This is a genomic window from Streptomyces sp. NPDC005808 (genome assembly GCF_042871385.1).
In the GTDB taxonomy this organism is placed as follows: Bacteria; Actinomycetota; Actinomycetes; order Streptomycetales; family Streptomycetaceae; genus Streptomyces.
The window spans coordinates 456,777-513,608 of sequence record NZ_JBIAIK010000002.1; the positions used below are offsets into that span (position 1 = coordinate 456,777).

Annotated in this window: 46 protein-coding genes and 4 pseudogenes (2 of these 50 running past the window's edge); 23 read left to right on the forward strand and 27 right to left on the reverse strand. The window is 70.2% G+C overall.

All coding sequences use genetic code 11. From position 1 onward, the window contains the following. Positions 1–374, reverse strand: the start of a protein-coding gene (locus tag ACFYPC_RS05565) for a glycine betaine ABC transporter substrate-binding protein (RefSeq protein WP_388671189.1). Its footprint begins 583 nt before the window's first position; the window shows 374 of its 957 coding nt (coding positions 1–374); the start codon lies at positions 372–374; its stop codon lies off the left edge, out of view. 386 nt (positions 375–760) lie between these two features. On the opposite strand from ACFYPC_RS05565, the gene ACFYPC_RS05570 reads away from it, so the two are divergent. The 4 genes from ACFYPC_RS05570 to ACFYPC_RS05585 are packed head-to-tail and all read left to right on the forward strand — an operon-like array spanning position 761 to position 4,827. After that, the gene (locus ACFYPC_RS05570; protein WP_388671192.1) at positions 761–3,298 is read left to right on the forward strand and encodes an ATP-binding protein; all 2,538 of its coding nucleotides are present in this window, start codon (positions 761–763) and stop codon (positions 3,296–3,298) included. A gap of 2 nt (positions 3,299–3,300) precedes the next feature. Further along, the gene (locus ACFYPC_RS05575) at positions 3,301–3,774 is read left to right on the forward strand and encodes a roadblock/LC7 domain-containing protein (protein ID WP_384386605.1); all 474 of its coding nucleotides are present in this window, start codon (positions 3,301–3,303) and stop codon (positions 3,772–3,774) included. A gap of 56 nt (positions 3,775–3,830) precedes the next feature. After that, positions 3,831–4,265, forward strand: coding sequence for a DUF742 domain-containing protein (locus tag ACFYPC_RS05580; RefSeq protein ID WP_388671195.1), 435 nt, complete (start codon positions 3,831–3,833; stop codon positions 4,263–4,265). Beyond that, positions 4,216–4,827: an ATP/GTP-binding protein gene (locus ACFYPC_RS05585; RefSeq protein WP_388671198.1), complete on the forward strand. Its 612-nt coding sequence runs from the start codon at positions 4,216–4,218 to the stop codon at positions 4,825–4,827. The genes ACFYPC_RS05580 and ACFYPC_RS05585 overlap by 50 nt, the downstream gene beginning before the upstream one ends. A 74-nt stretch (positions 4,828–4,901) precedes the next feature. Here the strand turns inward: ACFYPC_RS05585 and ACFYPC_RS05590 are convergent, their stop codons facing one another. The 4 genes from ACFYPC_RS05590 to ACFYPC_RS05605 all read right to left on the reverse strand — a co-directional run bounded on the left by ACFYPC_RS05590 (position 4,902) and on the right by ACFYPC_RS05605 (position 8,114). Beyond that, entirely contained in the window at positions 4,902–5,576 is a 675-nt protein-coding gene (locus ACFYPC_RS05590) for an ABC transporter permease (protein ID WP_388671201.1), read from the reverse strand. Next, on the reverse strand, positions 5,573–6,280 hold the full coding sequence (locus ACFYPC_RS05595) for an ABC transporter permease (RefSeq protein ID WP_388671204.1): 708 nt from the start codon (positions 6,278–6,280) through the stop codon (positions 5,573–5,575). Before ACFYPC_RS05595 ends, ACFYPC_RS05590 begins: the two co-directional genes overlap by 4 nt. Beyond that, a complete protein-coding gene (locus ACFYPC_RS05600) occupies positions 6,277–7,416 on the reverse strand; it encodes an ABC transporter ATP-binding protein (protein WP_388671207.1) in 1,140 nt (379 codons plus the stop codon). Before ACFYPC_RS05600 ends, ACFYPC_RS05595 begins: the two co-directional genes overlap by 4 nt. 119 nt (positions 7,417–7,535) lie before the next feature. Continuing rightward, positions 7,536–8,114: a TetR/AcrR family transcriptional regulator gene (locus ACFYPC_RS05605; RefSeq protein ID WP_388671210.1), complete on the reverse strand. Its 579-nt coding sequence runs from the start codon at positions 8,112–8,114 to the stop codon at positions 7,536–7,538. 305 nt (positions 8,115–8,419) lie between these two features. Here ACFYPC_RS05605 and ACFYPC_RS05610 point away from each other — a divergent pair, with 305 nt between their 5' ends. Beyond that, positions 8,420–9,871 (forward strand): MFS transporter, encoded by a 1,452-nt coding sequence (locus ACFYPC_RS05610; protein WP_388671213.1) that lies wholly within the window; start codon positions 8,420–8,422, stop codon positions 9,869–9,871. Positions 9,872–10,024: 153 nt separating this feature from the next. On the opposite strand, the gene ACFYPC_RS05615 is transcribed toward ACFYPC_RS05610, so the two are convergent. Further along, positions 10,025–10,759 carry a CDP-alcohol phosphatidyltransferase family protein gene (locus ACFYPC_RS05615; protein ID WP_388671216.1) on the reverse strand — a complete coding sequence of 245 codons (735 nt, stop codon included), beginning with the start codon at positions 10,757–10,759 and terminating at the stop codon, positions 10,025–10,027. A gap of 105 nt (positions 10,760–10,864) precedes the next feature. Here ACFYPC_RS05615 and ACFYPC_RS05620 point away from each other — a divergent pair, with 105 nt between their 5' ends. From ACFYPC_RS05620 to ACFYPC_RS05640, 5 genes and pseudogenes are all read left to right on the forward strand, one after another. Further along, complete coding sequence (locus ACFYPC_RS05620) at positions 10,865–11,845, forward strand: zinc-binding alcohol dehydrogenase (protein ID WP_388671219.1); 981 nt, start codon at positions 10,865–10,867, stop codon at positions 11,843–11,845. 128 nt (positions 11,846–11,973) lie between these two features. Next, positions 11,974–12,372 (forward strand): 6-pyruvoyl tetrahydropterin synthase family protein, encoded by a 399-nt coding sequence (locus tag ACFYPC_RS05625; RefSeq protein ID WP_388671222.1) that lies wholly within the window; start codon positions 11,974–11,976, stop codon positions 12,370–12,372. Then, positions 12,369–13,571 (forward strand): glycosyltransferase family 4 protein, encoded by a 1,203-nt coding sequence (locus ACFYPC_RS05630; RefSeq protein WP_388671225.1) that lies wholly within the window; start codon positions 12,369–12,371, stop codon positions 13,569–13,571. The genes ACFYPC_RS05625 and ACFYPC_RS05630 overlap by 4 nt, the downstream gene beginning before the upstream one ends. Continuing rightward, positions 13,568–14,509, forward strand: a complete 942-nt coding sequence (locus ACFYPC_RS05635) for a class I SAM-dependent methyltransferase (protein ID WP_388671228.1) — start codon at positions 13,568–13,570, stop codon at positions 14,507–14,509. The genes ACFYPC_RS05630 and ACFYPC_RS05635 overlap by 4 nt, the downstream gene beginning before the upstream one ends. Before the next feature lie 134 nt (positions 14,510–14,643). Beyond that, positions 14,644–15,408: pseudogene (locus tag ACFYPC_RS05640) on the forward strand (lysylphosphatidylglycerol synthase transmembrane domain-containing protein); the annotation flags it as partial. A 131-nt stretch (positions 15,409–15,539) separates the two neighbouring features. Here ACFYPC_RS05640 and ACFYPC_RS05645 read toward each other — a convergent pair. Beyond that, positions 15,540–16,391, reverse strand: a complete 852-nt coding sequence (locus tag ACFYPC_RS05645) for a creatininase family protein (protein ID WP_388671231.1) — start codon at positions 16,389–16,391, stop codon at positions 15,540–15,542. 38 nt (positions 16,392–16,429) lie between these two features. Here ACFYPC_RS05645 and ribA point away from each other — a divergent pair, with 38 nt between their 5' ends. Genes ribA through ACFYPC_RS05670 form a run of 5 tightly spaced genes read left to right on the forward strand, consistent with a single transcriptional unit; the run spans position 16,430 to position 20,718 of the window. Further along, a complete protein-coding gene (gene ribA / locus ACFYPC_RS05650; RefSeq protein WP_388671234.1) occupies positions 16,430–17,191 on the forward strand; it encodes a GTP cyclohydrolase II in 762 nt (253 codons plus the stop codon). Between the two features lie 3 nt (positions 17,192–17,194). Beyond that, positions 17,195–17,344, forward strand: a complete 150-nt coding sequence (locus tag ACFYPC_RS05655; protein WP_388671237.1) for a hypothetical protein — start codon at positions 17,195–17,197, stop codon at positions 17,342–17,344. Further along, positions 17,341–18,486, forward strand: a complete 1,146-nt coding sequence (locus ACFYPC_RS05660; protein WP_388671240.1) for an NAD(P)/FAD-dependent oxidoreductase — start codon at positions 17,341–17,343, stop codon at positions 18,484–18,486. Before ACFYPC_RS05655 ends, ACFYPC_RS05660 begins: the two co-directional genes overlap by 4 nt. Beyond that, positions 18,483–19,514 (forward strand): saccharopine dehydrogenase, encoded by a 1,032-nt coding sequence (locus tag ACFYPC_RS05665; RefSeq protein ID WP_388671243.1) that lies wholly within the window; start codon positions 18,483–18,485, stop codon positions 19,512–19,514. The genes ACFYPC_RS05660 and ACFYPC_RS05665 overlap by 4 nt, the downstream gene beginning before the upstream one ends. 28 nt (positions 19,515–19,542) lie before the next feature. Next, a complete protein-coding gene (locus ACFYPC_RS05670; RefSeq protein ID WP_388671246.1) occupies positions 19,543–20,718 on the forward strand; it encodes a saccharopine dehydrogenase family protein in 1,176 nt (391 codons plus the stop codon). Between the two features lie 6 nt (positions 20,719–20,724). Here ACFYPC_RS05670 and ACFYPC_RS05675 read toward each other — a convergent pair whose 3' ends face one another. Genes ACFYPC_RS05675 through ACFYPC_RS05685 form a run of 3 tightly spaced genes read right to left on the reverse strand, consistent with a single transcriptional unit; the run spans position 20,725 to position 23,988 of the window. Beyond that, positions 20,725–21,951, reverse strand: a complete 1,227-nt coding sequence (locus ACFYPC_RS05675) for a serine hydrolase domain-containing protein (protein WP_388671249.1) — start codon at positions 21,949–21,951, stop codon at positions 20,725–20,727. 58 nt (positions 21,952–22,009) lie between these two features. Continuing rightward, positions 22,010–23,407 (reverse strand): MFS transporter, encoded by a 1,398-nt coding sequence (locus tag ACFYPC_RS05680; protein WP_388671252.1) that lies wholly within the window; start codon positions 23,405–23,407, stop codon positions 22,010–22,012. After that, positions 23,404–23,988 (reverse strand): TetR/AcrR family transcriptional regulator, encoded by a 585-nt coding sequence (locus ACFYPC_RS05685; protein WP_388671255.1) that lies wholly within the window; start codon positions 23,986–23,988, stop codon positions 23,404–23,406. The genes ACFYPC_RS05680 and ACFYPC_RS05685 overlap by 4 nt, the downstream gene beginning before the upstream one ends. 97 nt (positions 23,989–24,085) lie before the next feature. Between ACFYPC_RS05685 and ACFYPC_RS05690 the strand changes: the two genes are divergently transcribed. Continuing rightward, the gene (locus ACFYPC_RS05690; protein WP_388671258.1) at positions 24,086–24,550 is read left to right on the forward strand and encodes a PPOX class F420-dependent oxidoreductase; all 465 of its coding nucleotides are present in this window, start codon (positions 24,086–24,088) and stop codon (positions 24,548–24,550) included. Here ACFYPC_RS05690 and ACFYPC_RS05695 read toward each other — a convergent pair. After that, positions 24,503–25,393, reverse strand: a complete 891-nt coding sequence (locus ACFYPC_RS05695) for an NAD(P)-dependent oxidoreductase (protein WP_388671261.1) — start codon at positions 25,391–25,393, stop codon at positions 24,503–24,505. The genes ACFYPC_RS05690 and ACFYPC_RS05695 overlap by 48 nt on opposite strands. A 192-nt stretch (positions 25,394–25,585) precedes the next feature. Here ACFYPC_RS05695 and ACFYPC_RS05700 point away from each other — a divergent pair, with 192 nt between their 5' ends. Further along, positions 25,586–26,194, forward strand: coding sequence for a TetR/AcrR family transcriptional regulator (locus tag ACFYPC_RS05700; RefSeq protein WP_388671264.1), 609 nt, complete (start codon positions 25,586–25,588; stop codon positions 26,192–26,194). 146 nt (positions 26,195–26,340) lie between these two features. After that, positions 26,341–28,455 carry a tetratricopeptide repeat protein gene (locus tag ACFYPC_RS05705; protein ID WP_388671266.1) on the forward strand — a complete coding sequence of 705 codons (2,115 nt, stop codon included), beginning with the start codon at positions 26,341–26,343 and terminating at the stop codon, positions 28,453–28,455. On the opposite strand, the gene ACFYPC_RS05710 is transcribed toward ACFYPC_RS05705, so the two are convergent. Further along, on the reverse strand, positions 28,446–29,795 hold the full coding sequence (locus ACFYPC_RS05710; RefSeq protein WP_388671269.1) for a hypothetical protein: 1,350 nt from the start codon (positions 29,793–29,795) through the stop codon (positions 28,446–28,448). The two genes, ACFYPC_RS05705 and ACFYPC_RS05710, sit on opposite strands and share 10 nt — an antisense overlap. 654 nt (positions 29,796–30,449) lie before the next feature. Between ACFYPC_RS05710 and ACFYPC_RS05715 the strand changes: the two genes are divergently transcribed. Next, a complete protein-coding gene (locus ACFYPC_RS05715) occupies positions 30,450–30,941 on the forward strand; it encodes a nucleotidyltransferase domain-containing protein (RefSeq protein ID WP_388671272.1) in 492 nt (163 codons plus the stop codon). Positions 30,942–31,095: 154 nt separating this feature from the next. On the opposite strand, the gene ACFYPC_RS05720 is transcribed toward ACFYPC_RS05715, so the two are convergent. The 9 genes from ACFYPC_RS05720 to tkt form a co-directional block, all read right to left on the reverse strand. Further along, positions 31,096–31,923 (reverse strand): MIP/aquaporin family protein, encoded by an 828-nt coding sequence (locus ACFYPC_RS05720; RefSeq protein WP_388671275.1) that lies wholly within the window; start codon positions 31,921–31,923, stop codon positions 31,096–31,098. Between the two features lie 307 nt (positions 31,924–32,230). Continuing rightward, complete coding sequence (locus ACFYPC_RS05725; protein ID WP_388671278.1) at positions 32,231–33,712, reverse strand: catalase; 1,482 nt, start codon at positions 33,710–33,712, stop codon at positions 32,231–32,233. 281 nt (positions 33,713–33,993) lie between these two features. Further along, positions 33,994–34,602 carry a histidine phosphatase family protein gene (locus ACFYPC_RS05730; RefSeq protein ID WP_388671281.1) on the reverse strand — a complete coding sequence of 203 codons (609 nt, stop codon included), beginning with the start codon at positions 34,600–34,602 and terminating at the stop codon, positions 33,994–33,996. Positions 34,603–34,607: 5 nt separating this feature from the next. Then, positions 34,608–35,486 carry a phosphogluconate dehydrogenase (NAD(+)-dependent, decarboxylating) gene (gene gnd / locus ACFYPC_RS05735; protein WP_388671284.1) on the reverse strand — a complete coding sequence of 293 codons (879 nt, stop codon included), beginning with the start codon at positions 35,484–35,486 and terminating at the stop codon, positions 34,608–34,610. 5 nt (positions 35,487–35,491) lie between these two features. Beyond that, positions 35,492–37,141: a glucose-6-phosphate isomerase gene (gene pgi / locus ACFYPC_RS05740; RefSeq protein ID WP_388671287.1), complete on the reverse strand. Its 1,650-nt coding sequence runs from the start codon at positions 37,139–37,141 to the stop codon at positions 35,492–35,494. Next, positions 37,134–38,069, reverse strand: coding sequence for a glucose-6-phosphate dehydrogenase assembly protein OpcA (gene opcA, locus ACFYPC_RS05745; protein ID WP_388671290.1), 936 nt, complete (start codon positions 38,067–38,069; stop codon positions 37,134–37,136). The genes pgi and opcA overlap by 8 nt, the downstream gene beginning before the upstream one ends. After that, complete coding sequence (zwf, locus tag ACFYPC_RS05750; RefSeq protein ID WP_388671293.1) at positions 38,066–39,730, reverse strand: glucose-6-phosphate dehydrogenase; 1,665 nt, start codon at positions 39,728–39,730, stop codon at positions 38,066–38,068. The genes opcA and zwf overlap by 4 nt, the downstream gene beginning before the upstream one ends. Further along, positions 39,727–40,872, reverse strand: a complete 1,146-nt coding sequence (gene tal / locus ACFYPC_RS05755) for a transaldolase (RefSeq protein ID WP_388671296.1) — start codon at positions 40,870–40,872, stop codon at positions 39,727–39,729. Before tal ends, zwf begins: the two co-directional genes overlap by 4 nt. 19 nt (positions 40,873–40,891) lie before the next feature. After that, positions 40,892–42,991 (reverse strand): transketolase, encoded by a 2,100-nt coding sequence (tkt, locus tag ACFYPC_RS05760; protein WP_388671299.1) that lies wholly within the window; start codon positions 42,989–42,991, stop codon positions 40,892–40,894. Positions 42,992–43,136: 145 nt separating this feature from the next. Here tkt and ACFYPC_RS05765 point away from each other — a divergent pair, with 145 nt between their 5' ends. Beyond that, positions 43,137–44,051, forward strand: a complete 915-nt coding sequence (locus tag ACFYPC_RS05765; RefSeq protein WP_388671302.1) for an AraC family transcriptional regulator — start codon at positions 43,137–43,139, stop codon at positions 44,049–44,051. A gap of 54 nt (positions 44,052–44,105) precedes the next feature. On the opposite strand, the gene ACFYPC_RS05770 is transcribed toward ACFYPC_RS05765, so the two are convergent. The 5 genes and pseudogenes from ACFYPC_RS05770 to ACFYPC_RS05790 form a co-directional block, all read right to left on the reverse strand. Further along, positions 44,106–45,353: an Ig-like domain-containing protein gene (locus tag ACFYPC_RS05770; protein WP_388672017.1), complete on the reverse strand. Its 1,248-nt coding sequence runs from the start codon at positions 45,351–45,353 to the stop codon at positions 44,106–44,108. A 195-nt stretch (positions 45,354–45,548) separates the two neighbouring features. Continuing rightward, entirely contained in the window at positions 45,549–46,304 is a 756-nt protein-coding gene (locus ACFYPC_RS05775) for an IclR family transcriptional regulator (protein ID WP_388672020.1), read from the reverse strand. Positions 46,305–46,573: 269 nt separating this feature from the next. After that, positions 46,574–48,241, reverse strand: a complete 1,668-nt coding sequence (locus ACFYPC_RS05780; RefSeq protein WP_388671305.1) for a PHP domain-containing protein — start codon at positions 48,239–48,241, stop codon at positions 46,574–46,576. 20 nt (positions 48,242–48,261) lie between these two features. Next, positions 48,262–50,108 (reverse strand): annotated as a pseudogene (locus tag ACFYPC_RS05785) (LamG-like jellyroll fold domain-containing protein). A gap of 161 nt (positions 50,109–50,269) precedes the next feature. Continuing rightward, positions 50,270–50,508 (reverse strand): annotated as a pseudogene (locus ACFYPC_RS05790) (hypothetical protein); the annotation flags it as partial. Between the two features lie 160 nt (positions 50,509–50,668). On the opposite strand from ACFYPC_RS05790, the pseudogene ACFYPC_RS05795 reads away from it, so the two are divergent. From ACFYPC_RS05795 to ACFYPC_RS05805, 3 genes and pseudogenes are all read left to right on the forward strand, one after another. Next, positions 50,669–50,746, forward strand: a pseudogene (locus ACFYPC_RS05795) (ArsR family transcriptional regulator); the annotation flags it as partial. Between the two features lie 20 nt (positions 50,747–50,766). Then, positions 50,767–52,104 carry a 6-phospho-beta-glucosidase gene (locus tag ACFYPC_RS05800; protein ID WP_388671308.1) on the forward strand — a complete coding sequence of 446 codons (1,338 nt, stop codon included), beginning with the start codon at positions 50,767–50,769 and terminating at the stop codon, positions 52,102–52,104. 47 nt (positions 52,105–52,151) lie between these two features. Further along, positions 52,152–55,232, forward strand: coding sequence for an alpha-mannosidase (locus tag ACFYPC_RS05805; protein WP_388671311.1), 3,081 nt, complete (start codon positions 52,152–52,154; stop codon positions 55,230–55,232). A gap of 64 nt (positions 55,233–55,296) precedes the next feature. Here the strand turns inward: ACFYPC_RS05805 and ACFYPC_RS05810 are convergent, their stop codons facing one another. Then, positions 55,297–56,832: the 3' portion of a carbohydrate binding domain-containing protein gene (locus ACFYPC_RS05810; protein ID WP_388671314.1), read on the reverse strand. The gene runs 147 nt beyond the window's last position; the window shows 1,536 of its 1,683 coding nt (coding positions 148–1,683); the start codon falls outside the window, past its right edge — the gene reads right to left on this strand; its stop codon occupies positions 55,297–55,299.

Sequence of the window (56,832 nt, forward strand, 5' to 3'; positions counted from 1 at the left end):
TCGGTGGACGTCGGAACCGCGTCGGGATTCAGATACGACAGCAGAGCGCCGTTGTATTCGGGCATGACCGTGAGCGTGCCGTTCTTGATCAGCCCGTACGTGGTCTCACGGCTGCCGATGTTCAGCTTGTAACTGACCTTTATGCCCTTGGACTTGAGAGCCTCGCCGTAGATGTCGGCGAGCAGGATGCTCTCGGGGAAGTTGTTGGAACCGACCACGACCGTCCCGCCGGCCGCTGCGTCGTCCTCCAGTGGGTCGACGCTGCCGGAGTCGGAGGAGCCGCAGCCCGTCAGGGCGGCCGCGGCCACAACCAGCAGGGAAATAGCGTACGTTGCGGACGTTCGGGTGCTTCGGGCGAAGGTCACGTGGGTCATCCAGACTTGGCGTGGGGGGCGGAGCGGCGGGCCGAAAGGCGCGGCGTGGCGACGGTCCTGATGATCCAAGCGAGCGCACTTACGCACCGTCAAGACACGAATAGATCACTGACGGAGACCACGGCATCACCGATGGGTCAACTCTGCATCACCTTTGGGAACTGCTCGGCTGCACCCCGTGGGTGCATCGTGCACAAAATGTGTGCGAACCCGGCGGACCTGCGTGTCAGAGTTTGGTTGATCATGGCCGAACACTTCCGGCAGCCGCTAATGTTGGCCGGGTCGAGGGCCTTGTTCCACTTGCCGGCCTGAGCGCGCTGTCGCGACCCTGCACCCGACCAAGCCCTGACAGCGGGCTTTTCATGGAATGAAGTCAAGGAGGTTTGGTGCCCGCGCACAGGAAAGCCGTCCTGGAGGAGCCGTCAGCGGCCCACCGAATAGGCCAGACTCCGCCCCTCCTTGACCGTTGGCCTTTCCGTCGGAAGCTCAACGTCCTGGTCATCGTGCCGCTCGCGGTCGTGACGGCGATGCTCTCCTACGTCATCTACGCACAGGTCGACCGGGCCGTCACCGACGCCGGAACCGCCCAACTGGTGCGGGACAGCGCGCAGGTCACCAAGCTCATCGACACCGTGCAGGCCGAGCACCGGCAGGCGCTCCTCGTGGCCCTCCGCTACGAGGCCGAGGCGGCCGGCGACGGCCCCCCCAACACTTCCGCTTACCTCAACGCGCAGCAGAAGGTCAACACCCAGGCGGACGCCGTCCGTTCGGCCTTCGGGGACCGGCTGCCCGCGGCCGAGGCCCAGGTGCTCAGGGAACTGGAGGGCCTGGACACCCTCCGCCAGACGATCGAGCAGGGCCCCATCCCCGCCGACAACATCGACCCCGCGTACGGGTCGGTGATCGACGGCCTCATCAACGGTCTCAGGCTCGGCCAGGTCGATGTGTCCTCGGCATCCGCGGCGAGCCTCCTCGACGCGCTGCTGCGCGCCGACACCGCCCACGCGTCCTTCGAGACCAGCGTCTTCGCGGCCCGTACCGGGGACGCCAACGCGCTCATCGAGTTCACGAGCGCCGTCGGTAACTACGACCAGTACCTCTCCCAGGCAGACCGCTTCACCCGGTTCGCCAGCTCGGACCAGGCCGCCGCGATCGACGGGATGGAACACAACCCGTACCAGGGCGTCATCGCACAGCACTTCGCGCAGCTACAGGTCGACCCGAGTTCTCTGATCGCCGGTAGCCCGGCGGAGCTGCGTACGGCCCTCTCCGACGCGCTGAGCGCCGAGCCGACCTACGCGCGCCAGGCCGAGAGCCGGCAGAAGATCACCCAGGCGCTCATCAGCCAGCTCGCCGCCCAGGCCGACGAAGCGTCGACGGACGCACTGTGGGACGTGATCTGGCTGGCCTCGGGCACCCTGCTCGCCCTGGTGTCCTGGTTCCTGTTCTCCGTGCTGGTCCGCCACTCCGTGCTGCGGACCGTGCGGGCACTCACCGGGGCGGCCCAGCACGTCGCCGCCGCGGCCGGGACGGAGCTGGCCAGGGTCGCGGACGACGACGCCGAGGATGCGAGTCCGCCACGCCTGGACGCCGTACCCGTGCCGGTCCGCGACGAGATCGGTGAACTCGCCGAGGCCTTCAACCAGGTTCAGCTCACCGCGTCCGCCCTGCTGGAGCGCCAGGTCGTGAGCCGCCGCAACATCGCCGTCATGTTCGGCAACGTCGGCCGTCGCGTCAGCAACCTGACGGCACGTCAACTCGCCCTGATCGACTCGGTGGAGCGCGGCGAGACGGACCCCGAGGTACTGGAACGGCTCTACCGCATCGACCACATCGCCGTACGCCTCCAGCGCAATGCCGACAGCCTGATGCTGCTCGCCGGTATCCGTGAGGGGGGCCTCAACACCGGTCCCATGCGGCTCAGCAACATCGTGCGGGCCGCGCTCGGTCAGATCGAGGGCTACCAGCGCGTCACCCCGCACGCCGAGGGCGATGTCAACGTCGCCCCCGACATCGTCGGCGACCTGACGCTGATGCTCGCCGAACTGCTGGAGAACGCGGTGATGTTCTCCCCGGCCTCCAGCAACGTCGAGGTGGTCCTGCGACCGCGGCACGGCTCCACCGGCGGCGCCCTCGTCGAGATCATCGACCACGGCCTCGGGATGAGCCCGGAGCGGCTGGCCGAGGAGAACTCCCGGCTGATCCGTCGCGAACGGCTCGACCTCGCACCCACCGAGGTCCTCGGCCTCTTCGTGGTCGGCGGTCTGTCCCGGCGCTGGGGCATCGAGGTCGTGCTGTCCCGCACTCCGGGTGGCGGCGTCACCGCCACCGTCGCGGTCCCCTCCTCGCATCTGCTGCTCGCCGACCCGACCGGAGCCGCGACGCGGGCCCCGCACATCATGCCCGCCGCCCGTCGCTCCGGCCCGTCCGAGCCGCGTTCCGCGAGGGTCGAGCCGGCGCCCGGCGCCTCGGCCCTGCCCCGCAGGGTCCGTGCCCGCCCAGGTGAGGAATTCGCCGGTCACGCGCGCAGGCCGGAACCCGCGACGGGATCCGGCGGCGAGGACGCCCTGGCCCATCCCACGAACGGACTTGGCAGGCCCCGCGGCAACGGCGGCACCCCGGCGGACCCCGTCGAAGGCGCCGGTTCGCTGCGGCGCCGGGTGCGCGGGGCGACCCTGTCGTCCACCACGGCTTCGACCCGGCTGCCCAAGCAGCCCATGCCGACTCCACGGCCGCCCGCCTGGCAGCCCATCGACCCCGATGCCGCACGCTCCGAGCTCGACGAGTTCGAGGCCGCGGTTCTGCGGGCGCAGAGCGAGAGCGCGGCGCTGGACATGGACTTCGGCGCGCACCGCGCCGGGACACCGTCCGAACAGACCATTCAGAGCAACAGATCCTCATTCCCGGAAGGCACGAGCAAGTGACCATGTGGACAGGCAAGCCGGAATCCGGAGCCGCGGAACCGGTGACGGACGTCAAGGCCGCCGCTGCCGACTTCAATTGGCTGCTCAATCGGTTCGCCACCGAGACCGCCGGGGTCGTCGACGTCATCGGCGTCTCCTCGGACGGACTGCTGCTCGCGGTCTCCCAACTGCGTGGCCAGGCCGACTCGGAGAGGCTCGCGGCGATCGTCTCCGGTATCACCAGTCTCGCCATGGGTGCGTCCGGCAACTACGGGCTCGGTGGCCTGAACAAGGTCATCATCGACCTGGAGGAAGGCCACGTCCTGGTGTCGGCGCTGGGCGCGGGCGCGGTGCTCGGAGTGGTCGCCTCCAAGGAGGCGAAGCTCGGGAACATCGCCTACGAGATGACGCTCTTCGCCAACCGTGCGGGCGCCGTCCTGAGCCCCCAACTGGTCATGGAGCTCAAGAACACCGTGGGCATCGCCCCGAACGGCTGACGGTCGACGAGGACGTCGCCGGTCCATGACGACCCGCGAGGCGAAGGGATCAGGACGTGACGACGGCCGGCGAGCCATCAGGCGACGACGACACCGCGTGGGGAGCGGAGACTCCCGCGTCGGTCGTCCGGCCCTTCCTGCTGACCGCGGGACGGATCGCGGGCGGTGACAGCCTCGTGCCACCGATGCCGATCGAGACCCAGGTGGTCTCGACCGACACCGGTCTGGCCGCGCTCGACGCGTTCGTCTTCGACCAGCACCGCGACATCATCGCGGTCTGCCGTCAGCCGCAGTCGCTGGCGGAGATCGCGGCGAAACTGCGGATGCACTTGAATGTGATCAGGGTGCTCGCCGACGATCTGCGCGCCGACGGTCAACTGGCCTTGTACGCACCGCAGGCCGACTCAGCCCGCGACGCCACCGTATTGCGAAGGGTTATCGATGGTCTCCGAGCTATCCCCGACTCCCGGGGCGCGATCCGTGAGCGCTGACACCGAGGATCGCCGGCCCCCGCTGCCGGTGAAGATGGTCATCGCGGGCGGCTTCGGCGTGGGCAAGACCACCACGGTGGGCGCCATTTCAGAAATCGAGCCGCTCACCACCGAGGCGTCCATCACCTCGGTCGCCGCGGGCGTCGACGACCTCTCCCACACGCCGCAGAAGGTGACGACCACCGTCGCCATGGACTTCGGCTGCGTCACCCTCGACCCGACCCTGAAGCTCTACCTGTTCGGAACCCCCGGCCAGGAACGCTTCGGGTTCATGTGGGACGACCTGATCGAGGGCGCACTGGGCGGACTCGTCATCGTCGACACCAGGCGCCTCGACGACTGCTACGCGGCGGTCGACTACTTCGAGCACCGCCAGATCCCGTTCGCGGTGGCCATAAACGCTTTCGACGGCAAGGTCGAGCACGACCTGAAAGACGTACGGTGGGCCCTCGACGTCGGCGAGCACGTACCGCTCACCGTCTTCGACGCCCGCAGTCGCGGATCGGTACGCGACGCGCTTCTCGTGGTCCTCGAACACGCCCTGGCCGCCGCGGAGAAGTAGAACGGAAGAAGAGGCGACGGGCCTGGCCTGTCGCCCCTTTCGCTTTCCGTCTCTGCTCTCGCCTTCGCTTTGCGTCAGGCCGTACGGCGCCTGCGCACCCCTGGGGACACCGCCACCCGGGCCACCGCCCAGAACAGCACGAGGACGAGCAGCGCCAGGACGGCCGTGAGGGCGGCCCCGCCGGCCACCTTCTCGAAGTCGCGCTGGTACAGACCGTCCAGGATGTACCGGCCGACACCGCCCAGAGCCACGTAGGCGGCGATCGTGGCCGTGGACACGATCTGGATCGTCGCCGAGCGCAGACCGCTGAGAATCAGCGGCAGCGCCGCCGGGACCTCGACCTGGAAAAGAATCTTCCCCTCCGACATGCCCATGCCGCGGGCGGCGTCGACGGGAGAGGGATCCAGGGTGCGGACCGCCTCGTACGTGGTGATGAGGATCGGCGGGATCGCCAGCACCACCAGCGGGAACATCACGGGCACGATGCCGAGGCCCAGCCAGAGGAACATCAGCACCAGCAGGCCGAAGGTCGGTAGCGCCCGGGCCCCCGAGGACACGAACGCCAGCGCGTTGCCGCCGCGGCCGGTGTGCCCCGTGACGAGCCCGATGGGCAGGCCGACGGCCGCGGCGATCGCGAGAGCCCCGGCGGTGTACTGCAGGTGCTCCCACACGCGCTGCGGGATCCCGTCGTAGCCGTGCCAGTGGGCCTCGTTGCTGAAGAAGGACTGGATGAAGTGGAGTACGTTCACGAGACGCTCTCCGCGGTGCGGGCGGCGCCCGCGATCGTGGGCGTACCGCGTGCCGTGGTGCGGCCGGAGGGCGGCTGCCAGGGGGTGAGCACGCGCCGCAGCAGGACGAGCACGGCGTCGACCAACACCGCGAGGACGGCGGTGGTGACCACCGAGTTCACGGCGAGGAGCGGGCGGTGGTAGAGAATCGCGGTGGTCAGCAGATTGCCGAGCGCCCCTTCGTTGCCGATCAGCGCGCCGACGCTGACCAGGCTGATGCTCGACGCGGTCGCCACCCGCAGTCCCGCCACGATCGCCGGTACGGCGATGGGGAGTTGGACGCGGAAGTAGCGGCGCACGGGACCGATGCCCATTGCCGCGGCGGCGGCGTTCGTCTCCTCGGGCACCGAGTGGACGCCGTCGACGACCGCCGGCACCAGGATCACCAGGCTGTAGAGGCACAGCGGGATCATCACGGTCGTCTTGCTCAGCCCCGTGTAGTCGATGAGCACCACGAAGAAGGCGATCGAGGGGATCGCGTACAGCACCGTGGTGAACCAGAGGACCGGCGGATAGATCCAGTTGAAGCGGACGCACAGCAGGCCGATCGGCAGCGCCAGCAGGAGACCGACGAGCACCGGGATCAGCGCCTCCTGCATATGCGTGGAGATCAGGCCGAGATAGCTGCTCTGGAGGTCGCTCGGGATGTCGAAGAAGCCGTTCATCGCGCGGCCTTCACCAGCGAGGGAAGCTCCGGCGCGTGGGCGGCCCGCTGCTGCCGGGCCGCGCGGATCGCCGCGGCGATCTTCTCCTGCCCGACGAGGCCCAGCACCCTTCCCCCGCCGTCCACGGCGACCGCCTGGCCGGTGGGCGACAGCACCGCCCGGTCCAGGGCCACCCGAAGCGAGTCCCGGTCGGTCCGGAAGCTCTGCCCGTACGGTTCCAGCGTCTTGACGTCGCCGTTCCACGTCGTGAGGTCGGCCCAGCCCAGCGGCTTGCCGCCGGCGTCGGTGACCAGGACGGGGGTTTCCTTGCCGATGCGCACGGCAGCCTCCTGCCAGTCGGTGCCGAGCGGGAGGACCCGGGAGCGGTCGAGGGGGAGGTCGCGCGCAGGGAGGAAGGACAGACCGCGGATGCCCCGGTCGGCGCCCAGGAACTCCTCGACGAAGGAGTCGGCGGGCGAGGACAACAGCTCGTCCGGAGCGGCGAACTGGGCGAGTTTGCCGCCGGTGCGCAACACCGCGACCTGGTCGCCGATCCTGATGGCCTCGTCCATGTCGTGGGTGACGAACACGATCGCCTTGCCCAACTCGCCCTGAATACGGAGCAACTCCTCCTGGAGGCCCCGGCGGACCACCGGGTCGACCGCGGAGAACGGCTCGTCCATCAGAAGCACCGGCGGGTCGGCGGCCAACGCACGGGCGACGCCCACCCGTTGCTGCTGGCCTCCGGAGAGCTGGTAGGGGTAACGGCGGGCCATGTCCTTGTCGAGGCCGACCCGTTCCATGAGTTCGGCGGCACGGGCCCGGGAGCGCTGCCTGGACCACCCGAGCAGTCGTGGCACCGTGGCGATGTTGTCGACGATCGTGCGGTGCTGGAAGAGCCCCGCGTTCTGGATGACGTAACCCATCGACTGGCGCAGGGCGTTGACCGGCTTGCGCCGGATGTCCTCGCCGTTGACCCGGATCGTGCCGCTGCTGGGCTCGATCATGCGGTTGATCATGCGCAGTGTGGTGGTCTTGCCGCACCCCGAAGGCCCGACGAGCACGGTGATGGAGTGGTTCGGTATCTGCAGAGACAGGCGATCGACGGCCACAGTGCCGTCGGCGTATCGCTTGCTGACATCTTCGATGGCTATCAAGCGTCGAGACCCTTCGGGGAGCGCAGGCTCGTACGTGGTGCGATCACGTGTACGAGGGTGCGCAGTCTAGCCAGTTGGGGTTTGTGCGGCGCCCGGCACCCGTCGGGAAGGCGGGCGGGTCAGCGGGCGGTGCGGACGCCGTCGAGGGCGACGGCCAGGACGCGGTCGCGCTGGGCGTCGTCGAGGAAGTTCGTCGAGGTGATTCCGGCGACCATCCGCAGGACATCGTCGAAGGCGATGTCCGTCCGTGCCTGGCCGGCTTTCTGCGCCCGTTCGAACAGTGGGCCGCCCGCCGCGTACATCGAGTCGCGGCAGGCCAGGAAGATCTCCGACTCGTTGTTGAGCGCCTCACGGATGGCCCGCTTGGTCACGGTGTAGTCGACGAAACGGCGCAGCCATGAGGCCAGCGCCTCCCACGGCTCCAGTGCGGCGACGTCCCCGGCGACCTGGCACAGGTCGTTCACCTCGGCCGCGTAGACGCTCTCGAAGAGGTGGCGGCGGGTGGGGAAGTTCCGGTAGAGCGTGCCGATGCCCACGCCCGCGCGCCGGGCGACGTCCTCCAGCGAGGCCTCGGCGCCGTTCTCCGCGAACGCCTCGCGCGCGGCGGCCAGCAGGGCGTCGTAGTTGCGCGCGGCGTCCTTACGGTGCGGGCGCCGGGACGCGACGATCTCGCTGACGGGGAACGGCTGAGCCGGCACTGCTGCCTCCCGGGGCGGTCCGAGGTTGAAGCGGAGGTTAGCCTCCGCTAGAGTGGAGGCGTACCTCCACTTTACCAGTCGGGGTGTGTTTCGCGTGGACACGTGCGGCCGCACGGTCATCGACGCCCCCGCCCCTGTTTCGACCGTCTACCGGGCCCTGCCTTTGTGCACCGCCCGTCCTCACCGCCCTTCGGCGACCGCTCGACGTGGTCGTCGGCGTGCTCACCGCTGCCCCGCAGCGGTTCAGCTCCGCTCCTCAGCTCCGCTCCTCAGCTCCGCTCTGTTCTGCTCGGAGAGGCTCTTTGATGCCCAGCAAGTCCACCCGCCTCACCTTCGCGGTCCTCGCGACCGGTGCCGGCGTGTTCTCCATGCTCCAGTCGCTGATCGCACCGGCCCTGCCGACCGTCCAGCACGCCCTGCACACCTCTCAGTCCACCGCGACCTGGGTGATGACGGCCTACTTGCTGTCCGCCTCGGTCTTCACCCCCATCCTCGGCCGCGTCGGCGACCTGATCGGCAAGAAACGCACCCTCGTCGCCGTCCTGGTGACCGTGACGATCGGCTGTCTGCTCGCCGCGCTCGCGCCGACCATCGGCCTGCTGATCGTCGCCCGAGTCGTCCAGGGCATCGGCGGCGCGCTGTTCCCGCTGTCCTTCGGCATCATCCGGGACGAGTTCGCCCCGTCCGAGGTCGGCCCGAGCATCAGCAACCTGTCCGCCGTGATCGCCGCGGGCGGCGGGGTCGGCATGGTCGCGGCCGGCCCCATCGTGGCCGCGCTCGACTACCGCTGGCTGTTCTGGCTCCCCGTCGGCGTGGTCGCCGTCACCACCCTCATCGCCCTGCGCTACGTGCCCGAGTCGCCCAGCCGGGCCGAGGGACGCGTCAACTGGCTGGGCGCCGTCCTGCTGTCCGGCTGGCTGGTGGCCCTGCTGCTCCCGCTCAGCCAGGCGGGCCAGTGGGGCTGGGGCTCGGCCCGCGTGATCGGGCTGTTCGCCGCCGCCGTACTGCTCTTCACACTGTGGCTGCTGGCCGAGGCGCGCTCGCACTCCCCGCTGATCGACCTGCGCATCATGCGGCTGCCCGCCGTGTGGACCACCAACACCGCCGCGCTGCTGTTCGGCGCCGGAATGTACTCGATCTGGTCCTTCCTCCCCGGCTTCGTACAGACACCGAGCTCCGCGGGCTACGGCTTCAGCGCGAGCGTCACCGAGGCCGGACTGCTCATGCTGCCGATGCTCATCGCGATGTTCTGCTCGGGTGTGCTCAGCGGTCGCCTGGAACCCGTACTGGGTGCCAAGAAACTGCTCACGACCGGCGCCGCGCTCGGCGCCGTGGCCTGCGGCTTCCTCGCCCTCTGGCACGACGAGCAGTGGCAGGTCGCCGTAGCGGCGGGCATCTTCGGCCTCGGCATCGGACTGGCCTTCGCCTCGATGGCCAACCTGATCGTCGGCAGCGTCCCGGCCGAGCAGACCGGCGCCGCGACCGGGATGAACGCCAACATCCGCACCATCGGCGGCTCCATCGGCGCGGCCGTGACCAGCGTCCTGGTCACCGGCCACCTCCAGCCGTCAGGCCTTCCGTACGCCTCCGGATACACCCACGGATTCACCCTGCTCGCCCTGCTCTGCCTCGCCGCGGCGCTCGCGGCACTCCTCGTGCCGGGCCGGCGCCCCGGGTGTATCTCCGGCACCCCCCGCGCATCCTCCGAGGAAGGATCGCGCACGGAGGCGAAGCCCGGTGCCCTGACGCCCAGGTGAACCGCGTCGACGTGGGTGCACGGATGCGGGCGCGGGCCGGGTGCTGGGCCACGTGGTGTACTGCAGCATTGCCACCAGCATGACGCCCACCGGCTGTGACAGGTCGATCGTGTCCCGTGTCCCGTGCCCCGGTGAGGATGCGAGTGCCGGGCTTCACTCGAAGGCGCGCTCTCCCCGCGCTCCCGAACGCCACAGCCAGCCGATGTCACGCCCGAACGACCAGACCAGCACCGCGAGCGCCAGCAGCACAGCCCCGGCCATCACCTCCTGCGGCAGGACTCCCGCGGCCGCGACGAGCAGCACGATCCCCTGCAGGGCGGCGACCGTCTTGCGCGCCATGCTGGGGAAGAGCGGGGCGTTCAGCCACGGCAGCGCCCAGGACGCCGCCACGAAGGCGTAGCGCATCGTGCCGATCAGCATCACCCACGGGCCGAGCGACATGGAGACGTACACGCTCAGCACCAGGACGAGGAACGAGTCGACCTCCATGTCGAAGCGGGCGCCCAGCGCGGAGGACGTGCCTGTGCGGCGGGCGACCTTGCCGTCGACGCCGTCGAGAATCAGGGCGACCGCCGTCAGACCGACCAGGAGCGTGACCGGCGGCGAGCTGCGGAAGGAGTCCGCGACCAGGGCGGTGACGCCGCCGACGAGGATGGCCCGGCCGAGGGTGACGCGGTTGGCAGGCCCGAAGGAGCGGGGCTGCGAGCGGCGCAGTGCGCGGTTCAGCACCGCCCAGGTGGCGATCGCGAAGACCAGACCCGTCAGCCAGCCCGCAGGGCCCATGCCGATCGCCGAGCCCAGCAGGGCGAGGACCAGGAGCTGCACTCCCGCTCCCACAATGGTCTCCTGCTGGGGGAGCCTCAGGTCGTATGTGTTGTTCAGGGCCACCGCTGGTCCTCCGGCCGTATGACAGGGTCGATCAACGCCGCGTACAGTGCGCGGCTTGTCACAGCTCCGTACGTGAAGATCTGCCGGATCGTTCAGGGGACGCTCATGAAACTCACAGCCAGCGCGTTCTGGCTCGGCGCACCGGGCCACGGCGAGATACGGGAAGTCGACCTTCCGGAACCCGCCGGGGACGAGGTGCTCGTGCGCACCCTGTACTCGGGTGTGAGCCGGGGCACCGAGACCCTCGTCTTCCGCGGCGGCGTCCCGGAGAACCAGTACGCCACCATGCGCGCACCGTTCCAGGACGGCGACTTCCCGGCGCCCGTGAAGTACGGCTATCTCAACGTCGGCCAGGTGGAGGAGGGGCCCCCGGAGCTGCTCGGCCGGACCGTCTTCTGCCTCTATCCGCACCAGACGCGGTACGTCGTCCCCGCGAGCGCCGTGACCCTCGTACCGGACTCCGTACCCGCCTCGCGCGCCGTGCTCGCCGGCACCGTGGAAACCGCGGTGAACGCCCTGTGGGACGCCGCGCCGCTGATCGGTGACCGGATCGCCGTGGTGGGCGGCGGCATGGTCGGCTGCTCCGTCGCTGCGCTCCTCGCGCGGTTCCCCGGCGTACGGGTCCAGCTCGTCGACGCCGATCCTGCCCGCCGTGACACCGCGCGGGCACTCGGCGTCGACTTCGCGCTGCCCGAGGACGCTGCGGGCGACCTCGACCTCGTCGTGCACGCCAGCGCCACCGAGGCCGGTCTCACCCGGGCGCTGGAACTCCTCGCCCCGGAGGGCACCGTGATCGAACTCAGCTGGTACGGCGACCGGCGGATCAGCCTGCCGCTGGGGGAGGCCTTCCACTCGCGGCGCCTGACGATCCGCAGCAGCCAGGTCGGTTCCCTCTCCCCGGCGCGCAGAGCGGGCCGCACCTACGCCGACCGGTTCGCGCTCGCCCTCGAACTGCTGGCCGAACCCGCCTTCGACGCGCTCGTCACGGGCGAGTGCCGATTCGAGGAACTGCCCGACGTGATGGCGAAATTGTCGTCCGGATCCATACCCGCTCTGTGTCACCGTGTGGTCTACGACGGGGTCTGAGTCCGGAACAAGCTGCCTGACCTCCGAAGAAAGGGGAACGGGCGGCTGAACAAGGAGAACGGACCGGCCGTACTACACGGCACGGTCCCGGCAGGGGATCAGACGCACCGCACCTGGAGGGTCGTCCGTTGTTCAGCATCACCGTCCGCGATCACCTGATGATCGCCCACAGCTTCCGTGGCGAGGTCTTCGGACCCGCGCAGCGCCTGCACGGGGCGACGTTCCTGGTGGACGCCACGTTCCGCCGCGCCGAGCTGGACGACGACAACATCGTCGTCGACATCGGACTGGCAACGCAGGAACTCGGCGCTGTCGTCAGCGACCTGAACTACCGCAACCTCGACAACGAACCGGTCTTCAAGGACACGAACACCTCGACGGAGTTCCTGGCCAAGGTCATCGCCGACCGCCTCGCCGACCGGGTCCACTCCGGAGCGCTGGGCGAGGGCGCCCACGGGCTCGCGGGCATCACCGTCACCCTGCACGAGTCGCACATCGCCTGGGCGAGTTACGAGCGTGCCCTGTGACCGACACGACCATCGACCAGGCGCCCGTGAACGGGAACCGGGCTTCCCTGAACTACCTGCCGGTGCAGAACGCGGCTCTCCAGAAGGCCGAGATCATCCCCATGTCCCTGAGCTCCGTGCACTTCGTCATGCCGGGCGGTGTCGACGACCCGGCCGCGCCCAGCGGAGGCAACGCGTACGACCGACGGCTCTGCCTGGACCTGCCCGGCTTCGGCTGGCAGGTCCACCGGCACGCCGTCGCGGGCGAGTGGCCGCGCCCCGGCTCCGCCGCCCGCACGGAACTCGCCCGTACGCTCAGCGAGTTGCCGGACGGCACGACCGTCCTGCTCGACGGCCTCGTGGCCTGCGGCGTCCCCGAGATCATCGTCCCCGAGGCCCAGCGGCTGTCCTTCACCGTCCTGGTGCACCTGCCGCTCGCCGACGAGACGGGGCTCGCGCCCGCCCTCGCCGCCGAGCTGGACGCCAAGGAACGTACGACCCTGCGGGCGGTGTCCGCCGTGGTGGCCACCAGCGAATGGGCGGTGCGCCGGCTCGTGGCCCACCACGGGCTCGCCCCCGAGCGGGTCCATGTAGCCGAGCCCGGTGCCGACATCGCGCCGCTCGCCTCCGGCACGGACGGGGTCTCGCGGCTGCTGTGCGTCGCCGCGGTCACCCCCCGCAAGGGCCAGCACCGTCTGGTCGAGGCCCTCGCGACCGTCACCGACCTGCCCTGGAGCTGTGTCCTGGTCGGCGGACTCGCCCAGGATCCGGCGTACGTCGCCCGGATCCGAGCCCTGATCGAGCAGTACGGCCTCGGCAGTCGCCTGCACCTGGTGGGACCGCAGGCGGGTGCGGAGCTCGACGCGAGCTATGCCGCCGCCGACCTCATGGTCCTCACCTCCTACGCCGAGACGTACGGCATGGCCGTCACCGAGGCGCTCGCGCGCGGTATCCCGGTCCTCGCGACCGACGTCGGCGGGCTTCCCGAGGCGGTCGGCCGCGCGCCCGACGGCGGCGTGCCCGGGATCCTCGTACCACCGGAGGACCCGGCCGCTCTCGCCACGGAGCTGCGCGGCTGGTTCGGCGAGGCCGACGTGCGCCGCCGTCTGAAGGCGGCCGCCCGCGGCCGGCGTGCCGCACTGAACGGCTGGGCCACCACGGCCCGCACCCTGGCCGGCGTCCTGGCACGGCTGCCGCGGGAACCCCGGAGGGCGGCATGAGCACGGCAGTTACGCCGCCGGAGGTGCCCGACGTGCCGGATGTCTCCGGGCACGAGGTGCGGGCGGGTGCGCCGGGGGAGCGCATCGACGCCTTCGGCGTCGATGACGCCCCTCGATACGCGCCCCAGTGGCTGCAGTTGCGCGAGGGCGCCGACGCCGCCGCGCGGGCGTCCGGCCTGCTCGACCCCTTGCGCATCCGGCTCGCGAACCGGCCGGGGCGAGGTGACGACCTGGTGATCCACGACCTCGGCTGCGGCACGGGGTCCATGGGCCGTTGGCTCGCGCCCCTGCTCGACGGCGGCCAGCACTGGATCCTGCACGACCGGGATCCCTATCTCCTCCACTTCGCGACCGTGGGCGCGCCGCGCGCGGCGGCCGACGGCAGCCGGGTCACCGTCACTACCCAGCGCGGTGACATCGGCCGACTGACCGCCGAGGCCCTGGCCGGGGCCTCGCTGGTGACCGCGTCCGCGCTCCTCGACGTCCTCACCGGTGACGAGATCGACCGCCTCGCGGCAGCTTGCGCGGGCGCCGGAGTCCCGGCCCTGCTGACGCTCTCCGTCGTCGGCCGCGTCGAATTCGCCCCGGCCGACCCGCTCGACGCCGAGTTCACCGAGGCGTTCAACGTCCACCAGCGCCGCGGTGACCTGCTCGGCCCGGACTCCATCAAGGTTGCCTGCGAGGCATTCGCCCGCTACGGCGCGACGGTCCGCACCCACCCGAGCCCGTGGCGGCTCGGCCCCGACACCGCCGCGCTGACCGAGGAGTGGCTGCGCGGCTGGGTCGGCGCGGCCTGCGAGCAGCGCCCGGAACTCGCCGCCCGCGCAGAGACGTATCTGCGCTCCCGCGTGGCGGCGATCGCCGCGGGTGAGCTGCGCGTGGTCGTCCACCACAGCGATGTGCTGGCGCTGCCCCGGCCGACGGGCGGAGCGTTGTGAGCGCGGGCGCGGCCGACGGGCGGAGCGTTGTGAGCGGGGGATCGGAGGCGAGCACCGACTCGAAGCGTGTCCGCTTCAACTCCCGCCGGATCCGCACCCACCTCGGCACGGCCGCCGGCGCCGCGATTCTCGGTGTGCTGCTTTGGCGGCTCGGTACCGGTGTCTTTCTGGACGGGCTGCGGCGGATCGACGGGCTGACGCTGCTCGTGGCGCTCGGACTCGGGCTCCTCACCACGGTGTTCAGCGCCTGGCGCTGGTGTCTGGTGGCGCGCGGGCTGAAGATCCGGCTGCCCCTGGTGCCGGCCGTCGCGGACTACTACCGGGCCCTGTTCCTCAACGCGGCGCTGCCCGGCGGGATCCTCGGCGATGTGCACCGCGCCGTACGGCACGGCCAGAGCGAAGGGGACATCAGTCGCGGCGTCCGGGCTGTGGTCCTCGAACGAACCGCGGGGCAGGCGGTGTTCATGGTCGTCGGCGTGGCGGTGCTGCTCACCCAGCCGTCCCCGGTGCTCACGGAGACACGCCACCTCTCGTTGGTCCTGGCGATCGTCTCGGTGTGCGCGGTGGTGACCCTCGGAGCGGCGCGCAGGGTGCGGAACCCCAGCCGCCCCCAGCGTTTCGCGGCCCTGCGCGTCGCGCTCGTCGAAGCGCGCGGCGCCCTGCTCGCCCGGGGGAGCTGGCCCGGCATCGCGCTCTCGTCGGTCGTGGTGATGGCCGGTCACCTGGCCATGTTCCTGCTCGCCGCCCGCGTAGCCGGATCCACCGCGTCCGCCGCGGAGTTGCTGCCGTTGGCGCTGCTGGCCCTGCTCGCCATGGGGCTGCCCCTGAACGTCGGCGGCTGGGGCCCGCGGGAGGGCGTCACCGCCTGGGCGTTCGGCGCCGCGGGGCTCGGCGCGAGCCTGGGCCTGACCGTTGCCGTGGTCTACGGCGTGCTCAGCTTCGTCGCGAGCCTGCCGGGCGTGGCCGTCCTGGTCGTCCGGTGGTCGGCGTCGCTACGGCGCCCCCGGGAGGAGAGCGCAGGAGGGCACGATCAATGCCGACGATCGACGACAGCCGAAGTCCCGGTCTCCGTGGTACCGGTCTCCGTGGTCCCGGTCCCGGTCCCCGCGTTTTCGTCGTCCAAGGGCAGCTTCGCCGAAGTGACCAGGGAGAAGTACGCCCCGAACGCCTCGGTCAGCGCGGCCAGCAGCTCCTTCCCCTTCCCTGCGCCGGCCATCGAGGGCCGGCCGATGACACCGGACTCGGTATAGGCCGACATGCCGAGAGTGAGCAGGTGCCGGCGATCGTCCGCGAGGAAATCGGAGGTCTCATATCCGGGCCTGACCAATTCCGGATGGGTGTGCAGAAGAATGGAGGTCTCGATTTCCCCCGCGTGCATATCACTGAGCAGCGAAGTCTCTACTCCGGCCCGCTCCCTCGCGGTTTCCCAGTCCTCCATGGCCGGGAAAAGCGCCATGCGCGTACCGCTGCCCGCGGATTCCTGAACCACATTGCCCAGTACGTAGTTTCCGCCGTGTCCGTTGACCAGCACCAGGGTGTCGACGCCCGACCGGCGGAGCGAGTCGGCGATGTCCCTGACCACCGCGTGGAGTGTGACGGAAGAGATGCTGACGGTCCCCGGCCAGGCGGCGTGCTCGTGCGAGCAGGACATCGTCACCGGAGGAAGGAGATGGACCGGATACGTGGCCGCGATCTCCCGCGCGATCGCACACGCGACCAGTGTGTCCGTCGCGAGCGGCAGGAACGCACCGTGCTGTTCGAAGCTGCCGACGGGAAGCACGGCGACCTGCCGTGACACACCCGCTCCCCGCGCCCGTACGTCCTCCGTGGTGTCAACCGGCAACAGACCGGATACCGTCGAGCGCGTTCCCGAACCACTCATGTTTTCACGGCCTTTCGACTCTGCTTAGGAATCAGATCATGACAGATAACTTTGGAGTACTCGGCGGGAATGCCCAGCGCACAGGTGTCGAACGCGTCGTGATTGCCCCATTGCCCACCGTGTACGGTGCTTTCCACGCCGTCGGTTACCTCGACCATGACCGGGGAGAGGAACAAGTTGCCCTGGTGTACGGGGACTTGGCCGGCATCGGTGAAGGCGAAAGCGAAGGTGAAGGGGAGGCGGAAGGGGACACACTCACCCGACTGCATTCGGAGTGCCTGACCGGGGACGCCTTCGGGTCCATGCACTGCGAATGCGGCGATCAGCTCGCCGCCGCGCTGCGCGCCATCGTGGCGGAGGGGCGCGGCATCCTCGTCTACCTCCGGGGCCACGAGGGCCGGGGCATAGGCCTGCTCGCCAAGCTCAGGGCGATGCAGCTCCAGTCGGAGGGCATGGACACCGTAGAGGCGAACCTCGCTCAGGGCCTGCCGGTGGACGCCCGCGACTACCGGGTGGCGGCGGAGATCCTGCACGACCTCGGCGTGCGGTCCGTACGACTGATGTCGAACAACCCGCGTAAGCGCGAGGCGCTGCTGCGCCACGGCATCAGGGTCGCCGAGCAGGTGCCCCTGCTGATTCCGCCGTGCGAGGAGAACCTCAGTTACCTGCTGACCAAGCGCGAGCGCATGGACCACCACCTCCCGCACCTGGACGGCGTCCACCTGGGCGGGACACCGCTGAACGGCGGTCACTTGGTCGACCGCGACCTTTTGCGGATCGGCAAAGACGGCTATCACTGAGGCATGAGAGAAGACGCCGCCGTCGAGGAGGCCACCGGCCGCAGCCACCCCGACGACATCGTCTTCCGCAACAGCGTCGGGCTCGGTATCCAGGACGCCGCCGCGGCCTGGGCCGTCATACACGCGGCCCGTGCGAAGGAGTTGTGCCGGTGAACCGGACAGCGCGGGTCGTCGTCATCGGCGGCGGGGTGATGGGCGCGAGCATCGCCTACCACCTGGCGCGTGCAGGCGTATCCGACGTGGTGCTCGTCGAGCGCGACGAACTGGCCTCCGGGTCGACCTCGCGGGCCGCGGGCGGGATCCGGGCGCAGTTCTCCGACGAGCTCAACATCCAGCTCGGCGCCCGGAGTCTGGAGGCCTTCGGCCGCTTCCGAGAGGAGCCGGGCCAGGACATCGGACTGCACCGGGTCGGCTATCTGTTCCTGCTCTCCACACCCGAGGAAGTCGCGTCCTTCGAGGCCGGCGTACGGCTGCAGAACTCCCTCGGCGTGCCCAGCCGCATGATCGACCCGGCCGAGGCGCGCCGACTCTCGCCCCTGATCACCGCCGACGGCCTGCTCGCGGCGGCCTTCTCACCGGACGACGGGCACTGCACGCCCGAGTCCGTGGTCCAGGGCTACGCCGCCGGGGCCCGCCGGCACGGCGCGACCGTGTTGCGGCACTGCGAGGTCACCGGCATCGAACTGCGCGGTGACGAGATCACCGCGGTGGTCACGAGCCGGGGCCGGATCGCGACCGACACGGTGGTCTGCGCGGCCGGCGCCTGGTCGCGGACCGTCGGCGCGATGGCGGGCGTGGACCTGCCGGTGGAGCCGCTGCGCCGGCAGATCGCCGTCACCGAACCCGTCCCGGGGCTGCCGCCCGACCTCCCCATGACCATCGACTTCACCACCAGCCTCTACTTCCACACCGAGGGCCCCGGTCTCCTGCTCGGCATGTCCGACCCCGACGAGACCCCCGGCTTCGCCACCGAAACGCACGACCGCTGGATCCCACGCCTGGGCGAGGCCATGGAGCGACGCGCCCCCGCCCTGCTCGACCTGCGCCGTACGGGCGGCTGGGCAGGCCTGTACGAGATGACACCGGACCACAACGCGCTGATCGGCGAGGCGGATTCGTGCGCGCGCTTCCTGTACGCGACGGGGTTCTCCGGCCACGGATTCCTGCAGGGACCGGCGGTCGGCGAGGTGGTCCGCGACCTGTACCTGGGCCGCGTACCCTTCGTCGACATCAGCCCCCTCAGCGCCGAACGCTTCGCCGCCGACGCCCTGCGCCCGGAGATCAACTGCGTATGAACGCCCTCCATCTGTGGCTCCGCCACGAGACCCGTACGACCGAACGGCGCACGCCGATCGTGCCCGCGGACGCCCGACGACTCGTCGAAAGCGGCGTGACGCTCACCGTCGAGCAGTCACCGCAGCGGGTCTTCCCCATCGAGGCGTACGAGGAGGCCGGCTGCCGTGTCGCCGAGACCGGATCCTGGGTCTCGGCGCCGCCGGACGCGGTCGTCCTCGGACTCAAGGAACTCCCCGACGAGCCAGCCGCGTTGACGCATCGCCATGTCTTCTTCGGGCACGCCTACAAGCAGCAGCCCGGAGCCGAGGCCCTGCTGCGCAGGTTCCGCGCGGGTGGCGGGGCCCTGCTCGACCTCGAATACCTGGTGGACGACCAGGGGCGCAGGCTCGCCGCCTTCGGCTACTGGGCCGGATATCTGGGCGCCGCCCTGGCCGTACTGCACCACAGGGGCAGACTCCGCACCCCGCTGCGGCCCACCTCCAAGGAGGAACTGGACGCGGAACTGGCTCCGGACGGCTCGGAGTTGAAGGCGCTGGTGATCGGCGCCCTGGGCCGTAGCGGCCGCGGCGCGCGGGTCGCGCTGGAGACGGCCGGGGTCGAGCCCACCTGCTGGGACCTCGAAGAGACCCGGGACCTGGACCGACCCGCCCTGCTGGCACACGAGTTGATGGTCAACACCGTGCTGACCACCCGGCCGGTCCCGCCCTTTCTCACCGACAAGGACCTCGACGAACCCGGCCGCCGGCTGCGCACGCTGTGCGATGTCACCTGTGATGTCGGCTCGCCCATGAACGTCCTGCCGGTCTACGACACCACCACGGACTGGACGGATCCCGTCCGGCGACTGCGTGAGCGGCCCGCCCTCGATCTGATCGCCATCGACAATCTGCCCTCGCTGCTGCCGCGCGAGGCGAGCGTCGACTTCTCCGCGGCGCTGCTGCCGCTGCTCCTGGACTTCGAGACGGGCGGGGCATGGGGGCGCGGTCTCGACCGGTTCCACCAAGCCGCCGGCAGCGAAATCGGCTGACGAGGTACAAGAGATGGGGAGTTCGGCGATGTCTGAGACGACGGTCGCGAGCGGCACGGTCCACTGGATCGGTGCGGGCCTGTCCACCGGAAGCGGTCTCGCCGCGATCTGCGACGCCGCCGCCCGCGTACGACTGTGGCACCGCACCGAGGAGCGTGCCGAACGGAGCCTGGCCGCCCGGGGTCTGACCGGGCGCGCCGAGCCACGCGCCTACACGCTCCCCGCGCTCACCGCCGAACTCGCCCCCGGAGACGTCGTCGTCTCCATGCTGCCCGCGCCCGAACACGCCCTGCTGCTCGCCGCCTGCGTCGCACGCGGCGCCCACTTCGCCTGCTCCAGCTATGTGTCGGACGCGGTCCTGGAGCAGGTGCCGGCGGCAGAGCGGGCGGGTGTCGTGGTGCTGACGGAGTGCGGGCTCGACCCGGGCATCGACCACCTCTTCGCGCACAGCCTGATCGCCCGCGCCCGGCAGGCGATCGGCGCCGAGACAGCCGCCTCGTACAGCCTCACCTCGTACTGCGGCGGCATCCCGGCCGTGCCCAACGACTTCAGGTACCGCTTCAGCTGGGCGCCGACGGGGGTGCTGAGCGCCCTGCGCTCGCCCGCCCGATACGTCGAGGACGGTGCGGTGACGACGGCCGTCCGCCCCTGGGAGGCGACCCGCCCCCACGAGATCGACGGCGAGACCTTCGAGGTCTATCCCAACCGCGACAGCGTCCCCTTCCTCGACCAGTACGGGCTGCCGGAGGCCTGGAAACCTGCCACCTTCGTGCGCGGCACCCTCCGCCTCGACGGCTGGCTGCGCGCCTGGGACGCCGTCTTCGAGGAGCTGAAGACGGGCGACGACCGGCGCATCGCCGCTCTCGCACAGGAGTTGGCGACGGCCTACCCGACCACCGAGGCCGACCGCGACCGGGTGGTCCTCGCCGTTTCGCTGGAGGTACGCGGCGGTCCGGGTCCGGGGGAGGCCTGGTCGGGGCGCTACCTCCTCGACCTGGAAGGCACCGCCGACGAGAGCGCCATGGCCCGCTGCGTCTCGCGCACGCTGGCCCTCGGTGTCCGCCACATCCTCGACGGCACGCTCCCGCCGGGCCTCGGCCGGGCCGCCGAGACGGCGGAGCGGTCCGAGGAGTGGCTGGCCGAACTCGCCCGGGACGGAGTGGACTTCACCTTGCGAGCCGGGCGAGCAGGTCGCGCGGGGTGAGTGCGCTCAGTCCAGCACCGCCTCCTGCACCAGCCGCTTCAGCTCCCGGAAGATCGAGTGGGAGGAGGTGGGGCGGACCTGGGTCAGGAACTGCACGGTCACGTCGTTGGCCGGGTCGACCCAGAAGGTCGTACCGGCCACGCCGCTCCAGCCGTACGCGCCCTGGCCGGCCGGCGACAGGGTGATCTCCGGATCCACCACCACGGAGACGCCGAGTCCGAAGCCGAGGCCCGCATTGCCGGGTTCCCGGTGGACGGGGCTGCCGAAGGTGCGGCGGTCGGCGTTGCCGGGAAGGTGGTTGGCCACCATCAGGTCCACCGTCTCCGGTTTCAGCAGGCGGGTGCCGTCCAGTTCACCGCGCAGGCGGAGCAGCTCCATGAAGCGGTGGTAGTCGTGGGCGGTGGCCACCATGCCGCCGCTCCCGGACACGCAGCGGGGGCGGCCGCGCAGGGGCAGCCCGACGATCGGCGTGATCCCGCCCTTGTCGGTCTCCCCGTACAACTCGGCGAGCCGGCCCTCCTGCTCGTCCGTGACGAAGAACCCGGCGTCCTCCATACCGAGTGGCGCGAAGATCCGCTCGGCCAGGAACGCGTCGAGGTCCTGGCCGGAGGCCACCTCGATGACGCGGCTGAGGACATTGGTGGCGACCGAGTAGTTCCACTGCGTGCCCGGCTCGAACTGGAGCGGCAGCCGGGCGTACGCCTCGCAGGTCTCGGCCAGATCCGCGCCGGGTAGCACCGACGACTCCAGGCCGGCCTCCCGGTACAGCGCGTCGACGGGATGCGAGTGGTAGAAGCCGAAGGTCAGGCCCGATGTCTGGGTCAGCAGGTGCCTGATCAGGATCGGTTGCGCGGCCGGACGGGTCTTGGTGCCGGGGCCGGATCCGTCGACGTACACCTGGGGGTCGGCGAAGGACGGGAGGAAGTCGGCGACCAGGTCGTCGAGCCGGAGGCGGCCCTCTTCGAGGAGCATCAGCGCGGCGACCGAGGTGACCGGCTTGGTCATCGAGTACATCCGCCACACGGTGTCGGTCTCCACAGGGAGTCCGGCCTCGCGGTCGCGGCAGCCGTAGGTGGTGAGGTGGGCGATGCGGCCGTGCCGGGACACGGACACCAGGTACCCGGGAAGTCTTCCGTCGTCGACCAGGTGGGCGAAGTGCTGATCGAGACGGGCCAGCGCCTTCGGGTCGAGGCCGGCCTCGGGCGGCTCGACTTCCTGTCGCAGATGTCCCATTTGACTCTCCTCCGGGCTGCGGCTCTTGGACCAACTCGCTTCATGGTCCCCTACGGCTTCATGAACCGTCGTCTGCCCCGCACTTGTTGAAGGACTCCTTGCCAACGGGCCCCGTCGTCCCCGCGGCCCCCGGTAGCCTCAGCGCGAGCAGCGCTCCGAGCACGGAAACGGCCGCGAGCGCCGTCAGCGGTGGGCCGATGGTGACTCCGGTCGTGAGGGCCATCAGCACGCTCGCCGCCCCGATACCCAGCGTGGGCCCCACATTCATCGCCGTCTGCTGGAGCCCGCCCGCCACGCCTGCCGACTCCGCCGAGGCCCGCCGCACGAGGACCGCCGTCGCGGTGACCATCACGGTCGCGAAACCGGCGCCCAGCAGCAGGAATCCGCTGCCGATCGGCACGGCGGTCGAGGTCCGCCCCAGCCGGGACAGCACGAGGACCCCGGCGGTCAGGGCGGTCATCCCGGCCAGCGTCGTGCGGCGCGCACCCAGTCGGCGCAGCAGGACGGCCGCGACCGGCGCGCCCAGCACCATCATCACGGCTCCGGGCAGCGCCCGCAGGCTGGTCTGAAAGGGGTCCAGGTCCAGAACTTCCTGAAGGTAGTAACTACCGGCGAAGAGTGAGCCCAGCATCGCCGCCGAGGCGGCCACCAGAATGCCGAGCGCCGCACCGACGACGGGGGAGCCGAGCAGGTCGGGGGACACCAGCGGGCTCGCGGTGCGCCGTTCGTGACGTACGAACGCGGCTCCCGCGGCCATGACGACCAGCAGCCCGAGGGTGGAGGCGGTCGTCCAGCCGGTCTCCGGTATCCCGACCAGCGTGTGTACGAGACTCACCAGGGCGAGCGCGAGCAGGCAGGCGCCGGCCACGTCGAGCCCGCCCGAGGCGGCCCGGTCCCGCGCCGGGGCCCGCACGGCAAGCGCCGACAGGCCCATGACCAGCGCTGGCACGACGTTCAGGAAGAAGACGGCGCGCCAGCCGAGGGTGGTGACCAGGGCTCCGCCGATCACCGGGCCGGCTGCGGCCGCGAGACCGATGGCACTGGTGCGCAGTGCGATCGGCATCCCGAGCCGGTCGGCGGGATACGCGGCGCGCAGCATCCCCAGGGTGGCGGGTTGCAGCAGCGCGCCGAACACGCCCTGCGCGACCCGCAGTCCGATCACCCAGCCGATGCCGGGCGCGCACCCGATCCCCGCCGATGCGGCGCCGAAGCCCAGGATCCCCACGGCGAAGACCTGTTGGTGCCCGTACCGGTCGCCGAGCCGGCCCGCGAACACCAACAGGCTCGCCACCGCGATGAGATAACCGGTGCTGGTCCACTGGACCTGCGCGAACGTGGCGTGCAGATCGCGTTGCAGGGTGGGCTGCGCGACGGTGAGCACGGTGCCGTCCAGGGCGACGATCACGGCACCGGTGACACTGCTCGCGAGTGTGAGCCGACGACGACGCGAGTTCATCGAGGGCCGGGTCCGAGGTGCGCGTCCAGCGCCGCATGCAGCAGAGGTACGAAGTCCTCCGCGCCGCTGGCGAGTTGGAGGCTGCCGAAGCTCCACAGCTGGGCGATCCCGTGCAGGTTCGCCCACAACGCGCCCGCGACGACAGGGGCGTCGGCCTCGGGATGCACCTGGCCGACCAGGTCCACCAGGGCGCCGAACAGGGGAAGGCTCGTCTCGCGGAGCCCCAACCGATTGCTGGCCAGCAGATCGTGACGGAACATCAGCTCGTACATTCCGCGGTTGGTCAGTGCGAAGTCCAGGTAGACCCGCCCCAGCGTCGTGAGCTGAGCACGGGGAGACGATGCCTCGCTGCCGGCGACCGACTCCGCCGCCCGGGCTCCGAGGTCGGTGAAGCCCCGGCGGGCGATCGCCGACAGCAACTCCAGGTGGGTGGGGAAATAGCGGCGCGGAGCTCCGTGGGAAACCCCGGCCCGCCGGGCGATCTCCCGCAGCGACAGGGCCTGCGCCCCTTCCCTGGTCACCAGGTCCACACCGGCCTCGATCAGGCGGGCACGCAGCCCTGCCTCTTCCTCGCTGGTCATAGACAGTGTCTACCAGGACTCGGTAGACACTGTCTACGGTTTTGGGAGGCGGTGTCGACGAGGAATGCCCCGCGCCGAACGAAGCGTTGATCAGGGCATGACTCAGGACGCGACTCAGGACGCGACACAGGATCCGAAGCAGGACGCACTGCTCACGCTGCTCTCCGAGTACAAGGGCGGGGTACTCGTCACCCTCAAGAGGGACGGCCGGCCCCAGCTGTCGAACGTCACCCACGCCTACTATCCCGACGAGCGGATCGTCCGGGTCTCGCTCACGGACGACCGGGCCAAGACCCGAAATCTGCGCCGGGATCCGCGGGCCTCCTACCACGTGACCAGCGAGGACCGCTGGGCGTACACGGTCGCGGAGGGCGTCGCCGAGCTGACGCCCGTCGCGAGCGACCCGCACGACGAGACCGTCGAGGAACTCATCCGGCTCTACCGGGACGTCCAGGGCGAGCACCCCGACTGGGACGACTACCGCGCCGCCATGGTCCGCGACCGCCGCCTCGTCCTACGGCTCCACGTGGAGCGCGCGTACGGCATCCCCCGCGGACGCTGAACCCTCCCCGCTCACGGCGTCGGTGCGGGCCTCGATCGCGTGGAGAACGGCCGCCATGTCGGACCCGCCGTGTCCCATTGCCACGGTCTCCGCGAAGAGGGCGTGGCAGACGTCGAGGAGCGGGGAGGCCAGGCCGGACTTCCTGGCGGCCTCGGCGATCAGCTCGTTGTTGATCAGGACGTTGTGAGCGGCGGCCTGTACGGCGAAGTCGCGCTCCAGCAGCTTCGGGGCCTTCATCCGGGAGACGGCGCTGGCCATCGGTCCCGCGCCCAGCACCTCCAGGAAGAGATTCCGGTCCAGGCCCTGGCGGTCGGCGAAGTGGAACGCCTCGCTGAGACCGGTCACCAGGGTGATCAGGAACAGATTCACCGAGAGCTTCATCAGCAGGGCGTTCGGTACGAGACCGCAGTCGAACGTCTCCTGACACATCGGTCCGAGCAGCGGGCGTACCTCCTCGGCGACCGCGGGGTCACCGGCGAGCATCGCCACGAGCTGCCCTGCCTCGGCGGGCCCCCGCGAGCCGGAGACGGGGGCCTCGGCGTACCGGCCGCCCACCGCGCGGATCTCGGCCTCCAACTCGCGTGAGTACTCCGGTGATGTCGTGCCCATGTGGACGAGGGTGCGTCCGGCGATACGAGTGGCGAAGTCCGGGGTGCCGCGTCCGAGGGCGGCGTCGATCGCGGGTCCGTCCGCCAGCATCAGGAACACGACACGTGCCCGCTCGAAGACCTCGGCGGGACGGGAGGCGACCACGGCGCCGGCCGCGCGCAGTGGCTCCGCTCTGGCGGCGGTGCGGTTCCAGACGACGAGAGGGGTGCCCGCCCGGGCCAGATTGAGCGCCATGGGCTGTCCCATGGTTCCGAGGCCGATGAAACCCACGTACACGCCGCACCACCGTCTCTGCCCGGCGTGCGCGCCGGGCCGGCCCCCACCGCTGCCCATGACAGTCGTCATAGTAGCTGGATCTATGACAGCTGTCATAGTGGAAGCGGTACGCGTGAGCGTGCGAAGGGCAGACAGAGCGGGAGGCCGACGATGGCGGGTTCCGGGCACGGGCCGCGTGAGCGGATGGTGTTCAGCGCGGCGCAGCTCATCCGGCGCGACGGGGTCGCGGCGACCGGTATGCGAGAGGTCGCCGCGCATGCGGGGGCGCCGCGCGGCTCGCTCCAGCACTACTTCCCTGGCGGCAAGGAGCAGTTGGTCAACGAGGCCGTGGACTGGGCGGGGCGCTATGCGGGCAAGCGCGTCACCCGCTTCCTCGGCGAGCTGCCGGAGCCGACGCCGAGTGGTCTGTTCGCGGCGATGGTGCGGCAGTGGACCGAGGAGTTCCGGACGGCCGGGTGCACCTCGGGCTGCCCCGTCGCGGCGGCCACCGTGGACTGCGCGGAGTCCGTCGAGTCCACCCGGGTCGCTGCCACCGCCGCGTTCGCCCGCTGGAACGGCTCGGTGGCGGAGGCGTTGACGGACCTGGGCGTACCGCGTGACCGGGCCGAACCGCTCGCCACGGTCATGATCAGCGCGTTGGAGGGTGCGTTGCTCATCGCCAGGACCGAGCGGGACGTACGTGCCCTGACGACCGTGGCCAGGGAGCTGGGCCCGCTGCTGGACGGGGCGCGGACGACGAACCAAGTGCTGCCGGAGTAAAGGGTGGGTGTTGGTCAACTGGGCCGCTGAAAGGGCTGGTTGTGGCGTCGCGACACTTCGTCTGCCGCGTAGGGTCGAACCCGACACGGGTGTGAGGCGTAGGGCGCCCAGCTGGGCGGAGGCGTCGGAAGCGGGGGAGTACGGGCATGCTGGATCCCATCTCGTTGGCGGCCGTCACGGCGGTCCTCGGAACCGTCGGCTCGGGAATGGCCAACGAAGCGGGCAGGTGGGCCTGGGAGTCGACCGGGGGACTGGTGCGCCGGATCGTGGGCCGGGAGGTCACGGCACCGACGAGCGCCGATCAACTCACCGAAGTAGCGCGGCTGGTGCATGAGCGGCTCCAGACCGACCAGCAACTCGCCCGCACCTGGGCGCTGTTCGCCCAGGCCTTACCGACGTCCGGAATCGGTCCGCGACCCGCACACCCCCGTCTTCCGCCCTCCACGAGGTTCTTCACGGACCGCCAGGAAGCAATGAAGCTCCTCGACAAGGAGGCGGCGCGTTCCTTCGACGGAAGCCCCCGGGTGGCGCTGCTGCACGGCCGGGAGGGCATGGGCACCAGCACGCTGGCCGTGCACTGGGGCTGGCGCCGGGCGGACCGCTTCCCGGACGGACAGCTCTACGCCGATCTGCGCGGCCCCGGCGCGACCGACGCCGGGGCCCTCCTGAGCTCGCTGCTGCGCCAACTCGGCCTGCCCGACGAGGAGATACCGCTCTCCGCGGACGACCGCGTCGACCGTTTCCGACGGCACATCGCCGACCGGCGCCTGCTGCTCGTGCTCGACCACGCCCAGTCCGCCGCGCAGATCCGGCCCCTGCTGGCCCCCGCGCCCGGCGTGTTCACGGTCGTCGTCACCCGCCGTCCGTTCACCGGCATCGACGCCCTGCCGGTCCAGGTCGGCCCGCTGGCCCGGCGGGACGCGGTACGGCTGCTCACCGACCTGGCCGGCAAACCCGCGGTCGCCGCGGCCAAGGCCGCGCTGCCCGCCGTACTGGAACGCTGCGGCGGCTCGCCCTACGCCCTCCGTGCCGCCGCCCCCCGTCTCACCGAACTACCGGCGGCTCAGCCGCCGTTGTCCTGCGCTGATCCGGTGCGCGCCGCGGCCGACGACACCTACCGTCTGTTGCGCCCCGCAGCGGCCCGGCTCTACCGGCTGACCGGCCTCTACGACTGGCCCGCCTTCGACGCCGCGGCGGCCGCACGAACGGCGGACATCGAGGAGACCGAGGCGGCCACACTCCTGGAGGAACTCGCCGACGCGCTGCTGCTGGAGCGCACCGGCGCCGGTCGCTACCACTACCGCCCCCTCGTCCGCGCGCACGCCGAAGCCACCGCGGCCGCCACCGACGGCATCGCCGCCTGCTCGGCCGCCGTGTCCCGCACCGTCGAGGGCTATCTGCACCTCGCGGTCGCGGCGGCCCAGGCGGCTCTCCCGGAGAGCTGGCGGGTGCCGTCCGGCACCTCCCCGCTCCGGTACGCGGACCGGGGCGAGGCCGTGGCGGCGCTCGCCACCGAATCACGGAACCTGGTCCAAGCGGTGCACGCCGCCGAGGAGTTCCACGACTGGGACACCGTCGCGAGACTCTGCCAGGCACTGTGGCCGCTCCAGCTCAAGGCGGGCCACCACGACCTCCTCCTGCCCGCCCTGCGGATCGGCGTGCGCACGGCCGAGGCCCACTTCCCCGGCACCCGGACGGCGGGAGCACTGCACGTCCAGCTCGCCCACACCCTGACCGAATTGCGCCGCTGGGACGAGGCCGAACCAGAGGCACTCGCGGCGGCGCGCGACGAACACGCCGCCGGACACCTGCGCGGCCACGCCTCCGCCGTCGAGATCCTCGGGCTGCTGCGACTGCGCCAGTGGCGCTGGCAGGAGGCCTACGACTCCTTCGACGAGGCCGGCGGCATCCTCGACGGCATCGGCCCCGACGGCGAGGGCGCCGGTGATCTGCCGCGCGCCCGCGCCCTGTTGGAACGCCACCGGGGGCGCGCCCTGCGCGGCCTCGGCCGCCGCGAGGAGGCACGGGAGCGACTGGAGCGTGCCCTGCGGTTCTTCCGGGAGAGCGGCGAGGCGTACAACACGGCGCGCGCCCTCACCGACCTCGCCGAAACCCGCCTGGACGGCGGCGAGTTCACGGACGCCCTGTCGCTCATCGACGAGGCGGTCACGGCGCTCGCGAAGGAGAACGCGGCCTATCATCTCGCGCATCTACGGGCGCTGCACGAGCGGTGCGTCAGTGCTGCGGGCGCTCAGCAATGATCTGTACGCGATCCTTCAGGAGTGCCTGGAACGCGAGCTGCCAGCAGAGAGATCCGTACGCGATGGACGGTCGGGCCGGTGCGTACGGTCATGCCCTGGGCGACCAGTTCGCCCAGCGACCTGCCGGCGCCCAGCCAGGCGTGCAGGGCGGAGGCGTACACGGCCGGATCGGCGTCCGCCTCGGACGGCTCGCCGGTGAGGTGGAGCAGGTCCCCGGCGCGGGTGCCGACGGTGCAGTCGCCGGGCCCGGTGACGTAGCAGGCCAGCGCGCACGCTGGGAGCCGGGCGAGCACCTCCCGGGTCCACGCCGCCGGGGAGCCGAACCGCGGATCGGCCGCCTCGCCGTATCTGAACACGACGTCGGCGAGAGCGAGTTGGCCGGGGTCGCGGGTGTCCTCGTGCACGGCCCTGTGCGCATCCCCGGCACCCTCCGTTTCGCTGCCGGGGCCGGCATGGCGGACGACCGAGACCTCGCCCGAGCCGAGGAGCCGCGTCAGGACGTGCAACGGCGCGGCGCGTGACGGAGGTTCGTACGGCGGAAGCGGGAGCGGTTCGAGGAGCGCGCGCTCGGCAGGTTCCGGGATGCCGATGAACTCGTAGAAGAGGCGCCGTAGCCGGGCCGCGGACTCGCCAGGCACGGAGCTGGCGAACTCGGCGGGACCGGGCAGGGCGTGGTGGGCGGCGAGCAGCGACTCGACCTGGGGGCGTAGTGCAGCGCGCGCGTCGAGACGGGGAGCATCCCGTACGAAGTCGTACACGGGCGCGTCCGGATCGAGGCCGTCCAGGGGTGCGGCGCCGAGGAGTACGGGCGTGCCGAGCGCGGCCGCGTAGTAGGTGACCGAGCCGTGGTCGCCGATCACGGCGTCCGCCGCGAGCAGGGCCTGGCGCCAGCCCTCCAGCGGGTCGACGAGGGCCAGGCCGGCGCGCCTGGCCCGGTCGAGCCAGGCACGGATCTGGCCTGGGCCGTGACCGTGCCAGATATTGGGGTGGAGCACGGCCGCGAGGCGGTACTCGTCGGCCGGGAACTCGGCGGTCAGCCGGGGCAGCAGCGAGGGAAGTACGTCATCTGCGCCGCCGTCCCCGAAGAGCGACTCGGGGTTCCAGGTGGAGTTGAGCAGGATCAGGCGCTGGCCGGTGCGTATGCCGAGGGCGCGGCGGAAGCGGTCGCGGTAGGGCCGGGCGGCCAGCATGCGGTCGAGGCAGGGATCACCGGCGAGCACGGCCGTGGGTGCCGCCTCGGGACAGGCGACGCGCAGCCGCTCCAACTGCTCGGGATGCGACAGCACGAGCGCGTCGGCGATCGGCTCCCCGTCCTCGGCCAGCAGCCATTCGCGGGACATGCCGAACACGGGCGAGGCCACAGGCTCTCGGCGTCCGGCGTCCGGTATCCGGTATCCGGTATCCGGTATCCGGTATCGCCAGCCTCTTAGTATAACCAACGCCATGCGACAAGACGGTCAACTTGCCGGAAAAACCCTGGAGTTGGCCGCCGAAACTCGCGGAGATCACCAGGGATACGGGAGTCTCGACCGCCTGCGCCCAGGGCAGCACCGGCACCGCGGTGTCGGCGAGCAGGCTGCTGATACCAGAGCGGAACGCGGACGACTCCGTGCACGTCACCAGCAACTGCACTCGGAAGTCGTCGTGGAACAGGGGGAGGACGTCCAGGAGCCGGGTGGCGGACGTGACGTTGTGCACGACGAACAGGACGCGGCGGGCACTACCGCGCGTGGCCCACCGGGCAGCGCCGTCCCCGACCGGCACCCGTATCCACCCGTCCCGTCCCACGCCCGCACTCCGCCCCTCGCGCCCGTCGGCCCAGCTCACGGCCGGGCGCCACTCATGTGATCGGGCAACGGTAGTCGACGCGAGCGCCGGCACGGCCTGCGGGAATCCGGGGGGGCGCCCGAGTCCCCGAACGTGCGCGGGGACTCGATGGCGGATGGGATAAGCGGTCGCCCGGTGCGGTGAACGCCGCTAACGTGCGGGGAGTGATGACGGCTGACGACGTACTGTCCGTTCTCGCTGTGCTGCGGCAGGCGGATACCGAGGTCTGGATCGGTGGCGGTTGGGGCATCGATGCTCTGGTCGGTGAACAGTCACGCCCGCACCGCGATCTGGATCTGATGCACCGTCAGGAGCAGGAGCCGGCCGTCGTGGCGGCGTTGGCGGCCATGGGATTCGTCGAGACGCTCGACTGGCGCCCCGTGCGATTTGTGGTCACCGACCCGCTCGGCCGAGAGATCGATCTGCACCCGCTGGTCTTCGCCGCGGACGGCTCCGCCGTGCAGGCCTCGCCCGACCCCGGGCGTCCGTTCCTCTACCCCGCCCCGTGCTTCGTCACCGGTACGGTGCTGGGCACCACGGTCCCGTGCCTGTCGCCCGAGCAGCAGGTCGCCTTCCACCAGGGCTACGAACCCGCCGACCACGACCGCCACGACATGGCCCGCCTCCGGCAGGCCTTCGGCATCACCACCCACTTCTGACACACGCGGGCGGAACGGCGGTGCGAGGGACGGGCGTTCATGGTGCCGAGGCCCCGCCGTGGATGGACAGGCGGGACCTCGGTGTCAGGTGGCGGTGCGGCTGCGGGTGCTTCCCGGCGCCGCGGCGCGGTCCTGAGCGCGCCGCGGCGACCGGTCAGCGGACCGCGTGCTGGGCGTGGGACGCCAGGTCCCGCGCGTCGTGGGGCGCCTGCTCGATCACGGGGACCTGGCCCTTGCGGACGAACGCCTGGTACAGCACGGCGGCGGCGACCCCGCCGAGTACCGGGCCGACGATGTCCACCCACCAGCCGCCGTAGGAACCGGACACGATCATCGGGCCGAGGCCGCGGGCCGGGTTGACCGCCGCGCCGTCGGTCGGGCCTCCGATGAAGACCGCGGTGGCGAGGGCGAATCCGATGGCCAGAGGAGCGGCGGGGGCCGGGAAGCGCCTGTCGGTGGCGGCGGCGCTGACGACGAAGACCAGGACGAAGGTGATCAGGAACTCGACCAGCAGCGCGCGCCCGTCGCTCACGCCCGGCTTCGGGTTGGTCGCGCCGAGGTGCATGACGGTCCGCGCGGCGTCACCGCGGATGGCCCACGTGGCGAGGGCGGCGACGATGCCACCCGCCATCTGGGCCGCGACGTAGCCGGGGACATGCCGCCATGAGAACTTGCGCACGACGGCCATCGCGATCGTCACGGCCGGGTTGAAGTGCGCGCCGGAGACATGGGCGAGACCGCCGACCAGCGCGGCCAGCGCGATCCCGTTGACCAGCACGATGGCCAGCGAACCGTAGGCCGATCCGGCGACGGACTGGGCCAGGCCCGCCGAGGTGGCGGTCGCCGTGATGGCGAACACCAGGATGAAGGTCCCGGTGAACTCCCCCAGATAGGCGCCGACGACGCTGCGGGAGGCGGCTCGGGCCGCGGTCCGGTCGGCGTTGAGGTGGAAACGGGGGAGGAAATCAACATGTACAGCCATGATTCACGTCCTTGGGAGACTGGTGGGCAGGGGCTGCGCGTTGGCCGGGCGGGGTGATCGCCGGGTCTGGGGGCGCCGTAGCCGTGGACTTCGCGGCAACAGGGCGTCGTGGAGCCGTCGCGGGAGGCGCAGGGCATCACGACGAGTGCCGGAAGGGTGGCGTGGTGGGGCGTCTCGGGGTGACCGGATGCCCAGTGACCCGGTAGGAGCAGAGGGCTTCACGGCCTGAGGAGCAGAGGGCCTTGCGGCAAGCTGAGGTCCAAGGGGCCCTGCGGCAAGCTGCGGTCCAAGGGGCCTTGCGGGAAGGCTAGTTGTGCCGGCCGCGTAGTTCCTTCACTGCGAGTTCCAGTCGCCTGCCGAGATCGCCGTCGGCGTGGGCGAAGTTGCCGACCGCCCGGTCGACGATGTCGTCTCGCTCGGCGGACACACCGGAGATGGCGGTCGCGAGATTGGTGACCAGCCGATCCTTCGCGTCCTCCGGCATCAGTCGGTAGAGATCGCCGGCCTGTACGAAGTCGTTGTCCTCGGCGTGCAAGGGAGCCTCGTGATTGCCGGTGTAGCCGTCGACCGTGGTGGGCGACCACAGTGGCCGGTCGGTCTGCACCGGGCCGCCGAAGCTGTTCGGTTCGTAGTTCTTGGCGCCGCCGTGGCGGCCGTCGTACAGCGCGCCGTCACGTCCGTAGGTCCGCGCATCGGTGGCGTGCGGGCGGTTCACCGGCAGGTGGTCGGCGTTGACACCGACGCGGTAGCGCTGGGCGTCCGCATACGCGAAGAGACGGCCCTGGAGCATCTTGTCCGGGGACGGGCCTATGCCCGCGACGAAGTGGGCCGGACTGAAGATCGCCTGCTCGACCTCGGCGAAGACGTTGTCCGGGTTGCGGTTGAGCTCCAGCTTGCCGATGGCGATCGGCGGATAGTCCGCGTGCGGCCACACCTTGGTGAGGTCGAAGGGATTGAAGCGGTAGTGCGCGGCCTCGGCCGCCGGCATGATCTGCACCTGCACGGTCCAGGACGGGAACTCGCCGCGTTCGATCGACCGGCGCAGGTCGCGCTGGTGGGAGTCGGGATCCCGACCGGCGACCTCTGCGGCGTCCTCCACCGTGAGGTTCCTGATGCCCTGGTCGGTCTTGAAGTGGTACTTGACCCAGAAGACCTCGCCGGCCTCGTTGTTCCACTGGTACGTGTGCGAGCTGTAGCCGTTCATGTGGCGGAAGGACGCCGGGATCCCTCGGTCGCCGAACAGCCACAGCACCTGATGCGTCGACTCCGGCGACAGTCCCCAGAAGTCCCACATGCTGTCGGCCTCTTGGGATCCCGTGTACGGGTCGCGCTTCTGCGTGTGGATGAAGTCCGGGAACTTGCTCGCGTCCTTGATGAAGAACACCGGGGTGTTGTTGCCGACGAGGTCGTAGTTGCCCTCCTCGGTGTAGAACTTCAGCGCGAAACCACGCGGGTCACGCACCGCGTCCGCCGAGCCGAGGTTGCCGGCGACCGTGGACATACGCAGGAAGGTCTCGGTCTGTTTGCCGACCTCGGAGAGGAACTTCGCGCGGGTCCACTGCGAGACGTCACGGGTGAGCGTGAAGGTGCCGTACGCGGCGGCGCCACGGGCGTGCACGATGCGCTCCGGGATCCGCTCACGGTTGAAGTGCGCGAGCTTCTCGAAGAGTTGCTGGTCCTGGAGCAGCACAGGGCCGCCAGGTCCGGCCGTCTCCGTATTCTGGTTGTCCGCCAGGGGTGCGCCCGCCTCGGTGGTGAGAGTGGGACGCACTTGGTGTTCGGTGGTCACGTCGGCCTCCGATGATCCGGTCGAGAGAGTGCACTGGTCCTGATGCGGACCAGGCTTGATCTCCTACCAGAGTAAAAAGGACATATGCATACAAAAACCAAAAAACAGTATGCATAAGGCAATTATTCGGGGCGCGGTCCGGGGAAAAGCAGGGGCCGGGCTCGTATCGAGCCCGGCCCCTGCTCAACGACTGCGTCGTCCCGTCCCAGTCCCAGTCTCCGTACCAGTCTCCGTACCAGTCTCCGTCCCGGTCCCGGTCCCGGTCCCGGTCCCCGTGCTGGTCACGGGCGGACGGGCGAGGCGACCGCGGTGGCGTTCCACTCGGCGATCACGGGACGCCCGTGCTCCGTGGAGAGCCGGCTGACCGTCCCCGTCGCGAGCTGGAACAGACGGCCGTCCGCGGCCGGCAGTTCCAGGTAGCGAGCCGCGAGCACCCGTAGGAAATGGGCGTGCGCGACCAGGACCACGTCACCGCCGTCCAGCGCCGACCCGATGCGCTTCAGCACGCGGTCGGCGCGCATGCCCACCTCCGTCGGCGACTCGCCGGGGTGCCCCGCGGGTCCGGGCGGGACCCCGTCGTTCCAGAGGTACCAGTCGGGCCGGGTGCGGTGAATCTCGACGGTCGTGACGCCTTCGTACGCGCCGTAGTCCCACTCGTGCAGATCGGGGTCGGGTACGGCTCCGTACAAGCCGGCGAGTTCCGCGGTGCGTATCGCGCGGTCCAGCGGGCTGGTGACCGCGAGGGCGAAGGTCCGGTCGGCGAACAGCGGGGCGAGGGACTTGGCCTGTTCCTCCCCGTGCTGGGTGAGTGGCAGGTCGGTCCAGCTGGTGTGCCGGCCCGACGCACTCCACTCGGTTTCACCGTGGCGGACCAGCAACAGGTCCCCCATGGCGGTTACTTCGCCGACTCGACGGCGTGGCCGCCGAACTGGTTGCGCAGTGCCGCGACCATCTTCATCTGTGGTGAGTCGTCCTGGCGGGAGGCGAAGCGGGCGAAGAGTGAGGCGGTGATCGCGGGCAGTGGGACGGAGTTGTCGATGGCGGCCTCGACGGTCCAGCGGCCCTCGCCGGAGTCCTCGGCGAAGCCGCGGAGCTTGTCGAGGTGCTCGTCGCTGTCGAGGGCGTTGACGGCGAGGTCGAGCAGCCAGGAGCGGATGACGGTGCCTTCCTGCCAGGAGCGGAAGACTTCGCGTACGTCGGTGACGGAGTCGACCTTCTCCAGGAGTTCCCAGCCCTCGGCGTAGGCCTGCATCATGGCGTACTCGATGCCGTTGTGGACCATCTTGGAGAAGTGGCCCGCGCCGACCTTGCCGGCGTGGACGAAGCCGAAGTCGCCCTCGGGCTTGAGGGCGTCGAAGACCGGCTGGACCTTCGCGATGTTCCCGGCGTCGCCGCCGACCATCAGTGCGTAGCCGTTGTCCAGGCCCCACACGCCGCCCGAGACGCCCGCGTCGACGAAGCCGATGCCCTTGATGCCGAGCTCGACGGCGTGCTTCTCGTCGTCCGTCCAGCGGGAGTTCCCGCCGTCCACGACCACGTCATCGGGCGACAGAAGCGCGGCCAGCTCGTCGATGGTGGACTGCGTCGCCGCGCCCGCCGGGACCATCACCCACACCACCCGCGGGCCTTCGAGCTTGCTCACAAGCTCTTCCAGGCTGTGGACATCGGCGAGGTCCGGGTTGCGGTCGTATCCGACGACGGTGTGGCCTGCGCGGCGGATCCGCTCGCGCATGTTGCCGCCCATCTTGCCGAGGCCGATAAGTCCGAGCTGCATGTAGTTCACTTCTTCCGGAGAGTGCGGTAAGCGGCCACGAGGGCGGCGGTGGAGGGATCGAGGCCGGGCACGTCGGCGCCTTCGGTGACGGCGGGCTCCACGCGCCTGGCGAGGACCTTGCCGAGCTCGACGCCCCACTGATCGAAGGAGTCGATGTTCCAGATCGCACCCTGGACGAACACCTTGTGTTCGTAGAGGGCGATCAACTGGCCGAGCACCGAGGGGGTCAACTCGGCTGCCAGGATGGTCGTGGTGGGGTGGTTGCCACGGAACGTGCGGTGCGCCACCTGCTCTTCGGGGACCCCTTCGGCACGGACCTCGTCGCCCGTCTTCCCGAAAGCCAGGGCCTGTCCCTGCGCGAACAGGTTGGCCATCAACAGGTCGTGCTGGGCCTTGAGTTCGTCACTCAGCTCGCCGACCGGGTTGGCGAAACCGATCAGGTCGGCCGGGATCAGCTTCGTGCCCTGGTGGATGAGCTGGTAGTACGCGTGCTGCCCGTTGGTGCCGGGCGTGCCCCACACCACCGGACCGGTCTGCCACTCCACCAAGTGGCCCTCCCGGTCCACCGACTTGCCGTTGGACTCCATGTCCAGCTGCTGCAAGTACGCGGTGAACCTGGACAGGTAGTGCGAGTACGGCAGCACCGCGTGCGACTGGGCGTCGAAGAAGTTGCCGTACCAGACACCCAACAGGCCCAGCAGCAAAGGCGCGTTGGCCTCCGGCGACGCCGTACGGAAATGCTCGTCGACCACGAAGAACCCGTCGAGCAGCTCGCGGAACCGGTCGGGACCGATCGCGATCATCAGCGACAGACCGATCGCCGAGTCGAACGAGTACCGCCCGCCGACCCAGTCCCAGAACTCGAACATGTTGGCCGTGTCGATACCGAAGTCCGCGACCTTCCCGGAATTCGTGGACAGGGCGACGAAGTGCTTGGCCACGGCTTCGGAGTCGTCCCCGAGGCCGGCGAGCAGCCAGGTCCGGGCCGACGTCGCGTTCGTGATGGTCTCGATGGTCGTGAAGGTCTTCGAGGCGACGATGAACAGCGTCTCCGCCGGGTCGAGATCCCGGACGGCCTCGTGCAGGTCGGCTCCGTCGACGTTCGAGACGAAGCGGACCGTCAACTCGCGGTCGGTGAAGGCGCGCAGCGCCTCGTACGCCATCGCCGGGCCGAGGTCGGAGCCGCCGATGCCGATGTTGACGACATTGCGGATGCGCCGGCCGGTGTGCCCGGTCCACTTGCCCGAGCGGACCTGCTCGGCGAACTCGGTCATCTGGTCGAGGACCGCGTGCACGGCGGGGACGACGTTCTCACCGTCGACCTCGACGACCGCGTCGCGCGGTGCGCGCAGCGCGGTGTGCAGGACGGCCCGCCGCTCGGTGACGTTGATCTTCTCGCCGCGGAACATGGCGTCCCGCAGCCCGAACACGCCGGTGGCGGTGGCCAGTTCCTGGAGCAGGGCGAGGGTCTCGTCGGTGATCAGGTGCTTGGAGTAGTCGATCCGCAGGTCGCCGACGCGTACGACATAACGCTCCGCGCGAGCGGGGTCTGCGGCGAACAGCTCACGCAGCTGCGGGTGCAGGAGCGCACCGGCACGGTGGTCCTGCAGGGCCGCCCACTCGGGGCGCCGCGTGAGCTTGGGAGAGTCAGGCATGAGCGGGGGTCTCCTTGGTGCCCTCGCCCCGCACGGCGATGGCGTACATCTCGTCCGCGTCGAGGCGGCGCAGCTCCTCGGCGATCAGCTCCGAGGTGGAGCGCACCTTCAGCGCGAGGGTGCGGGAGGGCTGTCCGGGCAGGGACAGCGTGGCCAGCGGGCCCTCGGGGCGGTCGATCACGATCTCGCCGCTCTTCGTGCCGAGCCGTACGGCGGTGACCACGGGCCCCGCGGTGACGACACGCTCGACCGGGACCTTGAGGCGGGCCTCCAGCCAGCGGGCCAGCAGCTCGGCGCTCGGGTTGTCGGCCTCGCTCTCGACGGCCGCCGAGGTCACCTTCGTACGGGACTGGTCGAGCGCGGCGGCCAGCATCGAGCGCCACGGTGTCAGCCGGGTCCACGCGAGGTCGGTGTCACCGGGCGCGTACGAGGCGGCCCGCGCCTTCAGCGCCCGCAGCGGGTTCTCGACGGCGTACATGTCGGTGATCCGGCGCTGCGCGAGGGCGCCCAGCGGGTCCTTGACCGGGATCTCGGGGGCGTCCACCGGCCACCAGACGACGACCGGAGCGTCGGGCAGCAGCAGCGGCAGGACCACCGAGTCCGCGTGGTCGGTCACCTCGCCGTACGTCCGCAGGACCACCGTCTCGCCGGTGCCCGCGTCCGAGCCGACGCGCACTTCCGCGTCCAGCCGGGAGTTCGTGCGGTCACGCGGGGTGCGGGCGACCCGCTTGATGACGACCAGGGTGCGCGAGGGGTGCTCGCGCGAGGCCTCCTCGGCCGCCTTGATGGAGTCGTACGCGTTCTCCTCGTCGGTCACGATGACCATCGTGAGGACCATGCCCACGGCAGGCGTGCCGATTTCGCGGCGCCCCTTCACGAGCGCCTTGTTGATCTTGCTTGCCGTGGTGTCGGTGAGGTCGATCTTCATGGCCTGCGCCAGCTCCGTCCGTCTCGTGCGAGCATCTCGTCGGCTTCCTCCGGGCCCCAGCTGCCCGAGGGGTACTGCGCGGGCTTGCCGTGCTTCTCCCAGTAACCCTCGATCGGGTCGAGGATCTTCCAGGACTCTTCCACCTCCTGGTGACGGGGAAAGAGATTGGCGTCGCCGAGCAGGACATCCAGGATCAGACGTTCGTAGGCCTCCGGGCTGGACTCCGTGAACGACTCGCCGTAAGCGAAGTCCATCGTGACGTCCCGGATCTCCATCGACGTACCCGGCACCTTCGATCCGAAGCGCACGGTCATGCCCTCGTCGGGCTGGACGCGGATGACGATCGCGTTCGCGCCGAGTTCCTCGGTGGCCGTCGAGTCGAAGGGGGAATGGGGCGCGCGCTGGAAGACCACCGCGATCTCCGTCACCCGCCGGCCCAGGCGCTTGCCGGTCCTGAGATAGAAGGGGACGCCCGCCCAGCGACGGTTGTCGACCTCCAGACGCACGGCCGCGTAGGTGTCGGTCGTCGACCTGGGGTCGATGCCGTCCTCCTGCAGATAGCCGCGCACCTGCTCGCCGCCCTGCCAGTTCGGCGTGTACTGCCCGCGCACGGTGTGCTCGCCCAGCTTCTCGGGCAGCTTGACGGCCTTGAACACCTTGAGCTTCTCGGTCAGCAGCGAGTCGGCGTCGAAGGCGGCGGGCTCCTCCATGGCGGTCAGCGCCATCAGCTGGAGCAGGTGGTTCTGGATCACATCGCGGGCGGAGCCGATGCCGTCGTAGTAGCCGGCCCGGCCGCCGATGCCGATGTCCTCGGCCATCGTGATCTGCACGTGGTCGACGTAGGACCGGTTCCAGATGGGCTCGTACATCTGGTTGGCGAAGCGCAGCGCCAGGATGTTCTGGACGGTCTCCTTGCCGAGGTAGTGGTCGATGCGGAACACCTGCTCGGGGTCGAACACCTCGTGCAGGATCTTGTTCAGCTCACGCGCGCTGTCCAGGTCGCGCCCGAACGGCTTCTCGATGACCGCACGCCGCCAGGAACCCTCCGGAGCGTCCGCGAGCCCGTGCCTCTTGAGCTGCTTGACGACCTTGGGGAAGAACTTCGGCGGTACGGAGAGATAGAAGGCGTAGTTGCCGCTGGTGCCGCGCGAGGAGTCCAACTCGTCGACGGCCGAGCGCAGTTGCTTGAACGCCGCGTCGTCGTCGAAGTCGCCCGGGATGAACCGCATGCCGTCGGCGAGCTGCTGCCAGACCTCCTCCCGGAACTCCGTACGCGCGTGCTCGCGCACCGAGTCGTGCACCACCTGTGCGAAGTCCTGGTCCTCCCACTCACGGCGGGCGAACCCGAGGAGCGAGAAGCCCGGCGGGAGCAGACCGCGGTTGGCGAGGTCGTAGACGGCGGGCATCAGCTTCTTGCGGGACAGATCGCCCGTGACGCCGAAGATGACGAGGCCGGAGGGGCCCGCGATACGGGGGAGGCGACGGTCCCGGGGGTCGCGGAGGGGGTTGGACCAGTCGAGGTCGATCCCGAGAGCGCCGCTCACGTCGCCACTCGCGTCCGCCGTCACTGCGGCCGGTTCCACGGCCGGGTCACCAGATCCCTCCGGCGCGGTGGACGCAGCTTGCGGGGCACTGTCGGGAAACGTTTCATGCCTGGTCATTCCCCCTCAACTCCCTTGCCACGCAAGGAGGTCGCCACCGCTTCGAGGAGATCCTCCCAGGCTGTCTCGAACTTCGAGACGCCCTCGTCCTCCAGCTGCTTCACGACCTCGTCGTAGGAGATCCCGAGCCTCTCCACGGCCGCCAGGTCGGCGCGGGCCCGGTCGTAACCGCCGCTCACCGCGTCGCCGTGGATGTCGCCGTGGTCGGCGGTGGCGTTCAGGGTCGCCTCCGGCATGGTGTTGACCGTGCCCGGCGCGACCAGCTCGTCGACGTACAGGGTGTCCTTGTACGCGGGGTCCTTGACGCCTGTCGAGGCCCACAGGGGGCGCTGCTTGTGGGCGCCCTGCGGGGCGAGCGCGGCCCAGCGGGCAGCGCCGAAGACCTCCTCGTACGCCTCGTACGCGAGCCGGGCGTTGGCGAGCGCCGCCCTGCCCTTGAGGGCGAGCGCCTCGTCGGTGCCGGTCTTCGTGAGGCGCTTGTCGATCTCGCTGTCGACGCGGGAGACGAAGAAGGAGGCGACGGAGTGGATGGTCGCCAGGTCGATGCCCGCGGCCTGCGCCTTCTCCAGGCCCGCGAGGTAGGCGTCCATGACCTCGCGGTAGCGCTCGAGGGAGAAGATCAGCGTGACGTTGACGCTGATGCCCCGGCCGATGACCTCGGTGATCGCCGGGAGGCCGGCCTTCGTCGCCGGGATCTTGATCATCACGTTCGGGCGGTCGACCAGCCAGGCGAGCTGCTTGGCCTCGGCGATCGTCGCGGCGGTGCGGTGGGCCAGGCGGGGGTCGACCTCGATGGAGACCCGGCCGTCGCGGCCGCCGGTCGCCTCGTACACCGGCCGCAGGATGTCGGCGGCGGCGCGGACGTCGGCGGTCGTCATCATGCGGACGGCCTCGTCCACCGTCACACCGCGCGTGGCGAGATCGGCGAGCTGCTCCTCGTAACCCTCGCCCGAGCCGATCGCGGCCTGGAAGATGGACGGGTTGGTGGTGACGCCCACCACGTGCCTGGTCTCGATGAGTTCGGCGAGGTTGCCGGATGTGATCCGCTTGCGTGAGAGGTCGTCGAGCCAGATGGAGACGCCTTCGTCGGAGAGGCGCTTCAGGTTTTCCGCGGGTGCGGTTGCTTCGGTCACAGTGATCATCTTCCTTCGTGCGATCGGATCAACCGCGGAGCGCGGCCAGCGATTCCCTGGCGGCGGCGGCGACGTTGTCAGGGGTGAACCCGAACTCTGCGAACAGGGTCTCGGCATCGGCGGAGGCGCCGAAGTGCTCCAGCGAAACGATGCGTCCGGCGTCCCCGACGTACCGGTACCAGGTCAGGCCGATGCCCGCCTCGACCGCCACCCGGGCCTTCACGGACGGCAGAAGCACGGACGCGCGGTACTCAAGGGACTGCTCCTCGAACCACTCGACGGACGGCATCGACACCACTCGCGTGCCCACACCCTCGGCCTCCAACCGCTCGCGGGCGGCGACGGCGAGCTGCACTTCGGAGCCGGTGGCGATGAGGATGACGTCGGGGGTGTCGGTCGTGGCGTCCTGGAGGACGTAACCGCCCTTCGCCGCCTCGGGGTTGGCCGGGTACGTCGGCACGCCCTGGCGGGTCAGTGCCAGGCCGTGCGGGGCCGGGTGGGTGGCGTGCCGCTTGAGGATCTCGGCCCAGGCGATCGCCGTCTCGTTGGCGTCGGCCGGTCGGACGATGTTCAGACCGGGGATGGCGCGCAGCGAGGCGAGGTGCTCGACCGGCTGGTGGGTCGGGCCGTCCTCGCCGAGGCCGATGGAGTCGTGCGTCCAGACGTACGTCACCGGGAGCTGCATCAGCGCGGAGAGGCGGACGGCGTTGCGCATGTAGTCCGAGAAGACCAGGAACGTACCGCCGTAGACACGGGTGTTGCCGTGCAGTGCGATGCCGTTCATCTCGGCGGCCATCGAGTGCTCGCGGATGCCGAAGTGGACGGTACGGCCGTACGGGTCGGCCTCCGGCAGCGGATTGCCCTTCGGGAGGAAGGAGCTGGTCTTGTCGATGGTGGTGTTGTTCGAGCCGGCCAGGTCGGCGGAGCCGCCCCACAGCTCGGGGAGCACGCCGCCGAGCGCCTGGAGGACCTTGCCGGAGGCCGCGCGGGTGGCCACCGAGGTGCCCGCGTCGAAGGACGGCAGCACGGACTCCCAGCCCTCGGGCAGCTGACCGGCCATGACACGGTCGAAGAGCTTCGCGCGCTCGGGCTGCGCGATGCGCCACTCGGCGAGCCGCTTGTCCCAGGCGGTGCGTGCCTCGGCGCCGCGGTCCAGGGCCCGGCGGGCGTGGGCGAGGACCTCGTCGGAGACCTCGAAGGTCTGCTCCGGGTCGAAGCCGAGGACGCGCTTGGTGGCCGCGATCTCGTCGGCGCCGAGGGCCGAGCCGTGCGAGGCCTCGGTGTTCTGCGCGGTCGGCGCGGGCCAGGCGATGATCGTGCGCATCGCGATGATCGAGGGGCGCCCGGTCTCGGCCTGCGCCGCCCTGAGCGCCGTGTGCAGCGCGTGTACGTCGATGTCGCCGTCGGCCGAGGGCGCGATCCGCTGCACATGCCAGCCGTACGCCTCGTAGCGCTTGAGCACGTCCTCGGAGAACGCCGTCGCCGTGTCGCCCTCGATGGAGATGTGGTTGTCGTCGTAGACGAAGACGAGGTTGCCGAGCTTCTGGTGGCCGGCCAGGGACGAGGCCTCGGCGGAGATGCCCTCCTCCAGGTCGCCGTCCGAGACGATCGCCCAGATGGTGTGGTCGAAAGGCGACTCGCCCTCCGGCGCCTCGGGGTCGAAGAGACCGCGCTCGTAGCGGGCGGCCATCGCCATGCCCACGGCGTTGGCGGCACCCTGGCCGAGCGGACCGGTCGTGGTCTCGACGCCTGCTGTGTGGCCGTACTCCGGGTGGCCGGGCGTCTTGGAGCCGTGCGTGCGGAACGCCTTCAGGTCATCCAGTTCGAGTTCATAACCTGAAAGGAAGAGCTGGGTGTAGAGGGTCAGCGAGGTGTGACCGGGGGAGAGGACGAAACGGTCGCGGCCGGTCCACTCGGGGTCGGCCGGGTCATGCCGCATCACCTTCTGGAAGAGGGTGTACGCGGCCGGGGCCAGCGCCATCGCCGTGCCGGGGTGGCCGTTTCCGACCTGCTGCACGGCATCGGCCGCCAGCAGGCGGGCGGTGTCGACGGCACGCCGGTCCAGCTCGGTCCACTCGAATCCGTCGGAGAAGCCGGCAGGTGTCTGCGGGCTCTGCTGCGTGCTCATCTTCAAGAAGTCCTCGATAAGAGCGGGTAACTGCTCTGACGCGTTCAAACTTAAAAGTCTGACTTTTGCCGGGGAAGGTGCCCGTGTGTCAGCCTTCGGTGAAAGTGGGACACCCACTGCGAGGCCGAGTCGACGTGAGAGGGACATGGCGGACAGAAGCACCCAAGGCGGCGGTGGCGGCGGCGGAGCCGGCCAGGAGACCGACGCCATCAGGACCTTCCACTTCCCGGTCGATATGAGCCTCTCCGGTGTCGGTATGCAGATCGGCGCGATGGGAATCGGCCGCACCTGGCATGCGAAGGCACTGCTGGAGCGCGTGCACCGCATCGACTTCCACGTGGTGATGCTGTTTCACTCCGGACCCGTCCGGCACATGATCGACTTCGCCGAGTACGAGGTCTCGGCCGGCGACATCCTGTGGATCCGCCCCGGCCAGGTGCACCGCTTCTCCCGAGCCGACTACCAAGGCACCGCCCTGACCATGCAGCCCGGCTTCCTCCCCCGGGCGACCGTCGAGGCGACCGGCCTCTACCGCTACGACCAGCCCCCGCTGCTGCGCCCCGGCCCGGACCAGCTCACCGCTCTGGAGCATTCACTCGCCCAGCTGGAACGCGAGTACGTCGACACCGTCACGCTGCCGCTCAGTCTGCACACCTCGGTGCTGCGGCACTCCCTGACCGCGTTCCTGCTCCGGCTCGCCCATCTCGCCGCCAGCTCCGCCGAGGCGGACCGCGAACAGAGCGACACCACCTTCACCCGCTTCCGGGACGCGGTCGAGAAGGGCTTCGCCACCAACCACAGCGTCAGCGCGTACGCCGACGCCCTCGGCTACTCCCGCCGCACCCTGGTCCGCGCGGTCCGCGCGGCCACCGGCGAGACCCCGAAGGGCTTCATCGACAAGCGGGTGATCCTGGAGGCCAAGCGGCTGCTGGCCCACACGGACCTGCCCATCGGACGGATCGGCGTCGCCGTGGGCTTCCCGGACTCCGCGAACTTCTCCAAGTTCTTCCATCAGCACACCGACACGAGTCCGGCGGCGTTCAGGGCGGAACTGGCCTGAGAGGGGGCGGAAGGGGTTCCGGCGATTGCCGGGGCCCGCTTCTCGGTTGAAGCCCTAGAGTGCGCTCCCGGCCTGCCAGTCCGCCCAGGACAGGTTCCACCCGTTGAGGCCGTTGGCCGGGTCCACGGTGACCTCGTCCGAGTTCTTGACGATCACCACGTCGCCGAGCATCGAGCTCTTGTAGAACTTGTAGCCGTCCACGGAGGTGTCGTCCGCGCCCTGGGTGTCGTGCATGCTCACGCATCCGTGACTGGTGTTGCTGCTGCCGAAGACCGACGTCGACGCCCAGTAGTTGCCGTGGATGAAGGTGCCGGAGGTGGTCAGGCGCTGGGCGTGCGGCACGTCCGGGATGTCGTACTCGTCGCCGAGACCGACGGTCGAGGACTCCATCCGGGTTTCCTTGAACCGCTCGCTGATCACCATGATTCCCGACCAGGTGGTGTGGTCGGCGTCGCCGCCGGTCACCGGATAGGTGGCGAGGGTCGAGCCGTCCCGCACGACCGTCATCGTCTTCGTCGCCAGGTCGACCGTGCTGATCTGGGAACGGTCGATGTTGAAGACGACGTCTTTGGACTGGGTGCCGTAGACACCGTCGGTGCCCTCGACGTCCTTCAGACGCAGACTCAGCGTGATCTTCGTACCCGCGGCCCAGTACTCCTCGGGCCGGAAGTCGAGCCTGGTGTCGCTGAACCAGTGGCCGACCACCTCGACGGCCGGCTCCGCCGTCACCGTGATCGCCTTCTCGACGGCGGCCCGGTCGGAGACGGCCTTCGTGAAATTGAGCGACACGGGCATGCCGACGCCGGAGGTCGAATTCGCCTCGGGGGTGAAATAGCCCAGGAAGGTCTCGCCGGGAGACTTGGTGGTGAAGGTCGCCGTCTTCTCGTCGGCGCCTTCGGCCTGGGCCGTGACCGTGTATTTGGTGCCGGAGAACGGGTTCGCGCTCGACGTCCACTTCGTGCGGTCGTCGTTGTAGGACCCGGCCAGGGTGGAGCCGTCGTTGCCGGTGACCTTCACGGCCGACAGGGTGCCGTCGGCCACGGCGACCTCGACCGGACCGGTGAAGGCCGCCTTCGTCGTACCGTCGGCGGGGGTGACGGTGATCGTCGGCACCTTGGCCTTCGTCTCCGCCTGGGTACTGGCCGCGGGCGTCGCGCTCGTCTCCTGCGACGCGTCCGCCGAGGCGCTGCAGCCCGTCAGGACGGCGGCCGGGACGGCACCGAGCACGGCGAGGATCCCGCGCCGGGACCACGCCGGACGGCCGGGCCGGTTCGATGCCTGCCGTTCGGACCGGTCCGGTATCTGCTCGGACCGGTCCGATATCTGAGGGTCGACCACGGCACGCCTTTCTTAGATCACCACCACTGCTGGTGCATAGTGCGCCTCTTCCATTTGTTGATTCTTTGAATCGAGGGGGTTTCTCCTTAGATTCCTGTGAAGACGCCCCCTGAGGGACGGCCTGAAAACAGGCCCGGCCGCGTGCGCTTTCCTGCGGCCTCAGCGGGTTTCCGGCCGCCGCCACCCCAGCGCTCGCGAAATCCCGCGTGCCGCGACCCGCACGGCCGGGATCAGCACCGGTACCTGCGCGTCGCTGTGGGGGACCACGACCGACACGGCGGCGATGACCCGGCCGCCCGCGCCGCGCACCGGAGCGGCCACCGACAGGGCGTCCTCGGTGATCTGGCGACTGCTCACCGCCACGCCCGCGTGTCGTACTTCGGCCAGCTCCCGGCGCAGCCTGGCCGGATCGGTGAGGGTGTACGGGGTGAAGGCGGCCAGCGGGCGTTCGCAGTAGGCCTCCTGGAACGCCGGGTCGTCGTGCGCGAGCAGCGCGAGTCCCACGCCGGTGGCGTGCAGCGGCCAGCGGGCGCCGACCTGGATGCGTACGCCGACTGCCGAGCGCCCGGAGATCCACGCGATGTAGACGACCTCCGAGCCGTCGCGGACCGCCAACTGCACGTTCTCGTGCGTCGCTTCGTACAGGTCCTCCAGATACGGCAGGGCGATCTGGCGCAGCGCGAGCCCGCGGGGAGCGAGCGCCGCGAGCTCCCAGAGGCGCAGTCCCACGTGGTACACACCCTCCTCGTCCCGTTCCAGGGCGCCCCACTCGGTGAGCGCGCCGACGAGCCGGTGCGCCGTTGTGAGGGTGAGCCCTGCCCGGCGGCTTATGTCCGTCAGGGACAGTGCCGGGTGCTCGTGGTCGAACGCGGCGAGCACGGCGAGGAGACGGCCGGGGGCGGACAGCGCGGTCATGGCCATGGGTATGAGTCGAGTCCGGCTTCGACGACCCGTTGCGGGAGCATGTGCAGGATGATCGCGCTCTGGTCGTTTCCGAGCCGCGAGCTCAGCTCCCGTTCGATGACGGGCTCCCCTGGTCCTGGCCCCGGCCGGGGCGGTTCGTCCGTACGGAACACAGCATGACGCGAGGCCGGGTCGGCAACAACTACTGGCGTCGACGATTGTCGCTCTTGGTTTCGGTCTCGTGACGCCGGAGCCTGGCGCGGTTCCATGTCCCAGGACCCTCAATGGGCGGTCACGTCCACGAACACCGGGTTCGCGTAGAACCAGGTGTCGGCCCACGGGTCACCGTCCCCCGGCGCGTGCGGAATCGGCCCGTGCGGGTCGACAGCGGCGCCCAGATACCCCGCGCCGTTGCGGTTGCCGTCGCTGCCGCGCAGCCGGACGTAGAAGGACTCCTCGCCCGCGACCAGCGGAATGCGCAGCGTGTACGTCCCCTTCCGGCCGCCGACGTCCACGGTGCGGACGACCTTGGTGTCCGGCGCCCGCCACTCGTCGCGGACGGCGACCGGGCCGCTTACCGTGCCGCGGATCACGTCCACGTGCGCCAACTCGGGCACGGTTCCCTGTGGATTGGGGCGCGAGGCGCTCGTCACCGTGACCGACAGGGTCAGCTTGTCGCCCTTGCGGGCGCGCAGCCGGCCGCCCAGCGTCACACCCCGCCCCTGGTCGCGGTCCCGCTTCAGCCGGACGTCGAGTCCGTCGATCAGGTGCCCGTGGTCGAGCCAGACCCGGCCCGCACGCAGGCCCGACATCACCGCGCGGTAGCCGTAGCGGGTAACGCCGACGTGCGTGCGGCTGAACTGGCCGGGCCAGAAGTCGCTGCCGGGCTGCGGGGTGTCGGTGTTCACCGGGTCCGGCAGCCTGCCGGTGTTGTCGAAGTTCTGCCCGGCCGCCCAGTCGCCGTTCTTCCAGGTGTCGAACACGACGCGGTGGGCGTCGGAGTTGGTGGTGACCGAGAACAGCTTGCCCTCGGCGAGCATGGCGTCCCAGAGGCCGCCGACGGTCGCGGTCGCCCAGTCGAAGCCGCCGTAGGTGAGGTAGGCGTCCGCCGGGTAGCCGGGCCAGGACTGGGCCGAGGGCTTGTTCTCGTACTCGCCGCGAATCGAGTTCGTGCCGCGCAGGCCGGGGATGGCCGCGCCCTGAGCACCCGGTGCGCCCTCCATGCCGATCACGATCTCGGACGCCGCGTCCCGCCAGTCGCGCATCTCGTGCGGGGAGTCGATACCCAGGCGCAGCGGGTGGTTGGCGAGGACCAGGACGTCGTCGACGTATCCGGTGCGGCGCTGCTCGGCCAGCCACTTGATCGCGGCGACGGCGTGCGCCTGGTTGCGAACCGTGTTCGGGTTGTCGGCGGCGCCGTCGGTGTAGCCGAGCAGTTTGCCGTCGTAGGCCAGCTCGAACCGCGTGAGCAGGTCGACTTCGTGCGGGCCCGGCGCGGCGAAGACCGTGGCGTGCTCGGCGGCGGGGATGTACCACTCAAGGCCCTGGAAGATCAGCTGACGCGGATTCTCGGCGCGCGCTTTGAGGATCTCCCCGCGCTCCAGCGGAGCCCCGTACTGGGCGTGCCCGAAGTTGGAGTGCTCGGTGAACACCATCCAGTCGAGGCCGTATGTGGCGCTCGCGGCGGCGAGTTGGGAGAAGGTGTACTTCGCGTCGTGGCTGTAGACCGTGTGGATGTGGTGGTCGCCGACGAGATAAGCGAGGCGCGGATCGTTGCCGCCGAGGCTCTGCCCGCGAGCGGCCGCCGGGGTCGCGAGCGAACCGGCGGCGAAAGCGGCGCTGAACAGACCCGCTCGGCGCAGGAGTTGGCGTCTGGAGACGCTCTGTGCGTCGAGGTGGGACGAGGAGACGGACGGATCGGCCCAGGCGGGCAGTTGCTGCTCGGTCATGACGGTGTGCGCCCCTCGGGTCAGTGGTTCATGAACGACGTGACGGGCAGCGCGCGTTCGACGATCCGCACGTCCCCGAGCCTGCCGTACAGGATCTGGTCGATCTTCCCCGCGTACTCGTAGCCGCCGAGCAGCCAGGGCAGCCCGAGGGAGGTGAGACCGACGGCGACCGCCGTGGGGTTGCGGGCGACGGGGCAGCCCTGGACGTACATCGTCGTGTGCGAACCGTCGTTGACGACGGCGACGTGCCACCACTGCTCCCGGGCCGTCTCGTCACCCCAGTTGGTGGCGATGCCCTGCTGGTTGAGCGGGCGCACCGCCCACTGCGGACCTGGCCCGTCGGACAGCGAGAGTGTCGCGAGCGGCTCGTCGGGGTCACCTTCGGTCTTACCGGCGCCGCCACCCGTTCCGGTGCGGCTGACCAGCCCGGCCCACGCGTTGCGCGAGCCGTCCCAGTCGGCGGGCACCTGGTAGAAGGCCTCGATGGTGTAACCGCGCTTGAAAGTGGCCGAGTTGAGAGGGGCGCCGTCGATGGTGCGCAGGTAGGCGCCCTTCAGCGGAGGCTTGCCGCCCTGGAAGTCGAGGCTGCCGTGCCCCGGCTGGTCCGGGTGATGGTCCGACGACCAGGTGAGGGCACCGTCGCCGACCTTGACCAGCGTCAGATCGTTGCCGTGGCCCGACAGGTCGCGCACGGTCCCCTCGACAGCTCGGCCGTCCTCGTGCCCGTCGAAGCGCCAGTACGCGACGGTGTCCCGCACCAGCATCTTCGAAGCGGGCCGGGACGCGCGCGGGTTATCGGCGCGAAGCCCGCGAAGCGCTTCTCGAAGTCGATGTCGACCGAGAACCGGTCGGCGCCGCCGCTGAGTTCCATCTCCTGGCGTTCGAGCTCGTTGAGCCCTTCGGCCGCCCGGCCCAGGATCCACGGCGAGACAGTCTCGACGTCGATGGTGTCTCGGTCGAGATCGAAGCGGTACAGACGGATCATCGCCGCGCCGCCGTAGTAACGGTTCTGATAGTTCGTCAGGTGCAGGTGGACGTCGTTCCCGGCCGTGTTCGTGCGGGTGGCACGGCCGGCGGGCCAATTGTGCCCGTTGAGGGTGAGGAAGATCTGGTCGTGGTCACGGATCAGCCGGTCCCACAGCTGCTGCCCGTAGGAGGAGAGGGCGTCGTCGCCGTAGAGGAGTTCGTGCGTGGTGAGGATGACGGGTGTCCTGGGGTGCTTGGCGATGACCTCGTTCGCCCACGCGTACCCCTTCGCCGACAGCCGCCAGTCCAGGGCGAGGACGAGCCACTCCCGGCCGGCCGCCTCGAAGAGATGGAAGGTGTTGTAGCCGTCCGGCGAGGCGCCGCCGAAGGTGCGCTTGCTCGCGAAGCGCTGCGGCCCGAAGGCGTCCAGGTAGGGGGTCGAGCCGCGCTGGTCGTCCGTGGACGACCGGATGTCGTGGTTGCCCGCGAGGACGCTGTATCCCACCCCGCGCCGGTCGAGCAGCTCGAAGGCCTTGCCCGCCGCGTCGAACTCGGCCTTCGCGCCGTTCTCCGTGATGTCGCCCAGGTGGGACAGGAAGACGATGTTCTCGTTCCTGCCCTGCTCCAGGAGATAGCGGAGCGACGCCTCGATGGGCGCGGGATTGATGCTCGCCCCGTCGAAGAGGTACTGGGTGTCGGGCATCACGGCGAGCGTGAAGCGGCGGCTGTCGGCGTCGGGCCGCCAGGTCGCTCCCGCCGAGGCGGGTACGGCCGCCTGTGCGGTGCCGAGCGCGGGCAGCGAGACCGCCGTCGCCGCGCCGATCAATGCGGTGGCCCGCAGGAAGTTCCTTCTGCCGGCGTCGGCCTCATCGGCCTCCGTCCGGTCGTGCGAGGTACACATGTCTGTTGTGCTCCATCGAAGAGTGGTGAGGTCGCGCGTGCGCCGAGAGGTGATGAGGTCAGGGCACGCACAGCGTCCAGGACCAGTGGATGGGCGCCGGCCGCGATGAGGCAGGAGGGCGAGGTGTCGGGCCGGTGCGCGCCACAGCGACAGGACGGGGGCGGGAACGGCACGGAAGCGGATTCGCCCGGTCGTACGTCGGGCAGCTCGGCCGGCGCCGTGCGGGTGCCGCCGTCCGTGAGGGCCGGCGACCACTGGGCCCGCCGGTCACTCCAGACTCATGGAGGCCGACGCCTGCGCGCCAGGCCGGTCTGCCGTCGTTCACTCGTCGGAGAATGCCGTGGTCCCAGAACCCCCAGATGAAACCCCTCTGAAGACCTGGGGTTGACTCGATGGCGGCCCGTGAGGACCAGGTCGTGGAAGAGCAGCCCGGTGAACAGCACATCGGGCCGTTCGGCGCCCACGAGCTCTCCTTCTCGTCAAAAATCTGCAAGCGGGCACAGGATCGTGCGCGCCTCGCAGAGACCGGGCGATATCCGAGCAGAATCGAGCATGGAAATGATCAACTCTTCCTCGGCACCAGCGGCGTGCGGCCGGGCGGTCGGGTGATGGACACGACTGTCGCCCGGGTGCCGGTCCCAGGAAAGGCGGAGACGGCGTGAAGCTGACAATTCTGGGCGGCGGCGGATTCCGGGTGCCGCTCGTGTACGGAGCGCTCCTCGGGGACCGGGCCGAGGGCCGCGTCACCCAGGTCGTGCTCCACGACCTGGACGCGGAGCGGCTCTCCGCCGTCTCCCGTGTCCTGGCCGAGCAGGCGGCGGGCGTCCCGGACGCTCCGGAGGTCACCGCCAGCACCGACCTCGACGAGGCCCTGCGCGGCGCCGACTTCGTCTTCTCCGCGATCCGTGTCGGCGGCCTCGAAGGACGCGCCGCCGACGAGCGGGTGGCCCTGGACGAGGGCGTCCTCGGCCAGGAGACGGTCGGCGCCGGCGGCATCGCCTACGGCCTGCGCACGGTGCCCGTCGCCGTCGACATCGCACGACGCGTGGCCCGCCTCGCCCCCGACGCCTGGGTGATCAACTTCACCAACCCGGCCGGTCTTGTCACCGAGGCCATGTCCCGCCACCTCGGCGACCGCGTGATCGGCATCTGCGACTCGCCGGTCGGCCTCGGCCGCCGTATCGCCCAGGTCCTCGGCGCCAACCCGCGCGAGGCGTGGATCGACTACGTCGGCCTCAACCACCTCGGCTGGGTACGGGGCCTGCGCGTCGCGGGCCGGGACGAACTCCCGCGCCTGCTCGCCGACCAGGAACTGCTCGGCTCCTTCGAGGAGGGCAGACTCTTCGGCCCGGAGTGGCTCCAATCCCTGGGCGCGATCCCGAACGAGTACCTGCACTACTACTACTTCAACCGCGAGACCGTACGGGCCTACCAGCAGGCCGAGAAGACCCGCGGGGCTTTCCTGCGCGACCAACAGGCAGCGTTCTACGACGAGATGAAGCGCCCGGACGCCGCCGCGCTGACCGCCTGGGACCGTACGCGTGCCGAGCGCGAGGCCACGTACATGGCGGAGAACCGGGACGCGGCCGGCGCCGGTGAACGCGACGCCGACGACCTCTCCGGCGGCTACGAGAAGGTGGCGCTCGCCCTGATGCGGGCCATCGCCCGCGACGAGCGCACCACCCTGATCCTCAATGTCCAGAACCGCGGCACGCTTTCCGTGCTCGACGCCGAGGCCGTCATCGAGGTGCCCTGTCATGTCGACGCCAACGGCGCGCACCCTGTCGCCGTCGACCCGCTGCCCGACCACGCCACCGGACTGGTCTGCGCGGTCAAGGCGGTGGAACGGGAGGTCCTGTCCGCGGCCGAGTCGGGCTCGCGCACGACCGCGGTGAAGGCCTTCGCCCTGCACCCGCTCGTGGACTCGGTGAACGTCGCGCGCAGACTTGTGGATGGCTACACCTCGGTCCACCCCGGCTTGGCGTACCTGGAGTAAGCGCTTTCCATCTTCCTGGAGAATTCCTGTGCATCTGGAGACTTCCTATGCATGACGAACGCCGCCGCATCGAGGAGCGCGTCGCACGCGTCCACGACCAGCGCATCAAGCCCGCGGCCTACGCCGCGGCCGTGCCCTTCGAGGTGGAGGCGTGGCAGGTTCCCGGTGAGCCCGTCCCGTTCGAGGAGGCCGCCTCCGCCTCGTACAGGCCCTTCGCCATGGACACCCCGTGGGGCCCACCGTGGGGAACCACATGGTTCCGGATGCGTGGCACCGTGCCGCCCGAGTGGAGGGGCAAACGAGTCGAAGCCGTCATCGACCTCGGGTTCGTCGGCGGCTGGCCCGGCAACCAGGCCGAGGCGCTCGTCCACCTCACCGACGGCACGCCGCTCAAGGCGGTCAACCCGCTCAACCACTACGTGGCGATCGCCAACCCGGCGACGGGCGGCGAGGAGATCGACTACCTGGTCGAGGCGGCGTCCAACCCGGACATCCTGGCCAACGGCTTCGCCCGCCCGACCGCCCTCGGCGATGTCCTGACGGCCGGCGACAAGCCCCTCTACACCTTTCGCCGCGCCGACATCGCCGTCCTGGACGAAGAGGTCTGGCACCTCGACCTGGACATCCAGGTGCTGCGCGAACTGATGCTGGAGCTGGGCGAGCACGACCCGCGCCGGCACGAGATCATGCACGCGCTCGACCACGCCCTGGACCTCCTGGACCTGGACGACATCTCCGGCTCGGCGGCCGGGGTCCGCGCCGCTCTCGTACCCGTACTGTCCAAGCCCGCGCACGCCAGCGCCCACACCCTCTCCGGCGTCGGCCACGCACACATCGACTCCGCCTGGCTGTGGCCGATCCGCGAGACCAAGCGCAAGACCTCCCGCACCTTCTCGAACGTCACCTCACTCGCCGACGAGTACGAGGAGTTCATCTTCGCCTGCTCGCAGGCCCAGCAGTACGAGTGGGTGCGCGACAATCACCCTCGGGTCTGGGCTCGTATCAAGGAGTCGGTCGAGCGGGGCCAGTGGGCGCCGGTCGGCGGCATGTGGGTCGAGGCCGACGGAAACCTGCCGGGCGGTGAGGCGCTCGCCCGCCAACTCGTCCACGGCAAACGGTTCTTCATCGAGCACTTCGGCGTGGAGACCAAGGGCGTCTGGCTGCCGGACTCCTTCGGCTACAACGCCGCCTACCCGCAGCTCGCCAAACTCGCCGGCAACGAGTGGTTCCTGACCCAGAAGCTCTCCTGGAACCAGACCAACAAGCTGCCCCACCACACCTTCTGGTGGGAGGGCATCGACGGCACCCGCATCTTCACCCACTTCCCGCCCGTCGACACCTACAACGCCAGCTTCAGCGGCGAGGAGATGGCCCACGCCGTCCGCAACTACGCCGACAAGGGCCGCGGTACGCGCTCACTCGCCCCTTTCGGCTGGGGCGACGGCGGTGGCGGTCCCACCCGCGAGATCATGGAACGGGCACGCAGACTGGCGGACCTGGAGGGCTCGGCCAAGGTCGTCATCGAACATCCCGACGCGTTCTTCGCCGCCGCGCGAGAGGAGTACCCGGACGCCCCGGTCTGGGTCGGCGAGCTCTACCTGGAGCTGCACCGCGCGACCTACACCTCGCAGGCCCGCACGAAACAGGGCAACCGCAGGAGTGAACACCGGCTCCGCGAGACCGAGTTGTGGGCGACCACGGCCGCGCTGCACACGCCGGGCTACTCCTACCCGTACGAGCAGCTGGACCGGCTCTGGAAGACGGTCCTGCTGCACCAGTTCCACGACATCCTGCCGGGGTCCTCGATCGCCTGGGTGCACCGCGAGGCGGAGGCCGAATACGCCCGCGTGGCCGCGGAGTTGGAGGCGCTGACGACGCAGGCGCTTGCGGCGCTCGGCGCCGGGGAGACCCGGGTCTTCAACACCAGCCCGTACGACCGCGCCGAGGTGCTCCGTACGTCGGCGGGCGTCCCGATGTACGCGGAGGTACCGGCGAGCGGCAGCGCCCCCCTCGCCGTCGCCGAGTCGCCGCACCCGGTGACGGTCACCGGCCGCGTCCTCGAAAACGGCCTGGTGCGCGTCGAGTTGGCCGAGGACGGCACCCTCGCCTCCGTGCGTGACCTCAAGGCGAACCGCGAAGTCCTCGCAGACAAGGGCAACTTGCTCCGCCTGCACAGCGACCTGCCGAACCACTGGGACGCCTGGGACGTCGACAAGCACTACAGGAACCGCTACACCGACCTCCTGGACGCCGACTCGATCACCGTCGTGGACGAGGACCCGCTGCTCGGCGCGATCAGGGTGGAACGCGCCTTCGGCAAGGGCTCGCGGATCGTGCAGACGATCACTGTCCGCGCGGGCAGCCCCCGCATCGACTTCGAGACGGAGATCGACTGGCACGAGGCCGAGAAGTTCCTGAAGGCCGCCTTCCCGGTGGACATCAGGGCCCCGCACTCCTCCGCGGAGATCCAGTTCGGTCATGTCCGGCGCCCCACCCACACGAACACCAGCTGGGAAGCGGCCCGTTTCGAGGTGTACGGCCACCGCTGGGTGCACGTCGGCGAACCCGGCTACGGCGTCGCGGTCATCAACGACTCGACGTACGGCCACGACATCTCCCGCACGGTCCGCGAGGACGGCGGTACGACGACGACGGTCCGGCTCTCCCTGGTGCGCGCCCCGCGCGTGCCCGACCCCGAGGCCGACCAGGGCAGGCACCGCTTCACGTACTCGCTCCTGCCGGGCGCGAGCATCGATGACGCGGTCGCGGAGGGCTACGCGCTCAACCTGCCGCTGCGGGTGGCGGAGGCCGGGCCGGCCGAGTCCGTCGTCTCCGTCGACGGCGAGGGCGTCACCATCGAGGCGGTCAAGCTCGCCGACGACGCCTCGGGCGATGTCGTCGTACGCCTCTACGAGTCCCGGGGCGGCCGGGCCACCGGCATCCTGCGCACCGGCTTCGCGCTGGCGGGCGCCAAGGTCACCGACCTCCTGGAGCGCCCTTTCCCGGAATCTGACGTGAACGTGAATGTGGACGTGAACGCGGACGTGGACGTGGACGGCGACGCGGTGACGGTGTCACTGCGGCCGTTCGAGGTGCGGACGCTGCGGCTGGCGCGGCGCCGCCCGTAGAACACGGGAGGGTGCCCGGCCGTCATCGGCCGGGCACCCTTTTTCGTGCGACTACTTGGTGCGATCAGCCGGTGAAGCCGGCCGTGATGGAAGTGAACTGCCAGTTGGTCTGGTTGATACCGGAGCAGTTGGCGACCACTCCGCCACCGGCGCACGGCCGGTCGCGGTTGACCGCCCAGTAGGCGAGGCGGGCGATGTGGTGGGAGTTCGACCAGTCACGGATTTGGGTCCAGATCGCCGGCGAGGTGAGCTCCTGTTGGTCGCTGAGCCCGTTCATGCCGGAGATGCCGATGTGCGCGTACGCCGTGGCGTCGTCCCAGCCGAAGGTGGACTTCAGCTTGGTCTTCAGGCCCTCGGTGGCGTTCACCGTGTTGCCGTACATGTCTGCGCCGCCGCTGAAGTCGAACGGCATGATGGTGAACACGTCGATGTCGGCGCCCAGTGCAAAGGCCCGCTCGATGAGCCGGTTGCCCCAGGTGGTCGGGCCGGTCGTCGACGTGCCGAAGGTGATGATGGTGCGCAGACCCGGGTTGTTCGCCTTGACGATCCTCAGGGCGTTGAGAATCCGGTCCTGGACGACCGCGTTCTCGAACTCGTCCGTGTTCTCGATGTCGACGTCGATCGCCTTGAGCCCGTACGCGTTGATCACCTGCTGGTACGCGCCCGCCAGTGCTTCCGGCGTCGAGCAGTTCGGCCCGAGCTTGTTGCCGCTCCAGCCGCCGATCGACGGCACGATGTCACCGCCCGCGGCACGCACGGAGTTGATGACCGACTGGTCGTTGCCGCCGGTCAGCGGGCGCGAGCCGTCCCAGGCCGGGCTGCAGCCGCCCGAGGAGAGGATGAACGCCATCGTGAACCACTTGATCCCGGTGGAGCTCATCACCGTACTCACGGCCGGCGGATCGCCCCAGCCGAGGTAGAGGTACGGCGCCGCCTGCTTGAAGTTGGTACTTGGGGTGCCTGCGTTCGTCGTCACGGAAAGGGAGTTGGAGGCGGCGGAGAGGTTCCCTGCCGCGTCCCGTGCCCGCACCGTGAATGCGTAGGCGGTGCTCGGCGTCAACCCGCTGACCGTGCCGCTGGTGCCCGAGACACTGAGCACCTGGTTGGCGCCGCTGTAGACGTTGTAGCCGGCGACGCCGACGTTGTCGCTGGAGGCGCCCCACGACAGGGACACGCTGGAGGAGGTCTTGCTGGGAGAGGTCAGACCGGTGGGCGCGGTCGGCGCCTGGGTGTCCGAACCACCGCCGCCCGGACCGTCCAGGCTGACGTCGTCGGCGTAGTAGGTCCCCTGGCCGTACCAGCCGTGCGTGTAGATCGTGGCGCTGGTCTGCGAGGCACCGGTCGTGAAGTTCACGGTGAGCAGGCTGTACGACGACGTGGATGTCGTCCACGTCGCCGCGCCGCCGTCCACGCCCAGGTACACATAGCTGCCACGCACCCAGGCCGTCAGGCTGTACGCCGTGTTCGGCTGGACGGTGGCGGTCTGGCTGCACTTGGCGTTGTTGCTCGAACTCGCCGCCCCCGCAAGGGCCTTGGTGCCGCCGTGTACGGGGGTGGAGACGATCGAGCCCAGGTTCCCGGTGCAGGACCAGGGGGACAC

Excerpts from the sequence above, each read along its gene's own strand:
- ACFYPC_RS05575 (WP_384386605.1), top strand. The coding sequence starts at position 3,301 with ATGTGGACAGGCAAGCCGGAATCCGGAGCCGCGGAACCGGTGACGGAC.
- ACFYPC_RS05585 (WP_388671198.1), top strand. The coding sequence starts at position 4,216 with ATGGTCTCCGAGCTATCCCCGACTCCCGGGGCGCGATCCGTGAGCGCT.
- ACFYPC_RS05595 (WP_388671204.1), bottom strand. The coding sequence starts at position 6,280 with ATGAACGGCTTCTTCGACATCCCGAGCGACCTCCAGAGCAGCTATCTC.
- ACFYPC_RS05610 (WP_388671213.1), top strand. The coding sequence starts at position 8,420 with ATGCCCAGCAAGTCCACCCGCCTCACCTTCGCGGTCCTCGCGACCGGT.
- ACFYPC_RS05620 (WP_388671219.1), top strand. The coding sequence starts at position 10,865 with ATGAAACTCACAGCCAGCGCGTTCTGGCTCGGCGCACCGGGCCACGGC.
- ACFYPC_RS05635 (WP_388671228.1), top strand. The coding sequence starts at position 13,568 with ATGAGCACGGCAGTTACGCCGCCGGAGGTGCCCGACGTGCCGGATGTC.
- ACFYPC_RS05645 (WP_388671231.1), bottom strand. The coding sequence starts at position 16,391 with ATGAGTGGTTCGGGAACGCGCTCGACGGTATCCGGTCTGTTGCCGGTT.
- ribA (WP_388671234.1), top strand. The coding sequence starts at position 16,430 with ATGACAGATAACTTTGGAGTACTCGGCGGGAATGCCCAGCGCACAGGT.
- ACFYPC_RS05655 (WP_388671237.1), top strand. The coding sequence starts at position 17,195 with ATGAGAGAAGACGCCGCCGTCGAGGAGGCCACCGGCCGCAGCCACCCC.
- ACFYPC_RS05665 (WP_388671243.1), top strand. The coding sequence starts at position 18,483 with ATGAACGCCCTCCATCTGTGGCTCCGCCACGAGACCCGTACGACCGAA.
- ACFYPC_RS05670 (WP_388671246.1), top strand. The coding sequence starts at position 19,543 with ATGTCTGAGACGACGGTCGCGAGCGGCACGGTCCACTGGATCGGTGCG.
- ACFYPC_RS05675 (WP_388671249.1), bottom strand. The coding sequence starts at position 21,951 with ATGGGACATCTGCGACAGGAAGTCGAGCCGCCCGAGGCCGGCCTCGAC.
- ACFYPC_RS05680 (WP_388671252.1), bottom strand. The coding sequence starts at position 23,407 with ATGAACTCGCGTCGTCGTCGGCTCACACTCGCGAGCAGTGTCACCGGT.
- ACFYPC_RS05685 (WP_388671255.1), bottom strand. The coding sequence starts at position 23,988 with ATGACCAGCGAGGAAGAGGCAGGGCTGCGTGCCCGCCTGATCGAGGCC.
- ACFYPC_RS05690 (WP_388671258.1), top strand. The coding sequence starts at position 24,086 with ATGACTCAGGACGCGACTCAGGACGCGACACAGGATCCGAAGCAGGAC.
- ACFYPC_RS05695 (WP_388671261.1), bottom strand. The coding sequence starts at position 25,393 with ATGGCGCTCAATCTGGCCCGGGCGGGCACCCCTCTCGTCGTCTGGAAC.
- ACFYPC_RS05700 (WP_388671264.1), top strand. The coding sequence starts at position 25,586 with ATGGCGGGTTCCGGGCACGGGCCGCGTGAGCGGATGGTGTTCAGCGCG.
- ACFYPC_RS05705 (WP_388671266.1), top strand. The coding sequence starts at position 26,341 with ATGCTGGATCCCATCTCGTTGGCGGCCGTCACGGCGGTCCTCGGAACC.
- ACFYPC_RS05710 (WP_388671269.1), bottom strand. The coding sequence starts at position 29,795 with ATGTCCCGCGAATGGCTGCTGGCCGAGGACGGGGAGCCGATCGCCGAC.
- ACFYPC_RS05715 (WP_388671272.1), top strand. The coding sequence starts at position 30,450 with ATGACGGCTGACGACGTACTGTCCGTTCTCGCTGTGCTGCGGCAGGCG.
- ACFYPC_RS05720 (WP_388671275.1), bottom strand. The coding sequence starts at position 31,923 with ATGGCTGTACATGTTGATTTCCTCCCCCGTTTCCACCTCAACGCCGAC.
- ACFYPC_RS05730 (WP_388671281.1), bottom strand. The coding sequence starts at position 34,602 with ATGGGGGACCTGTTGCTGGTCCGCCACGGTGAAACCGAGTGGAGTGCG.
- gnd (WP_388671284.1), bottom strand. The coding sequence starts at position 35,486 with ATGCAGCTCGGACTTATCGGCCTCGGCAAGATGGGCGGCAACATGCGC.
- pgi (WP_388671287.1), bottom strand. The coding sequence starts at position 37,141 with ATGCCTGACTCTCCCAAGCTCACGCGGCGCCCCGAGTGGGCGGCCCTG.
- opcA (WP_388671290.1), bottom strand. The coding sequence starts at position 38,069 with ATGAAGATCGACCTCACCGACACCACGGCAAGCAAGATCAACAAGGCG.
- zwf (WP_388671293.1), bottom strand. The coding sequence starts at position 39,730 with ATGACCAGGCATGAAACGTTTCCCGACAGTGCCCCGCAAGCTGCGTCC.
- tal (WP_388671296.1), bottom strand. The coding sequence starts at position 40,872 with ATGATCACTGTGACCGAAGCAACCGCACCCGCGGAAAACCTGAAGCGC.
- tkt (WP_388671299.1), bottom strand. The coding sequence starts at position 42,991 with ATGAGCACGCAGCAGAGCCCGCAGACACCTGCCGGCTTCTCCGACGGA.
- ACFYPC_RS05765 (WP_388671302.1), top strand. The coding sequence starts at position 43,137 with ATGGCGGACAGAAGCACCCAAGGCGGCGGTGGCGGCGGCGGAGCCGGC.
- ACFYPC_RS05775 (WP_388672020.1), bottom strand. The coding sequence starts at position 46,304 with ATGACCGCGCTGTCCGCCCCCGGCCGTCTCCTCGCCGTGCTCGCCGCG.
- ACFYPC_RS05780 (WP_388671305.1), bottom strand. The coding sequence starts at position 48,241 with ATGACCGAGCAGCAACTGCCCGCCTGGGCCGATCCGTCCGTCTCCTCG.
- ACFYPC_RS05805 (WP_388671311.1), top strand. The coding sequence starts at position 52,152 with ATGCATGACGAACGCCGCCGCATCGAGGAGCGCGTCGCACGCGTCCAC.